A 57,671-nucleotide genomic window follows, 5' to 3' on the forward strand; every position below is an offset into this window, starting at 1 on the left:
TACGTCGGGCGATGAGTTCGGTCACCTCCGTTTTGATCTGGTCGAATTGCGATTCCAGCTGTCGCGCTTCCGGAAAGAGTTTGTACGGCGACATGATCCGGAACCGATGTTCCTTTCCGCTGGCGCGCAGGAAATAACTGTTGATCGCATTGCGGATCAAGGGTTGGTTGAGGCTGAGCGAACCTCTCATGGATCTGCTTCCTTATGTGTTGGTCGGGGTTCTGTCTGGTAATCGAGGGGCCATCAGTCGTCGTGCCGCCAGACCGCTGAGGACGATCAGCACGCCCCACGTCACGATCACGGCCCGTACCGTCATGAGCAGGGTCAGCGCGCCGAGGCCGAGCGCGACGCCGAACCAGAGTGCCGAAAGCACGAGTTGGGACATCGCCAGGATCCGGCCGGTGTGTTCGGGCGGGGCTTCGGCTTGGACATGTGCCCGGAACAGGACGAGCGAGCCGAGTGCCGCACCGCCGACCAGTCCGGCGAATACGAGGGACCAGGGCAGGTTGCGGGCAGTCGCGAGCAGGGCCATGGCCCCGCCGGTGAGCAGCAGGGAACCGGCGAGATTTCGGTGGTTCTCCTGGAGGTTCGGCAATCTGACGCACAACACGCTCGCGACGAATGCGCCAACCCCCCACGCGGCGTCGATGAGGCCGTAATCGGTTGCGCCCAAGTGGTTGTCATTCTTGACGAACGCCGGCAGTACGGCGTTGATGCCGGAGATCAGGCTGCCAGGCACCGCGACGAACAGGGTGGTCCAGAGCAGCAATCGGTGTTCGCGCAGGAAACCCCATGCTTCGGCCATGTCGCGAAAGAGGAATCCACCGGATCGTTTGGTCGATGGACGTTGCAGGTGCGGCAGGCGCAGGGCCAGCAGCGCGGCGACGATCACCACCCGTCCCGCGAGGCCGAACAGCAGCGAGTTCGCCGCGCCGACGGCCGGGATCGCCAGCCCGCCCAGCGCCGCGCCGATGAATACGCCCACCTGGGATGCCGCTTGCCATAACCCGTTGGCGCGCAACAGGTTTGTTCGGTCGAAAAGTTGTGGCAGCAACGCGCTGTAGCTGGCCGCCGACAGCGAGTAAAGTCCGCTGACCCAGGCGCTGACCGCGAGTACCTGCCAGATTCGCACCTCATCGAAAGCCGCGAGCAATGGGAGAAGGCCCACCGGGAGGATCCGCCCCGCTTCAGTGGCGACGGTGACCGCGCGGCGCGAGAACCGGTCGATGAGCGGGCCGCCGAAGAATGCGGCGGGAACGCCCGCGCCCGCACTGAGTGCCGCCATGATCGCGAGCGTCATCGGCGTACCGCCGACAACGATCACCAGCCACGCGAGTACGACGAGGTCGAGGCCGGTGCACAGGGTGGATAGAGTTCGAGCGCCGAGCAGGAGCCGGAACGTCGGGTTGCGAAGCATCACATGGCCGTTCCGGTCTGCTGGATGTGCTCGAAGAAATCGGCGAGTTCCGGTGGACACGTCGGGCCGAGGTCTGCGCGCAGGCGCTGAGCGGCGGCACGGTTGTGGTGGACGGTATCTTTCCGGGTCCAGCCCGATGGCGGGCGGAGCAGTATCGACCACACCGGGACTGCCTTGCCGCCGCGGAGTAGTTTCTGGCGATATCCGGCAACCCCGAGGTCGAGTTCACGCAGGCCGCGCCGCAGACAGTAACGGAGGGGTTCGTGGATCATCAGGTTGAAGTACTCGGCGTATCGACCGGTCCGGTCGTAGTCGAGGCCGGCGGAACGACCGATCAACGTGGTGCCGTGCTCGATGCACGACAGGGATCCGATCGCCCGGCCCTCATGGCGGCAGATGAAGGCGAATAACGCATCCCCGAACACCGACCTGATCTGTCGATAGCGTTCGACGAATTGTCGTGTATCGCCGTAGGTGTTGTGTCGCCGCTGTGTTTTTTCCTGTAATCCGGCGATTTCTTCGATATTGGCTTCGGTGATGGGTTCGACGGTGATGACGCGGCCACCCCGGCTCAGCAGTCGACGTTCCCATCGCACCCGGTCGCGGTCTCGTTTGCGCAGTGTGTTTTCGTAGTCGGCCTCCGGCACAGCAGGCACCGGTACCGACACCCGCACCGAGGTCAGCAGTGCCGGTCGGCTCGGCCACTCGGCGCGCAGCCGGGCCACATCCGATCCGGTGAGATGGGGTATGAAGACGGTGCCGGTCGCTGTCGCGGTTACCCGGTCGCTGGCGGCGGTCCATGCGGCCAGATCCCCTGACACGGCCGGTGCCGTGCCATAGCCGGAGGCGCTACCGACGACCGTCACCGGCTCCCAGCGGCGTACGGCGGGATCGGAAACGCTGTCGACACCACCGAAAAGCGTTCCGGGATGTAGATGTGAGTTGCCGGGCCCACCGTCGTACCGGAATACGGGTACTACCGCGCGAAGTGCTCCGCGACGGTCCCGCGCGATCAGGACACTCTCCCGCGCACCGTTCTGCCCCAGCATTGCCAGATTCCACGAGCGGGAGGAATAGAAGCCGATTCCGGTCGCCGGAACCAGGTGGTCCCACTCGACGGGGGACTCGGCCAGTCCGCATTCGGTGATGTCGAACAGGCCACCGGTGTCGAGGCCGCCTGCCATGATGTGCGTGTTCACGCGACAGGCCCGGTCATTGCGATCTGGTACCGGGGAACCAGACCCATCTTCTGTTTGAACGGCTCGTTGAGACGCCCGCACTCGGCGACTTCGACGCCGCTCGCCCACATCAGCTGCAGCATGTCCCACCACATTCGGTAGTACGGGCTGAACTTGATATCCGGGCGGTCACGCCGGTATCCAGCGGCCCAATACTGCAGCCGGGTTTTCTCCAGGAACGACACCCCGACCGACAGGGTTGCGCCGTCGCGGTCGCGGACTTCGAGTACCCGGACGGGTTCGCCCAGCTCGTGTAGGAATGCCGCGAGTTTCGGTGGGTCGTAGTACTTGGGGGAACCGGCTCTGGTCGCGGTGGCGGCCACGAACTCCATCAATGCCGATAAACCCGGGTAGTCGGCGCGGTGCACCAGACTTTGTGCGCCGTGTTCTTCGGCTCGGCGAAGCTGACGACCGAACTCCCGCCGCGCGGAGCCGTGCAGCGATGCCAGATATGTCGGGCGGTCGGGGGCGAGTTCGCGAGGCAGGACCCAGCGCGGCACCAGCACCTTCTGCTCGAACCCATGTATCGCCAGGGACCGGACGGGCTCCGCGCCTTCTTCCACGTTGATGAACCCCCACTGCGCGCACCCGGCTTCCGCGGCCTGCCTGCCGAATGCCTCCCCTAGTACCCGCAGGGACTCTTCGTCGCGGGCAAGCACACGCGCGCCCGGACAATGCCACATGGGAGAAAGGAAGGCCGATCCGTTCTCTCCCAGTCCCAACAGACTGAGCGGGTCGCCCTGGATGTACGCGGGTGCGGCGGCGCACAGCCTGCCCTGGCTATCACGGACTTCCAGATAGCGTGGCCGCGCGATGCTCTGGACCGGATAGTGTTCGTATGCCCGCATGAATCCGGTGGTATGGAATACCGGCGCGTCCAGGTCTTCGGCCAACTCGTCCCAGTCGGGCCCCAGGTCGTCGGCCGTGTGGAGCACCCGGACCTCCAGTCGTCCGGCGACCTTTTCGTCCAGTCGGTAGTTATGCATCACGTAACTCCTTCGCTCGGTTCCCGCATGGACCACTGCGTGCGAGAAGCAGGTCTCCCACCGCCGCGGCGACCAGCGCCGGATCGAGCACGATGGGTGTGCCGCTGATCCTGTTGGACGCCAAGCCCTCGGCGACCACGGTTTCGACCAGCTCCGTGCCGCTGTCGCTCGGGCAGCGCGTCGGGAGGCCGCGCGCGACGAGGAGGTCTTGGATCACCCGACCCAGCTCCCGGCCATCCGCCCCGAACAGTCGTCGCAGCGTCGTGATAGCGGAGGCGACAGCGGCGGGCCCTCGTGCGTCGGCGAGATCACCTGGTTCCGCCGCCTCGACCATGGTTGCCAACCAGGTCAGGTTCAACGCGCAGGCGTGACCGTGCCGCACATCCAAATGCGAGGTGAGCGGATAGGCCAGCGCGTGCGCGGCCGTGGTGCGGGTGAGGTCGATGGCCCGTCCGGCAAGTATCGCGGCTTCGCTGAGCCGATCACGCTCGGTCCGCGACGGCACCGGGTCCGCATCGCGCAGGATCGGTATCAGCAGAGTCAACGCCGCCACCGCGTGCGTGCGCGACACCGGGGTCGACCGGGTCGACCACAGCGATTCCACCGCATGTGCCAGGGCGTCGAACGCGCAACTCCATGTTTGCGCCGGCCCGCAGCCATCCGTCAACGCCGGATCGACCAGCGCGGCATCGGCCTTTATCCCAGGGCTGTCGAGCGAGAATTTGCGACTCCCCCGGTATAGAGCGGCGAACTGGGTCACCTCGCTGCCAGGTCCTGCCGTCGTCGGCACGAGTACCAGCCGCGCGTCCGCCAGCGGTGCGCTCCTGCCGTCGAGAACATCTGCGGCCGCGGACTGTTCGGTGGGCAGGGCCCGCGCCGCCTTCGCCACATCCAACGCCGAGCCGCCGCCGATACCGAGCACGAGCCGGGCACCGCACTCGTGCCGCGCCCGCGCCGCCGCCAGCGCCTGTTCGAAGGTCGGATTCGGACGGAACTGGGAGAACAACCGTGCCCGCGCAGGCAGCACGCGATCCAGCCTGAGCCGATTCACCGTCCCGGCGCTCGCGACGACAAAGACACTTCGCGAGTCCCATTCGGCGATTTCGGCAAGCCTGTCGAATGTGCCCCTGCCGGTGAGGACCGTGCTCGTCATGATCGGAGCGTCCTTCCGACAGCGCTGCGGAACCGCTCGGCGATGACGTCGAGTCCGATTTCCGCCGTCGCCCTCGGGTGCACATCGCCCGGCGTCGGAACCACTCTCAGCACACACAGCACCGGTCCGGACGACTTCAATGCGCTCTCGAGAGTTCCGGCGAGCGACTCCTCGGTCGCACATTCCAGCACCGTGCGATAACCGAGACCGGTGCCGAGCGCGGACCAGTCCAAGCCGCTCGAAGTGGAGCGTTGGCAGCCCGTCGACTCGTAACAGCCGTTGTCGACGACGATATGCACCAGGTTGTCCGCACCGGCCGCGGCGACGGTGGATCCGGTGCCCAGGTGCATCAGGAACGCACCGTCGCCGTCCAACACCACCACGCTCTGGTGGGGCCGAGCAGTCGCCAACCCGAGCCCGATCGCGGCGGCATGCCCCATGGAACCTTGCATGTACAGGGTTTCGGGCCGATCCCGTTCGTGATGCGCCTGCCGTGACAGGTATCCGGTGGTGGTGACGAGCAGTTGCCCGGTCAACTGATCGAGTAGTTCCGAGACGACCTTGGCGCGGGTCAGGTCCGCGGCGGCAATCGGCCCGGCCGCGGGCGATGCGCCGAGATATGGTCCGATCGATCCTCTGGGTATCAACAAGAAGAACGGGTCGTTGTCGGCGTGCGCCCGCGCCGCCTCCGCCAGTGCCGCGCCGAGACCGTTCGGCCGGAGTACCGCGTGCGCGATGCCCAGCTCGGTCAGCAGCGCCTCGGTGCTCGAGCCCATCACCGCGTGTTGGGGTTCGTCGCCTGACGGATCAGGCCAGCCGCGCAAGGTCATCACCACCAGCACCGGGATCCGGTAGGGCAGGACCAGGGAGGTGAGCGGATTGACCAGGTTGCCGAATCCCGAGTTCTGGCACAGGATCGCGGCATGCTCGCCGCCCAATTCCCAGCCTGCGGCGAGCGCCAGCGCCGCACCCTCCGACGCGGCGGGTATCAGGTCTCCGGCACGGTCGAACAGTGTCCACGGTCCGGCGAGGTGGCCGCACGGCACGCCGGTCACCCGCCGTACCCCCGACGCGCGCAGCGCGGCAACGAGTTCCGCTGCGGGCAGCGCGCTACTCACCGCCGGTTGCCCAGCCACTGGTTCATCCCCGACAACTCGAAAATATCCTTCACCGTGGCGATATTCGACTCGATCGCGGTCGTCGACCCGTCGGCCAGCACGGTCGCCCAGGTGTCGCGCACCGCGCGTACCGTCGCTCGCATTCCCTGGTTCGCATAGATCACCATGGCGACTCCGGCGCTCCTCGCCTCCTCTACCGAGAACCGCACATAGGTCGTCGGCACAATGACGACGGGTGCCCGGCGTTGCCAGCGGTCCATGAACGAGATCACTTCCGCCGACTCGACCGCCTTGGAGTGCACCAAAACCGCGTCCGCGCCGACGTCGACATAGTGATGGCATCGGCGCAGTGCCTCGTCGACACCGAGGTCGCAGATGAAGGCTTCGGTCCTGGCCATCAACACGGTGTCCAGATGTCGTTGTGCGTCCTTGGCAGCTCGCAGCTTCACGCCGAATTCCTCGGCGCCGAGGAGTTCCTGCCCCGAATCGACGAAACTGTTCCGTTTGGGGAAGACCTTGTCCTCGATGCAGATGGCCGCGATTCCGGCGGCTTCGTAGCGCATCATGGTGAACGCGGCGTTCCGGTCGTTGCCGAACCCGGTGTCGCAGTCGGCTATCACGGGTAAGGCCACCGCTCGCTGGATCGTCTCCGCGGCGGCCAGGAACTCACCCATGCCGAGCAGACTGATGTCCGGCAGACCGTGCGCCGCGGAGATTTCCAGCCCAGAAGCCCAAACCGCGTCGAAGCCCGCCTCGGCGACCAGCCGGGCAGTGAGCCCGTCATGGGCGCCCGCCACCCGCAGCAACCTGCCTTCGGCGAACGCCTGCCGCAGCACTGCGCCCCGGGTGCCCGGTGCCTCGATGATTTCCGCGAAATTCTCCGTCATGGTTCCCCCTGATCACTCTTGATGTCCGTTTTCGTTTCCACTGCCCGCAAGAACACCGCCAGGCGGCGAGCGGCCTCCGACAGCACCTCCGGCGGCACCGCCACGCACATCCGGAGGTGGCCCGGTAACCCGAAGGTCGAACCGGCGCGCAGCCGGACTCCGGCCTGCTCGGCCAGTACCGCGCACAGCAGCCGGTCATCGCCCCACTCGGGCCGTGCCGCCGCGAGCGCGGACGCGTCGAGGCACAGGTAAATCCCACCGCGCGGGCGGAGCACCCGCAGCAGCGGAACGTCCGCCATGGTCTGGATGGCGTGCGCGCGTTGTCGGGCTACCCGGCGCACGCGAGCTGGTACTGCGCTGTCGTTCTCGCCGTCCTCTTCCAGTACCGCGGTGACTGCCGCCTGAGCCAGCGTGCTGACCGGGCCCGTGGTGTGTTCGACGACGCCACGCACGGTCGTTGTCAATGCCGGATCCGCCCATACCCAGCCGATCCGCACTCCCGCCAGCGCATTGACCTTCGCCGCGCCGCCGACCACGACCTGGTACTCGTTCGCCTGCGGGCCCGCGGCGTCCGCTTCCCCGTAAGCCCAGTAGATGTCATCGACAATGAGATGAAGGCGCCGCTGCCTCGCCCAGCCGCTGATCGCGGCCATTGTCTGCGAGTCGTATACGGCTCCGGTCGGGTTGACCGGACTGTTGACGATGACGGCCCTCGTCCGCGGCGTTCGAGCGGCTTCCAAAAGGCCCGGATCCACCAGCAGGCCGTTGGCGGGTGCGCCGGGCACGAACACCGGGTGGGCGCCGGCCAGCCGCACCACTTCCGGATAGTGACTCCAATGCGGCCGGGGCACCAACACCTCGCCGCCACCGGCCACCACGGCGGTCACGCAGAACAGCGCATGCCTTGCTCCGGCGGTGATGGTGATGTGATCCGGATCGGCATTCGCCCGACCGCGGTTCGCATAGTGGCCCGCCACCGCGGCCCGAAGTGCTGATTCGCCGCATATCGGCGCATAGGAGGTGATCTGTTCTTTCGAAGCGACGGCAGCCAGCGCTCGAATCGCCGCGTCGGGCATCGCTTCGACCACCTGTCCCGAAGAGAGGTCGATTAGATCGCGCATTTCAGTCGGACAGCCGAATCCAAGTACGCAACAACAGCCGGGTATGCGTGGAATTGTCCCGGAATTCCGTTCGACCGTGCAGTAGCGAAAGATTGTCGAAAATAGCCAGCTCGCCCTCTCGTAGCTTTCCCACCCTGGTGAGCGCAAGTGTCTCGACAACTCGATCCAATGTGTCCAAAGCTCGGCACTGCCGGTCGGTCAGTGGCGGTGAGCTGGAATGTTTGTGGCCGAGCTCGATATAACTACGAAGATAAGCAATCGCCTGCCGTTCACGTTGCATGAACAGCACCGGCTTCCGCACGGTGGGCGATTCTCCCGGCTCCTGGTCACCACGCCGGTCGAAATGGAACGGCTCACGCAGAGTCTCCAGTACTTCGGGCCATTCCGACAGTGCGCGGACCAGATCCCGGACGTGCACCACCTGTAGCGCACCGCCCTGTTCGGATTGGCGGACACAAAGCAATGTGAATATTTCCGGCGCCGGAAGCGGTGCTTCCACACCATCGGTGTGCAAATTGCCCCCGAACCGGGAGTCCGAATACCTTGCCCGCGCACCTTCGCCGATCGCGGTGCCGCGATCACGAACCTTTTTGACAAGCAACCCTTCTCGGTTCTGCGGCAGCGGCTCACCGAGCAGAGACGTCAACCGCAGCAGCGCGGCCTCGGCCAGGTCGATATCCACCGGTATGCCCGTCAGGACCAGCAAACCCGGACCATCATCGACATAGTGACGGAGCAGTTCGAACAGTTCGTGCCGAGCCGCCGACGCCTGTTCGGAGTCGGGTTCTCCCTCCGACAACAGAAAGGTCCGCAGCGTGTCGCTCGTTGGCACCCGACATATGTCGAAGCCGTCGGACTCGTAAGTCGATTCAGCCAGCGCGCGAGAGGGCACAAAAGAATTAGGCACTAAATCCCCCAGATATCGGCTTGCAATTTCGGCATTCGAAAAGATCGAAAGCGATTCGAGAGTCGTGAGGTAATCGTTAACCGCGACGTCACCTCACGTTAATGTATCCCCCACACTATAGACATGACGCCGACGAGCCGTCAATGGATTGCCTGAGCGTCAATGCGAGATACAAAACCCGGACCGGAACGTTTAGTCGAGCCAATGCCGAAACTAGTATTGCATCAATACCCCGTCATAGGGGCGCTGGGGAGTTGCGCCGAGCTCGATCGGTGCTCGTGATATCACCGGGATACGGTAGAAGACGCGCTGGCGGGCCATGAGCGCCTACCATGAAGCGAACACCCGATGTTTGCGATCGGAAGCAAGTCGTTTCGACATCATCTCTCCGATCGACCGGCTCCCCCTGTCAAGACAAAGGATTTGGCGGCGCGGGCGGGTTGACCGGGTACCGCGCGACATAAGTCCGCGCCCCGCAGCCGCGAGGGAAACGCGACGGTCCGCACCACCGCATGGGGACCCGCCCCACATGGAGCACTCAGCGGCATGGCCCAATCATCGACCAGCGCGGATGTTCTCGTTGCGCGAGCACCATGGGACAGCGCATTTGGTGCGGCCACCGCTATCGAGGGGGCCGGGCCCCGTCCTCGACAGCGGCTCCTATCGTGCAGGCGAGAACAATGTTATCCGCGCAGGCGATTTGCTCGATCGGCTGTAGCGAGCGTGTTGACAGTGGTCGCTGCCGCTGCGTCCCTGCCGTCCACCGCGTTCGACACGATCGGCTAGGCGCAAGGCTGAACAAAGGCATCCATGGCGGGAACGCTAACGCGAGACGCCGCTCGCTCGGGACACCACTGAATCGTCGGCTACCACGGCATTGCCGCCGCGCTGCTTCGCGCGGTACATCGCGCTGTCGGCGGAGCGGATCAGCTCGCGCATCAGCTGTTGGCCGTAGCGGTGGCCGGTTTCGTGAACTTCGGCGCGGGCGACGCCGATGCTGGCGGTGACCGACATGGAGCCGATAGGGCCTGCGACGGCGCGACGCAATCGCTCGGCGACCTCGACCGCGCCGGCGGCCGGGGCGCGCAGCACGATCGCGAATTCCTCGCCGCCGACCCGGGAGACGACGCTGTCGGCCGGTGCGGTGCCGCGCAAGCGGGCGGCGGTGCGCACCAGCACCTCGTCGCCCGCGTAATGCCCGAAGGTGTCGTTGACGGCCTTGAAGCGGTCCAGGTCGATCATGATGACGCAGATCGGCAGCGCGCCGGGACGCCCGAGCAGGATCGCCGAGTGATAGTCGAGGCCGCGCCTGTTCCAGAGCTGGGTCAGTGGATCGGACAGCATATCGCTGCGCAGCACCCAGTAGCAGAACTGGAGCCCGGGCGGCACCACCACCGCCATCGCCATGCCGAGCAGCATGATGGCCGCCGATGTGGCGTCGCCGCCGGTCAGCAGCGGCACCGACAGCGTCACCGCCGTGGCGATCGACCACAATGTGTGCGCGGAAAGGACTTTCGGACAGTGGAAGGCGCTCACGTACACCCCGACGATCAGCAGCTGCACCATCCCGACACATCGCACCACCAGGCCGGGGCTCAGCACGCAGACCGCGGTGACACACAGATCGGCGGAGGCGATCAGCAGCAGGGATTCCGCCTCGCCCGGCCACGGCAGCACCCACCAGCGCAAACCCCACACCAGGCCGGCCAGCGCGAGCAGCAACAGCGTCGTCCGCGCGACCGAATTGTCCGGGCCCGCCGGGGATACCGCGATGAGCACGCTCATGATCGGTGTGACCACGCCACACAACCCGATGGCGAACTTCAGCACCCCCAGCGCGGAGCGGGATTCGATGGCGCCGACCACCCAGCGGTAATCGACGCCCTCACCCCACCAGGCCCGCAGCAGCCGCAAACCAACACCCAAGCCACTTCCGCGCTCGGTCGTGACATGCGCTGTATTGATGGCTCGCTCGCTCACGGACTACCCCTCGGCGTCGACCACAACCTCCCGAACCGCTGACCTGACTCCGCTGCGGTCACCACTGCCGCTCAGGTGACGCTTCTCCATTCAGCCACAGCTCAGCAACCTAACGCAGTGTAAGCCGCGTCACATCCGATCGGCGCGCTGTCGCGCTGCGTACCCGGCTCGTTGCCGGGTATCCGCTGCGCAAGGAGGTGTGCGATGCCGAAGGAATGGACCAACAAACAGGAACGTCAGTACGAGCACATCAAGGATTCGGCCGCGAAACGCGGCGCGAGCACCGGCCGGGCCGAGGAGATCGCGGCGCGGACGGTGAACAAGAACCGCGCGCAATCCGGGCAGTCCAAGACGGCGAGCCGCAGTTCGGTCGAGGATATGTCGCCGCAGCGGCGGGGCGGTCTGCGATCCGGGCGCGGCGGACCCAAGGGCCCGACCCGCGATCAGCTCTACAACGAGGCGAAGAAGCGCAATATCAAGGGGCGCTCGAAGATGACCAAGAGCCAACTGGCCAGCGCGCTCGGCCGTAGCTGACCGCCGATCCGCCCCACCCTGAGTTTGTTGCGAATTTGCTGGGGCGGCAACAATTTCCGACCCCACCGGCGGGTGATTGACAGCCCAGTCGGGTAGGCGTACGGTCGCTGCTCAAACAATTGGAAACTTTCCTAATAATCCATCGCAGGGGATGGGGAGGGAGGGCGGCAGTGGCCAATACGCGACACACCCTCGCCGGGCCGCCCAGCCTGCTGCGCGCGATCAACGATCGCGCCGCACTGGAACTGTTGCTCGCCAACGGGCCGCTCTCCCGAACCCAGCTCGGCACGCTCACCGGCCTGTCGAAACCCACTGCGTCACAACTGCTTTTCCGCCTGGAGGCAGCCGGGCTGGTAGTGCCGGTGGGCACCGCCGCCGGCGGCCCGGGGCCGAATGCGCAGCTGTACCAGGTGAATCCGGCCGCCGGATATGTGGCCGGGCTCGACGTCACCAACACCGAGGTGCGGATCGCCGTCGCCGACATCACCGGAACCACCCTCGCCGAACACCGCGTGAGCAGCAGGCGCTGGGCCGCCGCGGAAACCATTGCCAATGTGGCCCAGGCCGTTTCGGAAACGGTCAAGCTGGCCGGGCTCGCCGATGACGCGCTGAGCGATGTGGTCATCGGCATCGGGGGCGCACTCGACCCGGCCACCGGCAGGCTGCGGTACGCGGCGCACCGGCCCGGCTGGCACTCCCCCACCCTGCTCGACGATCTGACGAGCGCCATCGGCGCGCCGGTGATGATCGAGAACGACGTGAACCTGGCCGCCGTCGCCGAACAGATCCACGGATCGGCCCAGGGCTGTGAGGATTTCGTGCTGCTGTGGGCCGACGTCGGAGTCGGCGCGGCCATCGTGATCGCGGGCCAGCTGTACCGCGGCTTCACCGGCGGCGCGGGCGAGGTGGGCTATATGCCGCTGCCCGGCGCGCCGATCGTGCACGATGTGCGGCGCAAGAATTCCGGCGGCTTCCAGCAATTGGCAGGCGCCCCAGCGGTTCTGGCGCTCGCCCGCAAGCACGGGCTGACCGCGCCGACGGCCGCCCAAGCGGTCGCCAAGGCCGTCGAGACCCCGGGCGTCGGCGATGATTTCCTCGCCGAATTCGCCGACCGCCTGGCCCTCGGCATGGCCGCGATCGTCTCGGTGGTCGATCCGGAGGTGCTGATCCTGTCCGGTGCGGTGCCGAGGGCGGGCGGGGAGCCGTTGCGCGCACTGGTACAGGACGCGCTCGCCGAGCTCACCATGCCCCGGCCCGAGGTGCGTTGCAGCACCGTTCCCGGATCGTCGGTCCTGCACGGCGCGCTACAGCGGGCCGCGGCGACCGCGCGGGACACCGTCTTCTCCACCCACTAGTTCTGCTCGACCCCGCACCACCAGTTCCGCCCAGCAGTACCCATCGGGTGCCGCGCACCAGGAGATCCGTCACATGCGCAAACCAACGCTTCGCACCCTCGCCGCGCTCACCGCATGCACCACCACCGTGCTGCTCACCGCATGTACCGGGCAGAGCTCCGGCGGCGGTGACGACGGTTCGGCATCCGGCAAGGACGTCACCATCACGTTCTGGCACGGCTGGAGCCAGGACAACGAGGTGAAGGCGATCCAGGACAATGTGGCCGCATTCGAGAAGCTGCACCCCAACATTCACGTCAAGCTGGTCGGCAACGTATCCGACGACAAGATCGAGCAGGCGCTGCGCGCGGGCGGCTCCGACGCACCGGATGTGGTCTCCTCGTTCACAACCGATCAGGTCGGCAAGTTCTGTTCGGCCAATGTGTGGATCGATCTGAATCCCTTGCTGCGCAAGGACAATATCGATCCGGCCAAGACCTTCCCCCAAGCCATGCTCGAGTACAGCCGGTTCGAGGGCAATCAGTGCTCGCTGCCGCTACTCGGCGACACCTACGGCCTGTACTACAACAAGGCCGCCTTCGCCGCCGCCGGGATCACCGCACCGCCGAAGACGTTCAGCGAATTCGACGCCGACGCCGTCAAATTGACCGTCCCGAGCGGCGACGGCTACAAACAGCTCGGCTTCATGCCGAACTATCACGGCTACGAGACGACGGCGATGCACTATCTCGGCCAGTACGGTGCGAAATACTTTGCCACGGACGGGAAGTCGAATCTCGCGAGCGATCAGAAGGTGGCCGCGATGTTCACCTGGCAGAAGAACCTGATCGGCAAGCTCGGCGGCTACGAGAAACTGGAGAAGTACCGCACCACCTTCGGCGACGAGTTCAGCGCCAAGAACCCGTTCGAGACCGGTCAGGTCGCCATGTCGCTCGACGGCGAGTGGCGCACCGCGTCGCTGGCCGATGACAAGGTCGGCTTCGATTGGGCCACAGCGCCTTTCCCGGTGCCGGACGACCAGGCCGACACCTACGGCCGCGGGTACCAGACCGGCACCATCATCGGCATCGCGAAATCCAGCAGGAAGCAAACGGCCGGATGGGAGTTCGTGAAGTACCTGACCACCGACACCGGCGCGCTGGTGCGCTTCGCCAACGCCATCCACAATGTGCCGAGCACCAACGCCGCGCTGAATTCCCCCGACCTGGTGGCGGATCCGAATTTCAAGACCTTCATCGATATCGCCAAGAACCCGAATTCCTCGACCACCCCGGCCAGCATCAACGGCGGCGCCTACCAGATCTCGCTGCGCAACTTCGGCTACGACTACGAGTCGGGCAAGCAGACCGATCTGCGGGCCGGATTGGCCGCCACCGCAAAGGAAGTCGACGAGGCGATCGCACAGGCGAAGTGAGATGGCCACCGCACTCACCCGCAGGCGACGCCGCTCCGCGCTGCGCACGCTCGCCTTCCTCTCGCCGTGGTTGATCGGTTTCGGCGTCTTCTTCGTCTACCCGCTGATCTCGATCGTCTACTTCTCGTTCACCAAATACGACGGCTTCTCGGCGCCCACCTTCACCGGGCTGCGGAACTGGAACTACGTGCTCGGGAAGTATCCGTTCTTCTGGCAGGGGCTGCGCAACACGATGTGGCTTGTGCTGGTGATGGTTTCGTTGCGGGTGGTGTTCGGGCTCGGCATCGGGCTGCTGGTCACCAAGATCAAGACGGGGCTCGGATTCTTCCGCACCGTGTTCTATCTGCCCTATCTGGCGCCGCCGGTGGCCGCCACCATCGCCTTCGCCTTCCTGCTGAATCCCGGCACCGGGCCGGTCAACCATCTGCTCGGCGAACTCGGTCTGCCGCAACCGGGTTGGTTCACCGATCCGGACTGGTCCAAGCCGGCGCTGACCATGCTCGCGGTGTGGGGCATCGGCGATCTGATGGTCATCTTCATGGCGGCGCTGCTGGACGTGCCGCGCGAACAGTACGAGGCGGCCGAACTCGACGGCGCCGGGCCGTGGCAGCGCTTCCGGTACATCACGCTGCCGAATATCACGCCGATCGTATTGTTCGCCGTGGTCACCGGGGTCATCCAGACGATGCAGTACTACACCCAGGCGATCGTCGCGGGAAAGGTGGCCAGCGGCAAAGTCGCGGGCGGCGGTGAGGCTTTCGAGCCCGGCTACCCGAACGGGTCCACCTGGACCCTGCCGCAGATGATCTACAACCTCGGCTTCCAGCGCTTCGACACCGGCTCCGCATGCGTGGTCGCGGTGCTCCTGTTCGCCATCTCCATGGCCTTCACCTCGCTGCTGCTGCGGCGCAGATCCGGCTTCCTGCAAGGAGATTGAGTCATGACGCTGACATCGACCCGCCCGGCGCCGGTGACCCGTCCCCCAGTGGAGCCGACGACCGCGCGCCGCCGCGACGTATTGAGCTGGGTGGCAACGCATTCGCTGGCGATCGCCGCCGCGCTGCTGTTCCTGATGCCGTTCGTCTTTCTCTTCCTGACCTCGGTGATGTCGGACCGGCAGGCGCTCACCTCCGACCTGCTGCCGTCCGAATGGCACTGGGGAAATTACGTGAAGGTCTGGCGCACACCGGGATTCCTCACCTGGTGGCGCAATACGCTCGTCTACGCGACGGCGGGCACGGCGCTCACCCTGCTGTCCAGCATCCCGGTGGCCTACGCGCTGGCCAAATTCCGCTTCCGCGGCAGCAATCTGGCGCTGATGGCGGTGATCTCGATGATGATGCTGCCGCCGCAAGTCACCGTCATCCCGATGTATCTGGTGTGGTCCAAACAGTTTCACCTCACCGGCTCGCTGTGGCCGCTGATCGTGCCGCTGGCCTTCGGCGACGCGTTCTCCATCTTCCTGCTGCGGCAATTCCTGCTCACCATTCCCGACGAATACCTGGAGGCGGCCAGGATCGACGGCTGCGGCTCGTTGCGCACCCTGCTGCGGGTGGTGCTGCCGATGTCGCGGCCCGGCATCGCCGCCGTCGCGCTGTTCCAGTTCTTCTATTGCTGGAACGACTATTTCGGACCGCAGATCTACGCGAGCGAGAATCCGGCCGCCTGGACGCTCAGCTACGGCCTCGAGTCGTTCAAGAGCGAACACCACACCAATTGGAATCTCACCATGGCCGCGACGCTGCTGGTGATGGCGCCGGTGATCATCCTTTTCTTCTTCGCCCAGAAGGCCTTCATCGAGGGCGTGACACTGACAGGGGTCAAAGGCTGATGTCCGCACTGAAACTCGCCGTCGTCGGCGGCGGTTCCACCTACACCCCGGAATTGATCGACGGTTTCGCGCGGCTGCGCGACGCGCTGCCGGTCGGCGAACTGGTACTGATCGATCCGGCCGCCGATCGGCTGGAACTCGTTGCCGGACTGGCCCGCCGGATCTTCGCCGCGCAGGGACATCCCGGGCGGATCGAGACCGCCGCGACGGTGGACGCCGTGCGCGACGCCGACGCCGTGCTGCTACAGCTGCGGATCGGCGGGCAGGCCGCGCGCAACGAGGACGAGACCTGGCCGCTGGACTGCGGCTGTGTCGGGCAGGAGACGACCGGCGCCGGCGGGCTGGCCAAGGCGTTGCGCACGGTGCCCGTCGTGCTCGATATCGCCGAAAAGGTCCGTGCCGCTTGCCCGGACGCGTGGATCGTCGACTTCACCAATCCGGTGGGCATCGTCACGCGCGCGCTGCAGAACGCGGGGCACCGAGCCGTCGGACTGTGCAATGTCGCGATCGGATTCCAGCGAAAGTTCGCGCGGCACTTGGGCGTCGATCCCGAGCTGATCCGGCTCGACCATATCGGCCTCAACCATCTCACCTGGGAGCGCGGGGTCACCTTGCTCGATCGGCCCGGCGCGGAGACCGGGCAGGAGGCGCTGCCGAAACTGCTCGCCGACTTCGGTGCTCAGATCGCCGAAGATATCCGGCTGCCAACGGAATTCGTCCGGCGGCTGGGCGTCGTTCCGTCGTACTATCTGCGCTACTTCTATCAGCACGACGCGGTGGTGGCGGAATCGCGGACCAAAGGTTCGCGGGCCGCGGAGGTGGCGGCCATCGAACGACAACTGCTGGACATGTATGCCGATCCGGCACTGGACACCAAACCGGCGCTGCTCGAAAAACGCGGCGGCGCATACTATTCCGAGGCAGCGGTGCAGTTGCTCGGCGCACTGCTCGGCACCGGCGGCGGCGTACACGTCGTCGACACCCGCAACGACGGCACGCTGCCGTTCCTGCCCGACGACGCCGTCATCGAGGTGCAGGCGCGGGTCGACGCGGGCACGGTGCGCCCGCTGCCGCAGCGCCCGGTCGAACCGCTCTTCGCCGGACTGATCGCGCATACCGCCGCCTACGAGGAGCTGGCGCTGCGGGCCGCGCTGGAGGGCGGGCGCGACCGGGTATTCGATGCGCTGCTGGCGCACCCGCTGGTCGGTCAGCTGGATACGGCCGACCGGCTCACCGATGAGCTCATCGCCCACAATCGCGCCTACCTGGCCTGGGCATGAACGAATCATGCCCGGCCCCAACGGAATCGGACGGGGTGCACATGATGATTCGACGGGGGGTGGCGGTCGGATGACGGGTGGGCCCGAGCAGGTCCCCGGTGTCCTAGCGATCGATGGCGGCAACAGCAAAACCGATATCGCCCTGGTCGCGCTCGACGGCACCGTCCTGGCCACCGCTCGCGGTGCGGGTTACGCCCCGTACCGCGACGGTGCCGAAGGCGCGATCGGCGGCATCCGCCCGCTGGTCGAATCCGTCGCCGAGCAGGCCGGGCTGCGGCCGGGACGGCTGCTCACCACCCGGGTCAGCGCCTGTATGGCCAACGTGGACTTGCCAATTGAGGAGGAACGGCTGCACGCAGCCATCGCGTCCGAGCCGTGGGGCCGGACGGCCGCCGTCACCAACGACACCTTCGGTCTGCTGCGCGCGGGCACCGACGGACCGCACGGGGTCGCGGTGGTGTGCGGGGCGGGCATCAATTGCGTCGGGCTGCGACCGGACGGGCGGACCGCGCGATTCCCGGCGCTCGGCGCGTTGACCGGGGACTGGGGCGGTGGCTCGGGTATGGCCACCGCGGCCATGTGGCACGCGGCCCGCGCCGAGGACGGCCGGGGCGAGCCGACCGCGTTATCCGCCGCTATCGGAACGTATTTCGGGCTGCCGGGCGCCAATGCGGTGGCCGAGGCGATCCATCTCGGCGAGCTCGCCGAACATCGCCTGCACGAGCTGGTGCGGGTGCTCTTCGACACCGCCGAGGCGGGTGATCCGACGGCGCTGCGGCTGGTCGACCGGCAGGCCGACGAGATCACCCGGCTCACGCTGGTGGCGCTGCGCAGGCTCGAACTGCTCGATCAGCCGACACCGGTGGTCCTCGGCGGCGGCGTGCTCGCGGCCAGGCAACCGCTGTTGATCGACAATGTCACGGCCCGGCTCGCCGCCGCCGCACCGCTCGCCGAGCCCCGGATCGTCGTCGCCCCACCGGTTCTCGGCGCCGCGCTGCTCGGCCTCGACCACATCGGCGCGACGCCCGCCGCCCGGCACCGCCTGCGCGACGCCTACCCGACCACGATCATGCCGAGCGTTTCGCCGCGCGCGGACGGGCAGCGAACTCCGGTGCGAGACTGAGGATTCAGAGCTTCAGCAGCGTCGCGAACGTCTCGCCGAGTACGGCGTCGCGGACCGCGCCGGGTGTGGTCACCCGTTCGATCGTGGTGCGGGAGATCAGCGGATCGCCGTAGGGTGCGTCCGAGCCGAACATGGTCCGCTCCGGTAGTTCGGCGATGGCCAGCTTCACCGCGAAAATCACCGGGGCGGTTGACAATTCGAGATACATATTGGGGGTGTCCCGAACCAGCTCGATGGCGGTGAGCCAGTTCGCCCCGCCCGCCTGACTGATCACCAGGGGCACCGGATAGCGGCGCGCCAGTTCGGCGAGCGTGTGCAGATCGTCGTTGGTGGTCGGGGCGTAACCGTGCACGACCACCGGCAGCCCGCCGTGATCGGCGGCGGCGCGCAGCACCGGCTCGATGCGCGCGGCCGCGCCCGGCGGCGGCGTCAGCTCACCGATGCCCCGCAGGCCGCGGCCGGCCACCTCACGCGCGACGTACTCCTCGATGTCGTCGGGCGCCAGATCGAGCCGAACCGTTCCGAAGCCGATGAAGCGGTCGGGATGGGCGGCGAGCGCGTCATCCAATTCCCGCCAGGCCGTGCGGAAACTCGCCGGATCGGAGCGCCCGTCCAGCGCGGTCGCCAGCACGCTCATCTCGTCCCGGAACGTGGCCAGATCGGTGGCCCGCTCCGGATGCGGCCGGGTGGCGAACAGCACCGCACGGTCGATACCTGCCTCGTCGAGCAGTGCGATGTGGTCGCGCACCGGCTCGTGCACGTGGCTGTGGGCGTCGATGATCACGAAATCCTCCGGGTTGGTTCGGTTTGCGGAATACGACCGCCGACCGAGTGTTGAACCTTGACATTGTGGCAAGGTCAAGCGAAGGGATCCGCGCGGGTGTTGATCGGGCAGTTGGCCGAACGTACCGGCACCAGTGAGCGCCAGCTCCGCTATTACGAGCGCACCGGACTGCTCGACGCGCAGCGGCAGGCCAACGGATATCGCGACTACGACGGGTCCGCCGAACGCACGGTGCACCAGATCCGCACCCTGCTCGCCGCCGGCCTGCCGACCCGGGTCATCAAGCAGGTACTGCCGTGCGCGCTGGGCGACGGCTCGCTGCGCCCGTGCCCGGGCATCGTGTCGACGCTGCGCACCCGGCTGGCCGAATTGGATGAGCGGGCAACGGAATTGGCCGAGGCGCAGCGAACGCTGCGGCGGGTGATCGACGCGGCCGAATCCGCGGGCTGATCAGAGGTCGGCGGGATCGCCGACGTGGGAGACGCCGCGGTCGTCGCGGCGGCGCTGCACATCGTGCAGCAGGATCGTCAAAAGCTCGGTCAGCTGACTGCGCTGTTCCGGATTCAGGCCGGATAAGAGTTCGACCTCTCTGGTGAGCACCCGGTCGACCGTGCGCTCCACCAGCCGATGCCCCGCCGGCGTCAGCTTGACCAGGACGCTTCGTCCGTCCGGGCCGGGACGGCGCTGCACCAGACCTTCGTTTTCGGCGCGCGCCACCCGCTGTGAGATCGCGCCAGCGGTGACCAGGGTCCGTTTGGCGAGTTCCCTGGTCGTCAGCGTGTAGGGCGGCGAACTACGGCGCAGCACACTGAGCAGATCCAGTGTGGCCGAATCGATTTCGGCGTCCGCCAACACCTTCCGGCGGTCTTCGCCGAGCAGTTTGGCCAGCCGCCAGACGCGGGTGACGATGCCGATCGACTCGGTGGGGGTGCCGGGCCGTTCGCGCTGCCACGCCTCGGCGATCTCGTCCACCGGGTCCGGATCGGAACCGTTGCCGGTGTCCGATGCGAGCGTCATGAAGTACCTCCTCATTCGATGCCGACAAGGATAAACCGGTTGACGTTCAGCACTGAACGATACTAGCGTTTAGACCTAAACAGATCGATTGGAGGATTTATGACTCGCACCGTTCTGGTCACCGGCGGCGGAACCGGAATCGGCTACGCGGTGGCCGACCGATTCAGCGGCGAAGGCGACGAGGTATATATCACCGGACGCCGCAAGGAAATTCTGCAAGAATGCGCTGCCGCATTGGGCGACAACGTGCACCCGCTGCCCTGCGACAACACCGATCCCGACCAGTTGGCCGCCGCTGTCGCCGACCTGCCGGACCGAATCGATGTCCTGGTCAACAATGCGGGCGGCAATACCGACTTCACCGCGACACCGCGGGATGGGCTGCGCGCGCTGGCCGACCGATGGCTGGCCAACCTCAATTCCAATGTGCTGAGCGCGGTGCTGACCACGCATGCCGTCGGTGACCGTCTCGCCACCGGCGGGTCCGTCGTTCATATAGGTTCGATCGCCGCGGACCAGGGCGCCGGATCATACGGCGCCGCCAAAGCCGCGGTGGCGGCCTGGAATGTCGACCTCGCCCGCGAACTCGGGCCGCGCGGGATCACCTCGAATGTGGTGTCACCGGGATATATTCAGGACACCGAGTTCTTCCACGACAAACTCACCGCCGACCGCATCGACTATTTGATCTCCCGCACGATGACCGGCAGAGCCGGTGCGCCCTCGGATATCGCGGAAACAATTCATTTTCTCGCCTCGCCCGGCGCTCGGCATATCACCGGTCAGGTAATAAATGTGAACGGTGGCGCATTTACCAGTCGATAGCGACTACTGCATCTTCAGTACGGCCGAATGCCTGTACCTGTATGACGACGACTACCGGGCCGCGCCTAGATCATCGAGCGCATGGCTACCTTTCTCAACCGGCTCGGCCGGTTCTGCTTCGAGAAACGGCGGATCGTCGTGCTGTTCTGGCTGGGTCTGCTGGCCGTGCTGGCATTCTGCGCGGCCAGATCGCCGGATGCGGCCGACAGCGCGATCTCCATGCCGGGCACGGAATCGCAGCGGGCATTCGACCTACTCGATCAGCGCTTCCCCGGACTCGAATCCGATGGCGCGGATGCGCGAATCGTTTTCGCGGCGCCGCCCGGCCAGCAGATCACCGCCGCGCAGAACAAGCCGGTGGTCGACAAGGTGGTCGCGGATGTGGCGCACGGACCGCAGATCGCACGCGCAGTCGACCCGTTCCAGGTGGGCACGGTCAGCCAGGACAGGACCACGGCCTACGCGAGCATCAGCTATAACGCTTCCAGCAACAACATCACCGACGCGACCAAATCCGCATTGGAGAAGGCGGTCGACGCCGGCCGCGCGTCCGGGCTCACCGTCGAATTCGGCGGCACGGTGCTGCAGGCGCCGCCCGAGATGGGCGCCACCGAGGTGATCGGCGTCGCCGTCGCCGCGGTCGTGCTGCTCATCACCTTCGGATCCCTTGCGGCGGCGGGACTTCCGCTCATCACCGCGCTCGTCGGGATCGGCTGCGGCGTCGCCGCCATCGTGACGCTCGGCCAGTCGTTCACCACCAGCATGCTGGCCATGATGCTCGGGCTCGCGGTCGGCATCGATTACGCGCTGTTCATCGTCTCCCGCTACCGGGCCGAGCGCGCCGCCGGGCACTGCGCGGTCGATGCGGCGGGCCGCGCGGTGGGCACGGCGGGGTCGGCGGTAGTCTTCGCCGGGCTCACCGTGGTCATCGCGCTCACGGGGCTGTCGGTGGTCGGTCTGCCCGTGCTCACCAAGATGGGTTCGGCGGCGGCGGGCACCGTGCTGGTCTCCGTACTGATCGCGCTGACCCTGCTGCCCGCACTCCTCGGCTTCCTCCAGAACGCGGTGCTGCCACGCGGGTTCCGCACTCGCACGGACCGAAACACCAAGGACGGCTTGGGAGTTCGCTGGGCACGCTTCGTCATCCGCAGGCCTGTCCCGGTGCTGCTGATCGCGGTGGCCGGGCTCGGCGCGCTCGCCCTGCCCGTGCGGGATCTGACGCTCGGCATGCCGAGCGATGCGACGAAACCGACCTCGACCACACAGCGCCGCGCATACGACGCGCTCGCCGCGGGATTCGGCGTCGGCGCCAACGGACCGTTCACGGTGGTCGTCGATGCGAAGGACGCGGCCGACCCGAAGGCCGCGATGGCCGAGGCGGCGAAAATCCTCACGGGGACAAAGGGAATCGTTTCGGTTTCCCCGCCGATGCCCAACCAGGCCGGTGACACCGCCGTGCTCACCGCGATACCGGCGACGTCGCCGACCGCCGACGCCACCAAGGAGCTGGTGCACACCCTGCGCGCCGAATCGGGCGTGCTGCGCTCGGAGACCGGGGCGCGGATGCTGGTCACCGGGTCGACCGCGGTGAATATCGACATGTCGCAGAAGCTCACCGACGCGCTGCTGCCCTACCTCGCGGTGGTGGTCGGGTTGGCAATCCTGTTGCTGATCATCGTATTCCGGTCGCTGCTGGTACCGCTCAAGGCGGCCCTGGGCTTCCTGCTCTCGGTGGGCGCGGCGCTCGGTGTGATCGTCGCGGTATTCCAATGGGGTTGGCTGGCCGACCAACTCGGCGTCGAGGCGACCGGGCCCGTGATGAGCCTGATGCCGATATTCCTCATCGGCCTGGTATTCGGCCTGGCAATGGATTACGAGGTCTTCCTGGTGACCCGGATCCGGGAAGCCTACGCGCACGGCGAATCTCCCGCCGAGGCCGTCGTCACCGGATTCCGGCACAACGCGAAGGTGGTCGCCGCTGCGGCGACCATCATGATCGCCGTCTTCGCCGGATTCGCGGGCACCAGCGATTCGATGATCAAGATGATGGGAATCGGCCTGGCGGCGGCGGTTTCGTTCGACGCGTTCGTCGTCCGCATGTCGGTGGTTCCGGCCGTGCTCGCACTGCTCGGCGACAAGGCGTGGTGGCTGCCGCGCCGCCTCGGGCGGATCCTGCCGAACGTGGATATCGAGGGCGATGGTCTGCGCGATCTCGACACACCCGATGAGACAGGCGAACTCGTGTCCGCACACGAGTGATGCGGCCAGTGCGGGGAAGGCCCTAGTTTCGGAATACAGGAAGGGAGCCGATGTCCAGGGACTGGTGGCAGCCGCTGCAACGTCATCCGCGGCTGGTCGACATCACCCTCGCGGTCGCGCTGTGCGGGATCGCGCTCCTGGCAAGCACATTGGACACCAACGGCCGCGCACCCGAAATCGTCCGGCCCATCTCCCCCTCGGTGGTCCCGGTCGCCGTGATCGCCGCCGTCGCGCTGCTGTGGCATCGCAGCCGGCCGCGGGCCGTGCTCGCGGTGACCACCGGCTGCGGCGTCGTCTTCGCGGCGATGGGGTACGACATTTCCGCGCCGCTCGTCGGCCCCACCTTCGTTGCGGCGTATTCCGTCGGCTGGCGGGCGGATCGCGATTCGGAGTACGTCTACCCGCCGCTCGCCGGGATCGTGCTGCTGACCGCAGCCCTGGTATTGCGACCCGGCCCGCTGTTCGGCGCGGGCCGGGTCACCCTCGTCGCCGGATTCCTGCTGGCCGGCGCCTTCGCCGAAATGTCGCGCAGCAGAAAGAACTATCTCGCCGCCATGCGCGCGCGGGCGGAACTGGCCGAGCGCACCAGGGAGGACGAGGCGCGCCACCGCGTCGCCGAGGAACGCGTCCGCATCGCCCGCGAACTGCACGATATCGTCGCCCACCACATGGCGCTCGCGCACGCGCAGGCATCCACCGCCGCCTACCTGGTGCGCACCAAACCCGAACAGGCGCAACAAGTTCTCGATCAGCTGGCCGCGACCACCGCATCGGCGCTGCGCGAACTCGGGGCGACGGTCGGACTGCTGCGCCGCGAGGACGACCCGGCGGCCCCGCTGGAACCGGCGCCGGGACTGTCCCGCCTCCCGGAACTGCTCGCCTCGTTCGAGCAGATGGGATTGCGCGTCTCGCTGTCGGTGGTCGGTGAGCCGCGACAACTTTCCCCCGGCGTCGACCTGACGGCCTATCGAATCGTGCAGGAGGCCCTGACCAACGTCACCAAACACGCTCCGGCGGCGGCGGTTTCGGTCCGATTGGCCTATTCGCTTTCGCTGCTGACGATTACCGTCACCAACGACGGCGACGGCGCGCAGCAGCCCGGCGAAGCCGGATTCGGCCTGATCGGCATGAACGAGCGAGCCCTCTCCGTCGGCGGGCAACTCCTGGCCGGATCCCGGCCGGGCGGCGGCTTCGAGGTGTCGACGAGACTACCGCTGGAACCGCGCGGGCAGGAGAACCGACGATGACCATCCGCGTCGTGATAGCCGACGACCAGGCGCTGCTGGCGGGCACCTTCCGGATGCTGATCGATTCCGCCGACGATATGACGGTGGTCGGCGTCGCCGGAAATGGAAGGCAGGCAATCGATCTCGCGCGCGCGACGAAACCCGACGTGGTCCTGATGGATATCCGCATGCCGGATCTCGACGGCCTGGCCGCGACACAGGAGATCTGCCGAGACCCGGATCTGCAGACCACCCGGGTACTCATCCTCACCACCTTCGAACTCGACGAATACGTGGCCAGGGCGCTGCGCGCCGGGGCGAGCGGATTCCTCGGCAAAAGCGTGGGCCCGGAGGAACTCCTGAGCGCCATCCGCACCATCGCAGCCGGTGACGCCCTGCTGTCCCCCACTGCCACAAGGACGCTCATCGCCCACTTCCTCGCCCGCCCCGTGGTGCACAACGCCACCAGCGATACGCTGACCGCGCTCACGGCACGGGAGAGCGAGGTCGTGGAGTTGGTCGCCGAGGGGCTGTCCAACGAGGAGATCGCCGAACGAATGTTCTTGAGTCCACTCACCATTCGCACGCACGTGCAGCGCGCGATGTCGAAACTGGGCGCCCGCCACCGCGCCCAACTGGTCGTCATCGCATTCCAGTCCGGATTGGTTCGGGTCGAGCCGCCGCGCTGATGTCTTGTGCGGCAATGCTTTCGAGATTTCACCTATTTGCGTGCGTGCGCACGCATATAGTAACGTGTGTCGCGGCCCGATTCCCCACTCGCACAAGGCAACCCGGTTCGCCGCCGATCAGAACGGATTCGACGAAATGCCCGTATACCAACCCGAACAGGTCGATTACGAACTCGCGCACGCGTTCAACGACGGCGACCTCGAACGCGCCTGCTCCCTCTACGAGGCGGGGGCGGGCGTGCGCCGACTGGCCGAGGACGGCGGCACCGTCGCCACCGGCGACGAGGGCATCCGAGAGGCCATGGCCCGCTACGTGAACCTCACCCCCACCATGCGGATCACCGTCCACCACGTCACCCGCGCGGGCGATATCGCACTGCTGCGCAGCCAGTGGATCATCACCGGCACCGATGCGGCGGGCGCACCGATAGAGTTGTCCCACAACGGCATCGAGGTCGTCCGGCGACAAGCGGACGGCACCTGGAAGTTCGTCATCGACCACCCCTACGGCGCCGACCCCGAGTTCAGCCTCCCCGTCGCGGACATCCCCGCACCGCCCGTCGGTTGAATCGACGCGAATCGGGTTCCCCAGTGCCGCCCTCGCCGCCTTCTCCCTGGGACGTAAAGAATCCCCAAATGGAAGTATCGTCGGTGCGGCGCGGTGCTTCTAGGTTCAACTGTATGACTGATAAAGAATTTCGGTCGAGCAGGCGACAGGTCTTGGGAGTGCTTGGCACTGCTGGGATTTCGGCGGTCGCGGCATCCGTGGTTACCGGCGCCGTCTCGGGTGCACGGACCACCGCGCCCGCCGAACTGTCGTGTTCGACAATACTTTCACCAGAGGAAATCGAAGGCCCGTACTTCGTCGACAACGAGCCGGTGCGCGGCGATATCTCCGAGGGGAAACCCGGCCTGCCGGTGAACCTGCGGTTGACGCTGATCGATATCGGGTCCTGCACGCCGATGGTCAACGCCATGATCGCGGTCTGGCACTGCGACGCCTTCGGCTTCTACTCCCGGTTCACCGATCAGCCGCCCAACGGTCCGGACGGACCGCCGATGCCGCCGCCCCCGGACGACGGGACCTTCCTGCGCGGCGTCCAGTTCACCGGCGCCGACGGCACGGCGACCTTCCGCACCCTCTTCCCCGGCTGGTACATCGGCCGGGCCGTGCACATCCATGTGAAGGTGAAGGCCAACGGCGGCAGCAGCTATATCCACACCGGCCAGCTGTATTTCGACGAATCACTGACCGAGCAGGTCGCCGCCCTCGATCCGTACAACCAGCACGACTTCCGCCGCTGGCGCAACGATGAGGACGATATCTACACCCAGCAGGGCGGCGCCGATTCGATGTTGACCGTGACGCCGGTGAATCCCGACTCGCTCGCCGACGGGCTCGACGCCTCGATCAACCTGGGCATCCAGCCGACCTGATTTCAGTATCGGTCGGTGAAGTCGCGGAGCAGGGGTCCGGTGTCGGCGGGGTCTTCGAACATGGGGCTGTGGCCACAGTCGAGGGATTCGACACGGATGGCCGGGACCCGGCGGTAGTCCTCGAAGGAGGACGGCTGCCAGCGGTGGTCCTGGGTGCCGTAGAGAAGCATTGTGGGAAGGGCGATTTCGATGAGGCGATCGGGTTCGGTGCGTTCCTGCAGATAGGTGTCGGAAGCGGCGGAGCTGGCGGTGAGGCTGCGGTAGGTCATACCTTTGAAGTCGGCGACAAGTTGGTCGGGGATTTGTACGTCTCGGGAGATGGCGCTGCTCATCGCCAAACGAAGAGCGGGGGCGGGCAGGATGGACCAGAGCGGTTGGCCGATGGCGGGAATCAACAGCAGGTTGCCCAGCGGGCCGTTGTCGAGGAAGGCGTCCGGGCGCGGGCCGGTGTCGACGAGTGCGATGGCGCTGACGAGGGGGCGGCGCTGTTCGGCCAGGGCGGTGGCCACATAACCGCCGGAGGAGTGGCCGACAAGGATCGCGTGGTCGACACCGAGCCGGTCGAGAACCGCACCGACTCGGGTGGCTTGTTCGGGGATGCTGTAGCCGGTATCGGGTTTATCGGATTTGCCGTGGCCCAGTAGGTCGATTCGCACGACGAAGCGACCCGCCATCGCGGGCATGATCGGATCCCACCAGGAGGTGGAGCCGCCGAGCCCGTGGATCAGGACCACCGCGTGCGAATCGGGTGTGCCGGTGGTGACCACGTGGATCGCGCCGCCGGGCAGGTCCATCATCTGCTCGCGAGACGAGTCGGCGTCGGCGGTCGCGACAGCCGCGGCACTACCGCCGACCAGCGCGAATACGATGGAGGCGGCGATACGGGCGATGCGGTGTCGTCGGTTCGGCAGTGCGGCGGCGGTGTTTCCGCGCATGAGAGCTCCTTCGGTAATCGGTGACACCACTACGCTGCTGGAGCGCAAGGGGATTCGTATTGAAGAAATGTCATCGACATAGACTGGGGGCGTGAGCTGGGAGATCGCGCGACCGTCGCGGAGGTCCGCGTTGCGCGGCATCGATATGGCGGGGTTCCGGATTCGCGGTGACGGACCCGAATCGGTGCGCGCCATACCGCATCCGGCCGTCACGCTGGTCGTCGAATTCGGTGAGCGCTGTTTCGATATTCGCGATTCGGCGGGGCGCAGCCACTCCGGCAGCCTGGTCTGGGGGCTGGGCGGCAACGCGGCCCCGGCGCGAGTCGAGGCCCTCGAATGTGTGCAGGTGCGCATGTCACCGGTCGTCGCGGCCGCGGTGCTCGGATTTCCGCTCGCCGAACTCGGCGGGAATATGGTTGGGCTCGAGGATCTCTGGGGTCGCGAGGCGGTGCGCCTGCGGGAGCGGTTACACGAGACCGCCTGCTGGCAGGAGCGATTCGCGCTGGTCGACTCGATGCTGGCGCGACGTTACCGCGAGGACCGCCGGATGGATCCGGAGGTCGCGTGGGCGTGGTCTCGAATCATGGTCGGCCGTGGGCGGTTCCGGGTCGAGGAACTGGCCGCCCAGGTGGGGTGGAGCCGCCAGTGGTTGTGGTCGCGCTTCGGCGCCCAGACCGGACTGACACCCAAGCGCGCCGCCAAACTGGTTCGCTTCGACCACGCGGTGCACCGGCTGGTGCAGGGGCATTCGCCCGCGCGAACGGCGGTCGAGGGCGGATACGCGGACCAGTCGCATCTCATTCGTGACATCCGCGAATTCACGGGCGTGCCACCGACATCCGCGGCGGTCGAACCCTGGCTCACGATCGACGACAGGGCCTGGCCGTCGACCGTCAGCGGCAGGCCCGCGGGCGTCTGATATAAGCTTCCCACTGTTGGGAATATCTAAATAGCTTGCGCTGTAGGGTTTTTGCTGTTGTTCGACTCGATGGGACGGATATTGTGGAGGATCGGCTGCCCGAGGCGGAAACCGATGCCGCCCAGCAGGATACGCGGCGGCCATCACGAGCGGTCGGCCGATGGACCCTTGGGTTGACCTGTGTGGCGATTGTGGCGGCCGGTGTGATCGTCGCAGGTTTGCTGCACAAACCGGAGCCGGAGCTGACGACGAAACCGACGGAGCCGGGGATTCCGCCCGGCGCGGCGACGGGGCAGATGTATGTGATGGTCACGCCGCCGGTGACCTATCCGGTGGCTATTCCGGGTTGTGACAAGGTCGAGCCGCCATACACAACAGACACAGGCGGATTCAGCGTTGCGATCGGCACGGGGTCGTATTCGTATGACAGTCCGGCGTATCCGTGGTTCACCGGCGCCAAAGCCGCAGCGATGACGCAGGCGCTGCGGAATGCCCTACCGAGCGGTGTCGAAATCGCGCTCGCTCCAATCGAGAAATCACTGGTGTTCCAGCCCATCCCAGTGATGAAAGGAGAACCGGACAAGTTGCCCGACGGCACCACCGATGCGGACGCCACCGTGGTTCGTGGAGATCTTTCGGGCTCGCTCCGGGTCACGGTGCGGCAGTCGACCCACCCGATTCCGCCGTGCAGGGCCGGATCATTGGACGAACGTCGGCATCTCGCCGACGGCGTTATCGCCGACACCCACGACAGCTGGCTCGAGGCCGGTCATGGGCGCACCAGTACCCGCAGTGTCGATGCGTACCTGCCCGACGGCACCGTGGTCACCGCCGAGGCCGATAATTCCCTGCCGGACCAGAAAAGCCACTCCGCCGGTGTGCCATTGACCATCGATGAACTGGTGGCGATGACTACTTCCACACCCCAACTTCGGGCCACCACACCGGCCCCGCCCGGGACACCTGAGCCACCCCAACGCTGCACGGCGTCCGGATCCGGCAAGAGCATCGACCGGAACACGGCCACCCGGCTCAACGGGGTATTGGCGCGAATCCCGTTGGACGGACTCACACTCGACCGGCCACTCGGCGATCTGCACCCCGGTGATTTCGACTTTCCTGGTCTCAACGACACCGACTCCGTTGACGGGGTGTGTCAGACGGTCCGGGTAACCGCCGGGCAGGAGCGCTCGAATTTATCGATCGCGATCGGTACCCGCCCATCGGACCCCGAGGCGTTCGAGGGGGCATACGAAACCGCCCGGCAGCTGCCGGATGGGGTGAGCGTCCAGCATCACGAGTACGAGGTTTCCGATGACGAACCGAATTCGACGAGGAAATCCGGCAGGACCGTGACGGTTACCTACGCATCGGGTTCATGGGTCCGAATAGATTCCACCGGGACGCCTCCGCTGACGTACGACCAGCTCGAGGCGATCGCGCTGACACCCGGACTAGAGGTGTCCTGATGCGCCGAATTCCCGGTCTGCGCAACCTGTTACTCGCCGCCGCCACGGCGCTGATCACCATCATCGGCGCTGTCGTCGTACTGCTACAACCGGCCGACACCACCCGCAAGATCACCGGTACCGATGCCGCCGCGCCCGGCCTCGGCTGGTCGCTCGACGCCGCGACCATATACGGGCGTGCCGGCGCGCGGTTCCGCGATCCCACCGATGGCACCCAATCTGACAGGCACACAATAGGATTCGTCGACGCGGGCGCCACCCTGCTGACCGTGATCGGCATCCCGAACAGGCATACGGGCGCACTGCGGGATCCCGAGCTGTTCGGTATCGACGCGGCGACCGGCGCCACCCGCTGGCGGACGCCCGCACCCGATTTGGACCGCTGCGCGGCGACTCCCGTCGGCGGCCGTCTGGTCTGCCATACCTACGGCGGGGGCGCCAGCGGCGGGCCCGCGTTGATCGGCTACGACGTCGCTACCGGATCCGTCACTCGGGTGCCGACCAATTGGGCTGTCCTCGGTCTCGCGGGGATGGGCGATCACCTGTACGTGGCCGCGAAGGACTTCGACTCCGATTCCGACGACTTGTCTGTGCACGCCGGATTGTCTGTGCACGCCGGAACCCTCACGGCTCCCGACGCGTTCTGGACACGAGCCTTCGCCGACGACGGCTTCGGCTCGATAGACGTGTCGCATGGACAGGGCGTTCTCGGCCTCGGCGGAGGCAGCAGCACGGGATTCGATCTGGCAACAGGGGCTCCCATCTGGACCACTGAACGGATCTCATGTACGCAGACCAGCACGACGAGCCCCGCACTGGTCGTCCGCATCCGCAAGAGATGCGACAACGGCGTCGTCACCGGCTCCGACGTCATCGACCGCACCGGCCGCACCATTGCCAGCACCGACCGAAACATCGTCCACCGCATGTCGATCGATGCACCCGCCGACGACTCCGTGCCGATCCTGCTCGCCGACGGCGCATACGACCGCCGCACCGGCGCCCTTGTCTGGACCAGCCCGGACCTGCGGTCCGCCGAATCCGATCCCGAGTCGTTCGCGCTCAGCGGCACCGCGATGGCCGTGCTCGGCGATATCGCCCTGCTGGAAGATATCCCGGGGCGCACCCTGACCGGTCTCGACATGCGCACCGGGCACCGGCTCTGGCAGGTTTCGGACAACCCGCTCGCCACGCTCGGAGGCTGGGACGGTAGCCGCGCGGTGTTCACCGACAGCGACGGACTGCGGGCGATCGACATACGAACCGGCAAGACCGTCTGGGATATTCCGTTCCCGGCCATCACCGACAAACCGCGTGCGTTCGACGACCAGGGCCACCTCACCGCGCACCGCGGCGGCCGATATTTCTATACCTCCGCCCGCACCATGATCAGCCTGCGGACACTCCCCTGACCGGTCCGGAAATGTCGAATCCGTTGCCTGGCACGGTGATTGCGCATCAGGTGAACAGCGAACCGGTGCGCGGGTTGATCAGGAACGGTACGCCGTTCACGAAACACGCACTGCCGGTGTTGATTCCGACGCGATGCACCTCGATGTCGAGTCGTCCCACCGAAACCTGACCGTCAGGTGCGAATTGACGCACCTCGATGGCGTGCCAGCCGACGTTGCCGGGCGTCCAGAGCACCTGCGGGTCGCTGTTCGCGTCGAGGGTGACCGGCTGCAACTGTATTCCGTTGTCGGTGATCTCGTACCGGCTGTCCGCCGGGTTCGTGATGCCCGCCATGATGGTCTGCGGGCACCCCATCACCGGACCCTCGCTGCCGGTGTTGTAGACGATGATGCCGACGATATCCGCGGCGGCGTTCGGCATAGCGGGAAGTAGGGCCGCCACGGAACATGCCGCGACGGCCAGACCACGCCGGAGAAGCTCAACTGTCATGATGCGGATCCCTTCGGTGAGATGTTCATCGATCAGGGTCGTGCCGTGTCAGCAGCCGTCGGCTTTCGCCTTCGCGTCATTGTCCAACACGGTGGCGGTGGCCCCGACAGCGCCCCGACCGCGAACTCGGCGCCAAGGCCGTCAAGGCCGAAATGCCATGGGGCTGAACCACACTCGCTCACGAACCGGGACCAGGTGCTCGGCCTGCACCGAAACGACTGTGCGGACACTCGCGGTGGTGCCCCAGACGGGAGTCGAACCCGCTAACGGCCGCTTTAGAGGCGGCTGCTCGGCCGTCGAGCTGCTGGGACTGTTGGGGTTGACCGGCACACCACCGGACACCCCATCATGACCGATCAGGCTGTGTCCGGGTCGTCGATCCGTTCCCGCAGTTCGATGTTCGCGATTTCGTTTCTGGCGGCCCGGTACTCCTCGACCGTCAGGGAACGCCCGAGTTCGTCCAGCGTGCGCAGCACGAACCGTTGCGTGCTGACGCGGCGGTTCAGGTCGTCGAGCGCGGCGGCCTGCCGCCAGACCTTGCGTTGCAACCAGCGCGTGGCCGTCGGCAGATCCCCGGCGAGTTGGTCGCGCAACGCGTCCCGCTCGGCGGCTAGCTCGACGAGCTGCGCGCGCAGGTCGCTCAGCTGAGCATCGACGGAAATAGTCATATTCTCACCTCCCCTCGTTCAGCGAAGGCGAGAGGAAGATGGGCGACCAGCCGCCGGGCGGCCGGTTCGAACGCGGCGGCCGTCAGCGCACCGCCGAGATCGGGCTCATGCACCCTGACCAGCCGGTGGCCGGCCGCAGCGGCATCCGCGCACAGCCAACCGAGCGCCAGCTCATCGGGCGCGGCCAGCACCACCAACACGTTCGAGGTGACGTGCCAACCGACAATCAGGTCGGGATACGCGATAGCAAAGTCGAATGCGGCGTGCGCCGCCTGCGCGATCTGCGCCCCCGGCGCCAGATCTGCACGGGTGACAAGGTAGAGGCGGCGGGGAGAAACCTAACGGTGTGGCACGAGATCAATGGTAGCCCAGCGAGGTCTACCGCGCCCGTGAATTTCCGGTTGGCAAACTGAGCGGTCCCGCGAATTCCACTGTGCCGCCGTCGAACACGACCACAACGCGCCCGCCGACCGCATCCGAGGACTTGGTCGCCGGTCCGCGCGCTGGTCAACAGCGTAGGACGACGACGGCGCGCCCCGATGGCGTGTGGGCCTCGTCGAACGTGGTGCGTTCGGCGATGGGGGCGGCGACGGGGCGACGGTCGAAGATCACCAAAGTGCCGGTGTCCAAACCCAATCCGTCGAGATAGCCGTCGATTTGGGCCAGTCCCTCGGCGAGTGGATCGGTCTGGTTGGCGGCCCAGACCTTCAACTCCAGCGCCTCGCGCTGTTCTACGCGCTGGCCGTCGGCATTCCGGTACGGCTGCCGGATCAACAGGTCGATCCGGCCACGCCCCACCCCGACCTCGCGATCAACGAACCCGGCTCCGTTCACAATCCGATGCAGGTACGCCATCAACACCAGTTGCGCGGCAGCCTCGTGGTAGTTATCCCGGGTCGCCAGCACATCACCGTGCTGGATCCAGAACGTGACGAACTCCCGCAGCAGTCGCGGGAAATCGATTCGGCCATCAGGGAACCGGAAACTCGACGGTTCGGCAGTGATCACCGATTCGGTGCGACCACCCAGCACCCGCACAATCACTTCCTGATAGATCGGATTCGCGAACCGCAACTGCTTACCCCGTGCGATCAACCCCAAATCCCGGACATACCCCATGTCGTCATCGAAGGTGAGGTCCACGTTCGGCTCGGCACCGGCGATGATCGGCTCGAGTACCCGCTGCACCCTCGGCTCGTTCAACTTATCGATCAACGAATCCAAATGCGTCGCCCGCGCCAGGATCAACCGCTCCTTCGCCTGCTCCACATGATCGATCGTGATCGTCTCCCGCACCCGCATCTTGAAGGTGATCTCCCACGCCAGGGCATTCACCAACCACGGCTGACCCTGGGTGTAGTAAAACGCCAGATCGATCGCCTTGTCGTCGAACTCCTGCCCGGTCTCGGCCGTGTGCTGCCGATACAGCTGGCACACCTCGGACTTGGTGAAATCCCCCACCCGAATCGACTCGATCTTGATATTGAACGGACTCGAAGACCCCAACCGCTTCGGATCCCCACCCGAGGCCGCCTTGTAATCCCGCACATCCCGCAACCCACACAACACCACCGAATGCGGGAACTTCTGGCGACTCAAGATGAACCCCGCCCGCAATTGCCGCAGCACTGCGAGCAGTCCGTCACCCCGCAGCGCATCGATCTCGTCGAAGAACAGCACCAGCGGACGAGGACACTTGGCCACCCATGCGCCCAACGCCGCGTGCAGCCGACTCCCCGCCGACGCGGCTGGCCACGGATCCGGTGGCAGGAACTCCGGCGCCAAACCCTCGTTCTCGGCAACCTGGCGAATCCCGCTCAGCACGGCATCCTCGACCGCGCCGACATCGTCACCGAAGGCCGCACCGAATTCACACGTCACACACAACGCCAGGAAACGACCCTCCGCCGTCAGCTCCCGCGACAACCCCAGTAACGATGTCGTCTTACCCGTCTGCCGCGGCGCGTGAACAACGAAATAAAACCCGAAATCGATATACGCCCGAGCATCGGGCAACCGCTCATCGGCGGGAATCATGTAATGCAGGTCCGGCAAGCACGGACCAACCGTGTTGAAGTACCTCACCGGCACACCGTACCCGGCACACGATCGTCAGTGTGCGGTTGAGCTGCTGAGGCGCCCCGCCATCGACGACTGTCTAGGCGATAGCTCATCCGGCAACGATGCCGTAATCCTCGCCGAACCATACCCAGTCCGGATTCCGGCTGTACGAATCGAGGGTTCGGGTGACGCTGCGGCGCGAGGTGGGCCAGGGGTCGCCGTAGGTAATGGTGCCCGCGTCGGCGTCGAAGCCGTAGATGACCTGTGCGTGCCCGCCCCCCGCTGTCCAGGCGATGCCGGTGAGGATGGGCCGGTTCGCGGAGATTTCGGTGACCACCTGGGTCATCGAGAGCGGTGCGCCTACCGCGGCGGTGAAGCCGATTTTCCGGAAGGCCGCGGCGATCTGTTCGAGCGAGGCCGCCGCGTTGGGGCAGCCTTCGGCGGTCGCGCCGTGCACCAGTTCGCAGTATTCGCGTTGGCCGATAGGGCGATTCAGGTATGTGGCGATGGACGATCCGTTGGCGGCCCAGCACCACTGGTCCTCGGTCTGGATCTGCTGGAGATACGGCAGGATTCGTGCGCCGGATACGGCGATTCGCGGTTCCGGGACCGGGGGCAGATTCGGGGTGACGACGAGGCCGTGCGATCGCGCGGGATCGGCGCTCGCGACCCCGCCGGATGCGATGACGACGAATACTGCGATGACGTTAAAAAGAAGTTTCCATTTCAGTCGCACACCGCCTCCTTTTCCACGGAAATGTCCGAAATTATGCATGCATCCGAAGCGGGCGCAACTCGAACGGCTCGAATCACACCGACAGGCTGGCATTTTGCACAAGTTTCTTTATCGTGGATTGTATTCGACTCCGGATCATAAAATTCACGGAGATTCTATATTGACCGGAGCGCCGCCGGTCTGGAACACTCTCGACTCATTCCATTCGGAAGTTTGATCGGTCAAGGATCTCTTCCCATTTCGCTCCGCAGCGGGCCGATCATGCATGTCTGTCGTCGTCAGGAGGAATCTTGCAGTATTCGCGTTTATCCGCCGCGCTCGTCCTCGCGGTGGCGATCGGACTCATGGCCGACGGCGCCGCGGGCGCCGAACCGGGTGCGCCGGAGGTGAAACATCACGCCTTCGGCCTCGATCGCGGGGCCGCGCACGACAGCCTCGGCCGCGACACGACCGTCGGCCTCGCGTTACCGGTCGACGTCGGTGCGGCGGGCACGCCACCCGCTTCGTATTCGTTGCAGCGGTTCGCCTTACCCGCGGGCGATCAGGGGCCGGTCGGGTCGTGTGTCACCTGGGCGACGGGCTATACCGGATACGGCATTCTGATGAACGAGCAGCAGATCGGCGGCGGGCCGCAGGCGCCGATGTACATCTATTCGCAGATCGCGAAGGGCGACGACACCGGAACCTATGCGGGCGTCGCGCTGCCGCTGGAACAGCAGCAGGGCATCGACACGAAATCCGACTATTGGCAGGGCGATTTCGACTACACAACCCAACCCGATGCCGCGGAACGAGCGAACGCCGCACATTACAAACTATCCGGAGCGAAAGACCTTACCAAAGGCGATATCGTCACCAATATCAAACAGGCAATCGCGTCCGGCCTGCCGGTACCCTTCGGATTCGATGTCAGGGAAAGTTTCGAGAATTTGGACGCCACCAATTATCAATACAATCCGTCGCCCCGGGAAAGGATTCTCGGCGGGCACGAGGTCACCATTGTCGGATACGACGCGAACGGTGTCACCATCGAGAATTCATGGGGCGCGAGCTGGGGCCACAACGGCTTCTTCACCGCACCCTGGTCGTTCATAACCGGCCGAGATGTCAACGAGATCCATTCGATGGGCCGGTTACTTCCTGCCTGACCCGATGCGGACCGGATCGGCAGGCCGGACCCCTGGACGCATCAAATAACTCGGCGCGAGCCGATCCGGTCCCATAGATATTCGTCGTGCTCGCGATCTTCGCGATAGTAGCGCTGGGTGAGTGTCGTGAGCCGGTTGATTTCGGCGACCGTGGCCGCATGGCTGGCGGGCTTACCCGATCCTCGTCCTGGACCGGGCACACTGATCATGTGTCGTACAGTTGTATGTGGACGTAGCGATTCGACGGGTCCCGCTCGTCGACGGTGACGACCCGGTGGACCGACTGTCCGTCTGGGTTCCGGTAGACGTCGTCGGCCTGCAGGATCGATGGTGAGGTGTCCAGCGGCGGCCCCGCGATGGTGGTCTCGGTGACGCGGTATACCTTGTTCAGCTGCGCCGAGAATTTCGATGCGGTCAACAGCAGGGTGAGGCCCTGCTGATCGGTGGATAGCGCGAGTTGGTACAGCGTGTCGATCCCGCGCTCCGACCGGGCGTCGAGAACGGTGACGCCCTGTGGGATGACGATTCCGCCGAATTCAGCAGCCTCCCTGACAATGTCGGTGACCGCTGGCGTTCTGGTTCGCTGATCTGCGTCCCGGTGTTCACCGCCGCAGCCGGTCATGCCGACCACGATAGCCATCAGAGCGGCGAGTGCACCGGCCAGCCTCATTTGCCGGACTCCGCGCGTCGAATATGTCATCGGGTGGGATCACTCCTGTCGCCGTCTCGGCTGTCGTGCGCGCCGGGCAGGTTGATCGGCCCGGTCGACGGTACCGTTCCCTCGTATCGTCGGATCCCGCTGGATCCATCGACGTCGTATTCCCGCGCCAGGCCCGCCGTGTGCAGCGCTCCCATGCGCTTGTCCGAGACCGTGACGCCGGCAATTTCGGTGCTTTTGTCTCCGTCCCAGTTGTACCGGTCATGCACATATGCCTTGTACTCCACGGTGATTCGTGGCTCTGCGCCGTCGGCCGGTTTGTGGACTGTCACCACACCGGTGGCCGACAGTTGGATGCCGCCCATCGCGAAAAACCAGTCGTCGCTCAACGTCCGGGTGATGTAAAAGCCACCGGGCAGCCACTGCGACTGGAATTGCACCGGGTTGTCGTAATTCTTGCCAGCCGACGCTTCGCTGGTAACCCTTGGATACATCGACGGCGAAATCAACCACTTAAACCCCCGCGTTTGCGCGATATACAGACTAACCAGCGCGGTCGCAGCTTAACACAGCCTTACGCGGTGCCTTCGGTTCGAGCCAGCACCTGCAGACAGCCTGCCCTGATACCGAATTAGCTTGTGCCACATCGAAAATGGCTGTGGCCACATCCATCGGTGCGTTGCCTCCGTTGTTCCACGGCGTCGGATATGCGGCCACGATCGAGCACAAAGCTAAGGCCGAATTTCATTGCTTTGCAACGGAATTCGGCCTATTCGGTGCCTGGATCGGTCAACGACCGGTGTCGTCGGCAACGTGGAGGGCGGCCATCACCTCATCGCGGCGGACAAGATATGAGAACAGCGGATTCGGGTTTTCGACCTTGTACATGAGTTCGTGGAGTAGATCGCGTTCGGTCGGGGTTATCGGGATCTGTCCATTCGCGAGGGATGCGGCCAAAGTGTCGACCGCGAGCTCGGCACCGGCATGTTCCCACAGCTCTTCGATCGACCGTGTGACGTCTTGATCGAGGCGCCGGCCGTGAGCGTCGAGCCTGTCGCGCAGGCTGTCCAGCAAAGGCTCGAACCGCTCCTGCCACCACTGCGTATTCGCTTGCATCTCAGCCCAATACGACGCCGGGAGATCAGGATCGGGTGCGGTGACGACCTCGCCGGTTGCCATCCGGGATCGGAGCGAACAGTCGAGGATGCGGCCGTCGAAGGTCCCGATCATCACGCGATAACCGGTGTAGGCCAATGACAGTGGCTCGACGGCGATTCGATGCACGCCGAGTCGGAGTGTCTGACGCCAGCGTACGGACCCATCGGCGGAATCGAGCGCGACGATCTCGCCGGAACCGAGGCCCGCGAGAATCAGGTCTTCGACGAGTTCCAGCGCTGTAATGGGGACGTCCGCGGCGAAGACCCACTCCGCTTCGCCGTCCGGCAGACGTCGCCGCACGACAAAGGTGTTGCCGGGCAACAGCCCTCGGCCGTCATGGACCTGTCCGGCGTGCACTATCGCGGTGCCGATGTCATCGCGCACGTACAGTCCGGGACCACCGAAGAGGTGTTTGTCGCGGCGGGTATCCCATTCCAGCGGGAACAAGCGCCGCACCCGCGGGTGCGCGCCCTCGCGCGGATCGATGGCGACGATCCACTTCTCGAGATGCGGCTCGGTGTCGGAATCACCTCGCAGGAAATAGAATTCGGGTGCATAGCGGATGTCGAACCAATGGTTGAACAGGTCGTATCCGCCCAGTCGAACCTCGGCGACCAGATCTCCCTCGGGCGAAATCAGCTGAGTGTCCGGTCCGGCGCCGCGGCTCGAGTGGTCGCTGTCGCGGAGGGCCACCCAGCCGTCGACGGTGCTCGCGGCGACGACCGGATGTCCGGGCGCGAATTCTGTTATCGGCACACCATTTTCGAGGGATATGCGTTCAACGGCTCGTGGCTGCCGCCGCCATCCTTCGCCCGCGACCCAGCGTTGCGGTGCGTCGGGTACCACCCACGCCGAATCTTCGTCGGGCGACACCACGATTTGCCTGCCGCCGCCGTTGCCGGGGATCGACCACGCCCGCTCGCCGCTGGGCAGCCAGCACTCCAGCGTCGTTCCCTCTAGCGCGGCGAGGACCCGGCGGTCGCTCCACGATTGCAGCGCCCATATCGACCGGCGCGGCGACCAGCGTGTTCCCCAGAATTCGTAGTCGCCCGCGCCGAGGGAGGTAACACACTGATCCGGATCCGGCGATCGCGTATCGACTTTCAGGTCAGCCTGATCCGTCGGCGAAATCATGCCGTCTGTGGCGGTCGTCCAATCGTCTCGCGCGAAGAAGGCGAGGAATCCGTAACTATGCGCGTCCTCGTCGTCGAAGTCGTCCTGCGGCGCGAGAGTCGCCTCCAACAATCGCGCGTCCCGCCACCGCACCCGGCGCACCTCACGACTTCCTTCGAGGATCGAAACGGTCTTGCCGGTCTCGAGATCGAACAGCAGCAACTCGCCCTCGAAGTAATATCCACCGTCGTAATCGCCGGTACCAACGGCCAGCAGCGGCAACTCGGGATGGAAATCCAAAGAAAGAACCCGATATCGCACCGGAACCACATGCAAGCACACCAGGCTCCCCTGCCGATAAACCCCCACCCGATGCCGCCGTCGCCCACCACGCACGTCCCGCCCCAGCCATTGCGCGGCACCGAGGTCACCCCCAAGGGCAAACATCCCGTGCCGAACCGATGCGATACCAACGACCGGGCAACCGATCTCGGCGAACGGCCCATCCCCCAGGACCCGCCGTATCGACAATTCCTCCTTCACCTGACCAGCATCTCAGGCCAGAAGAAATATCCGTCGCCACGGGCCGGCGCCCGCCCAACGCTCACCACAAGGAAACGACTTGGGGCCGCATCAGCCAGGCTTTCGTCTGCCGACCGAAGTGGGCGAACACCGACCGCCTATCGAGTGCGCTGCCTACGATCGAGGGGGATGTGGTTCGGCGACGGGATCATTCGGCTATGGCGAGCGGGGCAGGCCAGTCGGCGCCGCGGGGTGTACCGGCAAGGCCGATCCACGAACGGCAGTTGGACGATGACATGGTGCGCCTGCAGCGGGCCGCGGCGGTGAGTCATCGACGCGGGCAGATCGTCGAAGCCGTCCGGGTGGACGCGGCGGTCCTGCTCGCCATCGCGGGTATCGCGGTCACCCTTGTCGGACAAGGGCGTTCGGCGATGCCGATCATCGGAGCGGGGTGGTTCGTGTTGTCCACATTCCTGCTCAAACGTCAGGCAAGCGCGGCCACGCGGCAGTCCGCGCTGCTGCGAGAGATGTTCGATACCACGCTGTTTCATATCCCGTGGCGCGCGACCGTCGCAGGCGATCCGGTCGGCCAACCGGATATCTCCAGACTGGCTCGCGGACTCGCGCGGGGTTCGGCGACGGATCGGCAGATCACGAACGGCTGGTACGACTCGACGGCGGGCGTGCACCACCCGTACGACATCCTGATCACGCAGGAGCAGAACCTCGGCTGGGATGCTCGATTACGCCGTCGATACGTGGCATTCGTCCTGTCCGCCGCAGTCGGGTGGAGCGTAATCGGCCTGGTGGCTGGGATGCTCATCGGACATGCGACGATCGCGGATATCCTGCTCGGCTTCTTCGTTCCGTCGCTCGCCGCTTACCAGATCGCCGTCGATATCGTGGCGGGTCAGCAGCGCGCGGTGGCCGAGCGGGAACGGCTCAATCGCATTGTGACCGAAGAACTTCGCCGCGCCCGGCCAGGCCCGGTCAGCGATACCGAATGGCGTCGGGTCCGCGGGCTCGCCCGCGACGTCCAGGACGGAATTCTGCGAACTCGCATGGATGCCAATCATTTACCCGAGTGGTTCTATCGGCGCTACCAACAGCACGACGAAAGGGATTTCGCCGATACCGCCCAAGCACACCGCCATCGCCTGGCGGCGAAATGACCACGAGGGATACTGCTGGGATGACGGACAGTGTGGCGGACTTTCCAGAGGCCGGCGATGTCGATTTCGACGAGAACCAGAATAAGATCGTCTACGACGGCGCGCGTTGGGTCGCGATGGAGGAACCCCCGGAGGCGGATCCGCGAGCACGGATCCGCCACGATCCCAACTGAATTCAGCTCGAACGGTTCTTGGCCTGGGCCCGCCAGAGCGCGCGTTCCTGCGCCGCACGCGTGTATTTCTCTGCGGCCATGAGTGTTTGGATCCAGAGTGCCCAGGTGCGCATGGTGTCGCCATGTGCTTCGCCCAGCACGCGGCGGCGACGCTCGAGCAATGCCTCGACCTCCTCCGGCGAGATACCCTCGAGCTTCGCCCGCACCGCGCACAGTTCGTGCGCGGCCAACAGGGTGAGCCTGTCGTCCGCGCCGTATGTCTCGGTGAGTACGGCATGCGCCGCACGGAGCAGATCCCGCGCTTCGGTGAGTTCACCAGCCGTCCGCAGATCCTGGGCCAGGCTCACGGCCGATTGCGCCGTCGCGGGGTGCTGCTTTCCCAACGCCTCCAGGCGCAGGCGGTACACCTCACGATTCTGAGTCAGGGCCGCGGAGTGGTCACCGCGCGCACGCAGGTCCAGGCCGAGCGCATGAGCGGAGGCCATCGTGTCGGCGTGGTGTTCGCCGAGCTCGGCGACCATCCGCGCGTGGGTGTCGGCGTCGAGTTCGGCGGCGGCGCGAATATCGCCGCTCTCGCGCAGCTCCGCGGCATGGTTGTGGGCGGCGATCAGCGTATCCCGGTGGTCGCGGCGCAATACCTTTCGGTGCGATTCGAGTAGTTCGGCAGATGTCGGAAGGTCGGACGGCGGTGACCATGCCTTGGCGAAGCGCCTGCCCGAAACCGCGTTCTGGGCCGCGACAAGAGTCGCCGGATCGTCGGCTCCATATAGTTCCTCACTCAGGGTGTAGGCCTCGATGTGGAGTCGCAGCGATTCGTCGTAGTCACCACGGTGATAGTGCACCTGTGCGAGGCGGCTGATCGCCGCGAGCGCCGGTTCCGACCGTGGGCCAGGATCGACCGCCCACCGCTCGTGGGTGTGCCGCGCGAGGGACAGCGCCGTGTCGAGATCATTGCGGGCGACCAGATATCCGATGATGTCCAGCAACAGTGCGCGTGCGTCCGCGTCGCCGCCGGCCAAGTCCACCTCCAGTGCGTGCGGCACCAAATCATGGAACCTCGGCCAGCTGTCCGGATCTCGTGGATCCCCGGTCCGGCAGCGCGCGACCGCGGTGCGCGCTGCCACCTTCGCGCGGGCCCGGGCATCGGGTGCGGTGCGGTCGCGCACGAACGCCGACAGCAGCGAATACATCCGCGGTGACCCATGCTCGATCCGGAGCAGGCCGCTCGCGATGGCTCGTTTCACCAGCGGATCGAGCCCGAACGCATCCCTGGCCTCAGCGGCGAATCGCGGGTACACCGAAGCGGGTACGGCGGTGAGCACTTCCCGCGGAATGGGTGCGGCGGCCAGGAACGCGAGGAATTCGATCACCTCCGCGGCCGCGGGATCGGTCTCGGCGAGGTGTTCGAGGGCGAGGCGCCAGGTAGCCCCGAGCGACCCCGGGATGGTTCCGTCGACCGTGGACAGCACCCGGACCGGTTCGTCACGAACTTGATTCGCGTACTCGGTCAGTGACATGAGCGAGTCGACGAGGAAGTGCGCGGCCTGATCGACCGCGGCGGGCAGATGCTCCAGAGCCTCGGCGAGATCACCGAGCCCGGATTTGTCCCCGAGGATCTCGGTCAGCAATTCGATCGATTCGGCCGGATCGAATGGACCGATCTCGCAACGCTTTGCGATCTTCGTCCACCGCGGATCCCGTGAAGTGATCAACACATGTACCCCTGGCAGCCGCGGCACGAACTGCAGACACGTATCCATATCCGGTGCGCCGTCGAGCACATAGAGCCACGGACCGGTCTCGGACAGATGCCGAAACAGCTTGGTCCGCAGCAGATCCGCGTCTTTGGCGGGCAGCAGGCCGAGCCGAGCCGCGGTATGGGCCACGGCCTCGGGGAGCAATTCCGGCCGATCGGCGGCCAACCAGACCACACCGGTGAATTCGGCCAGGTGCTGATGCGCGTATTGGATTGCCAGCTGGGTTTTCCCGATTCCGGGCAACCCGTGGAGCACCAGCACGGCCCCACCCTCCGCGGTTCGCAGACCTTCCAATTCCGTTGGGGCAGCGCGGCTTACCGCAACGGGCTGCCGATCGGGCAGTTCGAGGGCGCTGGAACGCGAAGTCGGCGTGTCGGCCGTTACACGGGTGCCATTATCGGACCGTGTAGGAGCATTGCCGAACTGGGCTGCCGCCCGGGCCGCGACGCCGAGGAACCATTCGATTGCCGTTTCACCGCCGATCTCCCAGGCGGCCAAGATCATCGCCTCTGCGACCAGCGCGAGCTGGTATTGCGCGCGCCATTCGGCGAGCATTCCGCGTGTTCCGCCGTAGTTCACTCCGGACTCGTACATTCCGCGTACCAGCTCGAGCGCGATCGGAGGCAGCCACTCGGCCTCATAATCAGGATAATCAGGCGATACAACAAGATTCGCCAGTTCCTCGCGCGCGGGCGGGGAGAGTTCGGACAGATAGCCCGCCAGGGTGGTCAACAACAGATACGCTGGGTCTGCCGCGAGCGAACGGTGCTCCCTCGCATAGATCAGGTCGATGAGCTTGAAGACGCGCGGATCGTCGGTCACGAGCAGGTTGCCCGAGTGCAGATCCCGGTGCGCGTAACCACGCCGCACCCGCACGTTGGCCGCGCTCGCTCCGAATTCGTCATAGACCAGCGCCAACGGGTTGGCGAATCCATCCACCTGGGCGTCGGTCGGTCGACCGTCCGGGGTGAGCAGGCGACGTCGCACGGCCCAATCGATGTCGAAGCGGTCATGCAACTCGTCGCGCAGCAGGGCCCCCACCGTCGTCCGTTCCGCTCGCCGATTCGGATTCCACCCGTGTAGAAGGGCAGTGACGATCAGCGAAAGTCGTTCTGCCACTTGTTTGTTGGTTCGATCGCGAGCGATCGCCTCGGTCAGCGTCGACACCCCGGACATATCGTCGAAGGCGACCGCTTGAAACTGTACGGAGCCATCGTCGGCCAGTGTGATCGGATCGCCGATCGGTTCGACCAGGTGTCTGTCCCGGAATTCGGCCGGTGAATTCGCCCAGACAGTCCGGTGGCGGCGTGGCTCAGGGGATAGCTTCCTCGGCTCGTACTTCATGATGGCCTTGCCATCGAATCCCGGGCGCGTCAGGTAGACCGTCAGCAGGCGGGCATCGGTGAACCCATGACCTGACCATCCGGCGTACTCCAACTCTATATTGCTGTGCCACAACGCGGTTTGCATCTGATACCGATGATGCTCGGCGAAGCTCGCGAGCACGTGTTCATCGCACACCCTGTCGAAAGATACGTCGTCGCGATCAGATCGCACCGCTGCCTCCGAAACCCGGACAGCTCATGCGGGTCAGCGTACAGTCGCTGCCCGAGCACACGAGAGGTTACGCGCGGAAAGGTGACGCTCGGATGACACGGCTATCGGACGGCGCGCGCCGTTCACTCATCCTCCTCGTCGAGGCGCAATCCACCTCCTCTGGCCTGCACGTGCGCCTGCGCGAAGGCGACCGCGTGCTCGCCGACCGAAGAGTCGCCTACGATTCCACCGCCGAAGAGTACGCCGCATTCGTCGATGCCGACCGGTATTTCGAAAACCATCGGGTGCCCGGCGTGCCCGATCCCATTGCCGAGCCCGCCCGTAGACTCGGCGAGTGGGTATCGCGCGAATTGCTCGGTGACGCGGCGGATTTCATCGCCCTCGCGACGCCGTGCACGGTCGTGGTGACCGGCGCCGAGGCGCTGGTGTCCGGACCGTGGGAGCTCGCGCTCGTGTCGGAGCGCACGCTGGGGCAGCTCGGCGCGGTCTTTGTTCAATCGGTCGAAACGTCCGTTCCTCCACCGCCGGCCCGCACTGAACGCTCGGTGCTGCGCGTGCTGGCCGTATTCAGTCAACCGGACGGGCTGGACGCGCTCAACCTGCGCCGGGAGCGCCGCGAATTACAGCGCACCATAGGCGAATTGGCTCGGCTCGGCGCCAGGGTCGAGCTGTGCGTTCTGCAGTACGGCGCGACCCGGCGACGCCTCGCCGAGGTGGCCGCCGATCCAGACGGCTGGGACGTGGTGCAGCTGTCCGGGCATGGGGCGGCAGGGTCGTTCACTGTCGAGGCCGAGGACTCCGGGCGCGATCCGATCGAGGTGGACGACCTGATCGCACTGCTCGCCCCGGCTCGCCCCAGCCTGGTGGTGCTGAGCTCCTGCCGGTCGGCGGCGCGGATCGCCGAGGAGCGCATGGCGCTGCTCGGCCTGGCGGAAGTTTCGCATCGTCCCGATCGACATCCGAATTCCCAACTCGCTCAGTCGATTGCGATCAACCTGGGATGTGCGGTCCTGGCTATGCGGTTCGCGGTCCCCGACAGCTACGTCATCGGGTTGATCATGGCCTTCTATGCGGAGTTGCTACGCGAAGGACGTTCAGTGGCCGAAGCGCTCGAGATCGCGCGCGGCCGAGTCGGTGCGACCGCGACGGCGATCGAGTGGGCGACCTCGACCGTCATCGGTGAAGGCGCCGGACGGCTCACACTGAGCCGTCCGCGCCGCGCCGATGACGAAATCCCGCCTCCTCCTGAGCGGTTCGTCGGTCGCGTGGCCGTCATGACGAAGTGTGGCCGCACCTTGACCACGGCGGGCATGCCCAACACCGTTGTGCTGTCGGGAACGCCGGGCGTTGGCAAGACCACTGTGGCCGCCGAGCTGGTCGACCTGCACGGCGACCGCTTCGATCAGGTGGTCTGGTTCGCAATACCCGAGAACGCCGATCCCCAAGTGTTGTTCCTCGATCTCCTGGTGCGTCTGGAAACCGCACTGCCCGGCCTGCGTTTGCTCGACACCGTCGTCGAGGACACATTACCGGCGGACGCTCTCGCCGACCTCACGAAGGCACTGGCCTCGACTCGTACTCTGCTCGTGCTCGAGGCATTCGAAACGCTCACACCCGAAGGGGAATTCACGCATCTGGGCTGGCCCGGACTTATCACCGCGTTGACCGCGCACACGGGAGCGTCCCGTCTCCTGGCGACAACCAGGGTCACCCCCCGATGCCTGGCCCGATACGTCGAACCGATCGGACTGCTGACCGTTGACGAGACCGTCTTGCTGGTAGGCGAACTCGGGCGGCTCGACCGATTCGTCCGTGGCGAGGTGCCGGACGTATCGGCCGATGGCGCGAGAGCCCTTGCGGCACAAGCTATCAAGGCAAGCGGACGACACCCCAAACTACTCGAGCTCGCCGACGGGCAAGCGACAGACGCCGCCACGCTGCGTTCGTTCCTCGACGATGCCGACAAGCGCTCGGCGGCCGAGCACGATCCCCGGCGGCTGCTCGAAGCATGGACGATCGAGGCGGTGACCCGGCTCGGCTCGTCGGCCCGGCATCGTTTCGACATTCTGTGCGTACTGGACGACCGCGATCGCACACCGGATACGGTGAACGCCATCGACGCCGATCCCAGCGCGACAGACTCCGACGACGAGCTGAGATACGCGGCGCTGGCAGTGATCACCGGTCACCACTACGAAATACATCCCACCGTTGCGTCCTCCGGCCGAGACTTGCTCGAACCAGAAGCGCGGCAACGGATCACCGCGGCGATCGCCACATATTGGCGGCATGCCCTCGAACGGGCGGTCGCCGCGGAACGGACCAGCGGCTCGATCGAACCGGTCGCCCGATTCGCCCGTGCCGTCGCTACATACCTGGTCCGCAGCGGCGACGTGCCGATGGCGATCGATGCCCTCGACCTTATTCTCCGCCGGGAAAGGTCCCGGATCGGCCTTCGTGCGCTGCTGCCTCTGGCACACGAAATCGTCACCACCGCAACGGGAACCGACCAGCGACTGCGCGCCCGCAGGATGGTTGCCAACATCATGGCCCTGCTGGCGCACCGCGCGGCCGAACCGATCACCGCCCAGCTGCGCGAAGATGCTCTTGCACAAGGTGATTCAGGGATGGCGATGTCGTTGACCACCGATCTCATCGGCCGATATCGCGAGGCGAATCGCTACCCCGAAGCGCTCGCGCTCGCCGACGAGCAGATCGAACTCGGCGAGCGAACCGGCGCCGGTCCGTGGACGCGCCTGGTACACGACAACGAAAAGGTAAGCCTCCTAGTGGCAATGGGCAAAGCCGCCGAGGTCGCCGAGCAGATCGAGCACCTGCGCCGCACCATGGCCGAGTTGCCCGACGAGGCGGGCGAGAACGAAACCGTGCGGCCCTTCCGGGCCAAGGGCCTGGTCTTGGATACCGCCTACACCGCAGCCCTCGCCTTGCACGACTACGACACTTGCATAACCGTAGGCGAGGAGATGCTCGCACTCAAACGCGCCTACGACGCCGACGAGAACGAGATCGCCAGGGCGAAATACCGTTTGTGCTTCCCGCTGATGCGCCGCAACCGAACCGGTGAAGCGCTGTCGTACCTCACATGGTGCCGCACGGTATTCACTCGCGAGCGAGACTCGGCTGCGCTCGCTGCCACTCTCACCGCCCTCGCCGAGCTGGAAGACGAACGCGGATACACTGATACCGGCATCGCCCTCGCCAGATCGGCATTGCGTCATCAGTATGCGGCCCGCACCCTTGGTGGCATCAGCAACGGACATCTCAACCTCGGCTACCGCTTGGAATCCGCTGGAGACCGCCGCGCGGCCACCGCGCACCACCTCATCGCCACGCTGATCGCCACAGGTTCGTCCTACTGGCAGGCCGATAGCGCCGTCGACGCCCTCGCCCACGACCTCATCGAATTGGGCGACGACCATCCGACAACGGCGGCCGAACTCATGGAACTCGCCGAGCGCGACCTGCCTGGAATCGAAATCCCCACCGCGGTAACAGAATTGCACACGGGGATCGGATTCGAGCAGGCCGATGTCGTTGCGATCCTGGCCCGCGCGGGCCGAGCCGCCGATGCCCTGCGCGAGCCCGCGTTCACCTTCTGGGATCCGCTGCTGTCCGGACTCCTCGCCGATGACACCCTGGCCACAGAACAGGTCGCCGATTTCCTCGACGCCTTCGCCGAAATCCCCGAACGAGCCACCGTCGCAACGATATTGCGCGACCCTGTCGCCGCCGAGGAACCCGACGAAATCGACCGGGCGATCCTGCGGCGCGCGGATGCGGTGCGCAGCGGTGCGCTACGCCTGCCCGATGAGCTTTGGCGGCTCATGTCCGTCGCCGACGTGCTCGCCAACATCGTCGGCGCGACCCACGGCGACGAACTGCGCGACACGCTGGCCTCGGCCGAGCTCGACGAAATGGCCGAGGACGAGCCGGTTCTCGTCGCGATCCTGCACCGGATCCGCGCCGGGGAGCGCAACCGCCGCGTTCTCCTCGAAAACCTGGCTCCGGAGGAGCAACTCGCCGTCGAACACGTCTTGGCCCACGCCGCCCACTGAACGTATCGGATGTAGGCCGTCGCCGCGAGGTCACGAAACCGCTTCGTATCCGCGCGCGTAGGCCGAATTCGCGATTCGCTCATCGATAGCGATCAATTCCCACACAAGAGGCCGTGCAGTTTCATCCCTGGTTGATCAGCGGCGGCGGGCCAACGCGGTCCGCAACACCGAAACACCCCCGCGCACAACCAATCCCGCCGCCACCAGCGGCGCGGCCAGCAGCCACACCGACCGGCGGTGATAGTCGCAATAGAACCGCAAGGCCGAGCGGTGATGGTTGAACACCTTGCGAAAGGGCGCGTGCCGCGTGCTGCCGCCCTCGCGGTGGCGGATCTCCACTGCCGGATCCACTACCACCCGCCATCCGGCCCGATGGACATCCAGCGCGGCCTTCGTCTCCTCGAAATACATGAAGTACCGCTCGTCATATCCGCCGATGGCGTCGAAAGCGCTGCGGCGGAACAACATACAACACCCCGAGATCCAATCGACATCGCCGACCTCATCGACCGGCTTACCGAAATACGCTCGCGTCGCAGGATTACCCGGCCAGACCGAACCCAGCAGCGCGTGCACCACTCCCACACCGATCGACGGGAACCGCCGACCCGTTGGATACGGTGTGCCATCCAACCGACTGATACGCGGGCCGATCAACCCGATCCGATCATCACCCATCGCCGTCTCCACCAGCCGAGCGATCGAACCCGGAGCCAACTGGGTATCGGGATTGGCGATCAGCAACCACTCGGTATCGAGTTCGGCCGCGCCCTGATTGATTGCCCGCGTCAGACCAACGTTCCGCGCATTCCGAATAACCCTCGCACCGAACGCCTCCGCCATATCCGCGCTCGCATCGGTCGACGCGTTGTCGACGCACGCCACCTGCAGCGGTAGCGGCTCGACCGCGCTCGGCAGGGAATCCAGGAAGGGCGGAAGATCCTCGCTGCTCCCGTAGGTGACAAGAACCAGGCCGACCGTCTTTTCGTCGCGGCGAGACATGCGCGCGAACCTATCAGGTTCGCCTTCTCCACGCGGGAAGTACCGGCCGCGCAACCCAACGCCTCATCGGGCCACCTTCCGCTTGCCACCGCCCCTGCGGTACCTCGAGCCGCATGAGATCGATACCGGCGTTTCCGGCATAGGCTGGCAGCAAAAGCCCCAATGTCCCTGCTGGTGGCCAACATTGGGGCTTAGGGTCTCGAAATTCATGGCGGTTGGCGACTGATCGAGCTGGTCGTTTCCGGTTCGTCTCAGGTTGTGGCGGGCGGTGTTTGTCTCAGCTTGATGGCATTTCTTCGCCGGGCGCGAATCCCGCGATCAGAATGTGGCGATCGGGTTGACCGGGCTGCCGGACGTCCCGGCGAAGCGGACCGGCGCGACTGCGAGGTGGAAGTCCCATTGGCCGAGCTCGGCGGCTGTGGTCGCGCACGCCTCCAGGTCGCAGTTGTCGAGCAGCCACAGACCCATCGCGACGAGGCCCACGGTGTGAACCGGCATCAACACGTCTTCGTACCCCGACGGCAGCACGTCCTGCGGAGTGTCGGCGCCGATCAACGCGACCTCCCGCTCCTGCAGCCACGGCAGGCAGGACGCGTGCCAGCCGGCCTGCTTGAAACCGCTGCTCGCACCGGCCTCGTGCCGGACGCGGCCATAGCCGGTCCGCAGCAGTACCGCATCGCCGGATCGCACCCGCACCCCCTGGCGACGCTCGGCCTCCTCGAGATCGTCGGGATGGACCCCCTGCCCCGGTTCCAACCACGGCACCTCGCGGACCTTCGCAATGTCCAGCAGGACGCCACGGGTGATGATCCCGTTCGCCGCCGCCGTGACGGCAGCCCAGGCCGATCCCGTTGCGGCGTCGACCAGCGAGTGCGGCCGCCCGTTGTACATCGTGCCGTCCCAGAAGATATGGCACGGCGAGTCGATATGGGTGATGGTGTTGCCGTGGAACAGAATTCCGAGCCGCTCGTTCGAATAGCCCCAGTGCCGGTCGTTGCGGAATCCCAGCGGCATTTTCTCGGCTCCCGGCATATCGGCGGCGCACGGGCACGTCGTCGTCGACCGCTCCATCTCCTCCGGCACCGCAACCTCCCACGCGCACGACACGCTCCTGCCGTGGCGCACCGACCGCGCCGCCGCCAACCGGACGTCGTCGGTGATGTGGTTCAAAGTGCCGAGCTCATCGTCCTCGCCCCACCGCCCCCAGTTCGACAGCGTATCGAAGTACCCGTGCACGTCGTCCTGTGTGGGTATCGGTAGCCTTGCCGTCATCCCAGCACCAACTCCTCCGGTCACGCAGTTCGAGGCACCGCTGGCAGGGGATCCCCCAGGTTCACACACTGTCCTCGCAACACGATCTTGTGGATACGAGTCTAGCTGGGCGGCAAGAGCTTCGGCAGGGGTTCACCAGCCGAGCCCTTGCAGGGCCGGGTATTTGAGCGCGTGCGCGACTGCGGTGAGCTCCTCGACAGGGTGCCTGCTGAGATCTGTTCCCTTCGGGCCGATCTCGACGGCAAGGCCGGAATCTCGAAATCGTGGCGGATCCACCACGTCACCGCCACACATTCTGAGTGGGTGTGCGCAGATCAGCGATCCGGCCGGATATCAATTCGCCAAGACCGTGATCGGAGTCGGTGGCGGAAATCCCGACAATGTGTACGGCCCCACGAACGACCCGAGGTGGGCTGCCAACGATCCCTACGTGCATGCGGACAAGTTGCGCGGCGCAAACCTGTTCATCGCCAGCGGCAACGGCATACCCACCGAGCCGACCCAGCTCGCCCCCTCGAGCCGGCGCGCCGACCCACTGAGCAAGGCCATGGACGGTGTTGCTGGTTCAATCCACACGTTCGGCGATGAATATGACTTCGCATCCAGGATGGCCCGGTACGTCCCGGAAGTCCTGGAGGCGGAAACCATGGTCTGTGAGGTCGGATTCGATCTCCGGGCGCTCGCGGAAACGCAGCGTGTACTCCCATGCGACTGCGGCGCCATCTGCGGCGAAGGTGTACGTGTCTCGGAACGACACGAGCGGAAGGTTCACCGCGGTGACCTCCAGGCGGTCCTGCACACGTCCGATGCCGGGAACGTCGAGGGCCGCAGGGACGATGTCTGCTGCTCGGTCCACCCACACGCGACGGTCCAGGTGTCTGATGCCAGAGACGAGAAAACCGCCGGGGCGCAGCGCACGACGAATCCCGGTCAGGGCCGCGGCCCAGTCCTCGTCGGTCAGGAATACCTCCACGACGTTCGCGGTCAGCACCGCGAGGTCGGCACCTACTTCGGGTGCGTTCGCCGCGTCACCGTGCAGCCACGTGACTCCCGACGGTGCACCCTTCGCCTTTGCCACGGCAAGGAACGCCTCGGAGGGATCGATCGCCACCACTGTGCGACGTTCGCGCGCCAGCAGCTCGGCCAGAGTTCCGGTCCCACAACCGACATCGAGCACTACCCGTGCGTTCAACTCGTCGACAACGGCAGCATAGGCGAGCAGGTCGTCGCGCTGTCCTTCGAATGCGTCGTGGATGGACGCGATGCGTGGGTGGTCTACGATCGCATACGGCACAGCGTCGACGATAGCGTCGAAAGGTGTTCGCACCAACGATGATTCATCCACAGCCGGTCGACTCCGTGCCGCGGGCGGTGCTCGATGCGCTGCGGGCCGCCCACGCTCGCGGCGCCCGCATCACCTCGGTATGCATCGGCGCGTTCACGATGTAGTAGGGGTCGACACCTCGGCGCCGGAGCGCCCGATCCAGGTCGTCCCGATATCCGAGAACGATCAACATCGGATATTTCGCCATTGCAAATACCTCTGGCAGAGTTTTCCCGACTCACCGTTCCGGTGGCCGGCGTCATCGAATAGACAGCGACCCTGTCTATTGCCGCAACCCCCCGGTGCGGTCGATACATCCGTATCCAATCGCGGCGTTGCTTGCATACGGCAGCTTATTGCTATGTCCCGATAAAGGGGACCGTACGGCATGATGGAGCTAGGTCACATTTGCCCGATTGCGACTGTGCTGCAACGAGTTCCGTAACGTTGTCGATCGGCCCGATCGGATAGTGGTCAGATCGGCAAGTGCGGCAACATCTTTCGAATCAAACCACGCGCGTGCGAGGTAACCTGCCGTTCGCCGCCCGTGTCGCGCTGGGAGGCTGAAGCCGATGATCACCCTCGGTTACAACGGATTCGCCAGTGGTGCAAAGTGTTTCGGTGAACACTACGGTGCTGTCGGCGTCGCGCGGAATCTGCTGGCCGGCCACGATGCCTCGGCGGCGCTGGTGATCGACGGTGAACTGGTCGCCGCGGTCGAGGAGGAACGGCTGAGCCGGGTCACGACGACCTCGGACATTCCGAAGAATGCGATCGATTGGTGTCTGGAATTCGCCGGTATCGAATTCGATTGCGGCGTTTACCGCACTCGGAAATCGGTTGGTGTACTCCAGCCACGCAGAAAGCTCGTCCCATGACCTGAATCGACCTGCAACGCTGGCCTCACCTCACCTCTCGAGATATGTGCACCGCGGAGGGCGACCGATGGACGTTCAATACGACAGATATTGTTTGGCGGATCCGTTGTTCTATGACGACCCGGCACGGGCAGCGGGCGATGATTGCAGGTTTTCCGACGCTGACCGGATACTCCCGGAGGGGTGGCGACGAGCGTACTCGGACCCGTGGGTCAACCTGATGCCGGCCGACGTCATTCTGCCGGAGCAGGGGTGGAAGGTGCATGTGTCGGCCTGCGCCGATGAGGCGGAGGGGGTGCTGGCCCGAGTGATCGACTACTGCGTGGCCAACCGTCTCCCCATGAAATTCCTGCGAAGTCAGCTGATGTTGGCCGTACAGAATTCCAAGTACGCCGATCGGACCGGGAGTGGGAAATTCATCACCGTGTACCCGGAGACCGTCATCCAGTTGCGGAAGCTGCTGGACGAGCTGGGTCCCGTGTTGCGGGCACATCGGGCCCGTACATTCTCAGTGATCTGCGCTGGCAGGGCGGGCCGCTGTATCTTCGTTACGGCGCGTTTGCTCCCAAACCGACGCTGACGACCCCGGATGGACGGCAAGTCTCCGATCGGCGCGGCACGACATTTTCGGTGCCGGACTGGGCACCGGTGCCAGATTTCATTGCGGAGGCAATAGCCCGCCGGGCATCGGATAAGGACAGCTTTCCCTTCGATGTACATCGGGCGCTACATTTCTCCAACGGCGGCGGAATCTATCTGGCAGCCGATCAGCGCACCGGCCGGAAGGTCGTCTTGCGCGAGGCCAGACCACATGCGGGTATCGATCGGACGGGAAACGATGCGGTCCAGCGGCTGCACAACGAACGATTCGTGCTGGCGAAACTGAACGGACTCGATTTCGTTCCCGAGCTCTACGAACACATTCGAGTCTGGGAGCATCACTACCTGGTGGTGGAATACATTGAGGGGGAAACCCTGGAAAGGATGTTCGTCGACCGTTGCCCGCTGACTCATCCCGACCCCAGTGCAGATGAATTGGTCGATTACACCGAGTGGGTGCGCGATATCGTCGGGCAACTGGAAACGATGCTCGCCGAGGTTCACGAGCGCGGTATCGTCCTGGCCGACCTGCAGCCGACGAATATCATCGTCCGCCCGGACGGCCGCTGTGTCCTGGTGGACTTCGAGACCTCCTTCGAGATCGGATCGACAGCGGACCCCGGCCTTGCCACCCCCGGATTCTCCTGTCCCACCGCCCGGACCGGGACAGCCATCGACCATTATGCGTTGGCAGCCATCCGCATGTATCTGTTCGCGCCATTCAATCACTGGCTGCATTTGGCATCCGCGAAGGCGGAAGAGGCCGCAGACCTCATCGACACGTTCTATCCGGTGGAATCCGGATTCGGGGCGAAGATAGCGACGGCCCTGCATACCCACGCTGGTGGGACATTACCCGCGGGAGCGGCGGGCGGTGCGGAGTCTCGGTGGCCGCAGGCACCCGCGTCCGATACTGCCGTCTGGGACAACGTGCTGGACTCGATCGGCGACGGGATCCTCGCCGCAGCCACACCCGAGCGCATCGATCGGCTCTACCCCGGCGATATCGAACAATTCGGGTGGGGGCGAATCGGTCTCGGACTCGCCTACGGCGCCGCCGGCGTCATCTACGCGCTGCATGCCTGCGGCCGTCGGATCCCCGACGAACACCTCGAATGGCTCGTCGATAAGACCCGGAACGCGACCGATCTCGGTTTCGGCCTGTACGACGGTCTGGCCGGAATCGCCTGGTGCCTGCTGAAACTGCAGCGGGAGGAGGAAGCACGCGAATTTCTGGCACGTATTCCGGACCGTCCGTTCCAGTGCGATATGCAGCCGAATGATCGTGGTGTCCACAGTGGTGCCGCTGGAATAGCGCTAACTTTTCTGCAGTTCGGGGATCACCAGCGAGCCATCGAGATCGGAACCGAGCTGGCTGCCCCCTCAATGGACGACCCGCACCTCGTTCGTCGCCCTCCGGCGCTGCCGGGTTTGTTGAACGGCCCATCCGGACTCGCACACCTGTTTCATCGGTTGTTCGACTACACCGCCGATTCAGAATGGCTCGAAGCCGCCGAGCGGGCGCTGTGGCTGGATCTGGCCGGAATCCAGACGGACCACGGAATACCATTCCTGAGAAGCGACAAGGGCAACCGCATGCTGCCCTACCTCGCCGAGGGCACCATCGGTACCGCGTTGGTCGTGTCCGAGCACCTCCGATACCGTGCTGTGCCGCAGTTTTCCGATCTCCTCGCCGGTATGCGTCGCTTGTGCCGACCGCGTCTGACCATCGCGCCCGGACTCTTCGAGGGCCGAGGATCCATGATCATGTATCAGGCTCTCCGGCGGGAGCCGACCGACCAGCATCTGCTCGATCTGTCTTGGCACGCGATGAACTATCGCGGACACATCGCGTTTCCGGGGCGGATGCTGCTGCGTTTGTCTACCGATCTCGCCACCGGATCGGCAGGAATTCTCTGCGCCCTGCACAGCGCCGTCCATGCTCCGATCGAACTTCCAGGGATACCTTTCGACTTGCACGGCGAGTCGTGCGAGACAGCAACCAAACACTCGAAAGGAGGTGAGTAGTAATGGTCGAGATCCTTGAACTCCAAAATCTCGAGAAAGAGCCGGAACGGGCTTTCAAGAGCTTTGTCAGCTCCGTCTGGCATCAATAGCGTCACGCGGCTCCGGTCATCAAGACTGTTATTGCTGTCGCGTGGTTGGAGGCGTGCAACTCGTTGGTGCGGACAATCCGATTGTCCGCACCAACGCAAAACAGCCCTGAGCACGAGGGGTATGCGGTTTCGTGTAGATGCTGTACGAAGCCGCGCCGGGGGCACGTCATGTTGTCAATCTGCGCACTGAGCGTGTCGGCATCAGGTGCGCGAATGCCCATTGCGCAATCGCATCTGGTGCGGCCAGATCGACCGGGTTCAGTTCCAGCGCCTGCCAACGGCGTGAAGTGAGCGGTGCAGGGCTCTCGAGACGGGTCCGCCCTACGACTACCGCCTCGAAGACGGTGGGCCACATCCCAATCCGGGCAAAGCCGCTGACGGGAAGCGCTTACATCGTCTCGTACCCGCCCCCGTTACCGCACCGGTCGTACCGAATACCTTTCCGGCATAGGCGTGTTCGCGATCGCGCAACGACGCACCGCAGACGGGGTTCAGTGCCCGTCGGCCTATGATCGCCAGGGCAACCGGCATCGGTGCGGGGTGGCATGGTCGAAAAGTGCAGTGCGCGTGATCCTGACCAATCCGCGCTACACCGGTCACGAGGTGTGGAACAAGCAGCGCAAGCAGGAATCGCTCATCGATGTCGAAGATGTCGCGCTCGGGCACGACACCCCACCTGACCTGGAACCCCAAGAGCGCCTGGATCTTCTCCGACCAGCCCGCGCACGAGGCATTGATCAGCACCGCCGCGTTCGAGCAGATTCAATTGCGCCTGGCTTCACGCGGACCACGCTCGACCGAGCGGGAGATCACCCGCCGCAACCATCCCTACGCCTTCCGAGGACTGCTGTTCCACGAAAGCTGCCAGCGGCGCATACAGGGCACCTGGAACCACGACAAGGCACACTACCGGTGCCGCTATCCTTCCGAATACGCCCTGGCAAACCATCTCGATCACCCACCCTCGGTATATCTGCGCGAAGACCAGCTCAGCGGCCCGATCGACGCCTGGCTGGCCGAAGTGTTCCACCCTGACCACCTCGAATACAGCCTGACCCAGCTGGAGAACGCGCAGCCGATGAGCCACCGTTCGACCCTCGACGCGGCCCGGCGATCATCGACCGAACACGACCAGAAGCTTTCCCGCAATCGCGTGGAGGTTCAATGGCGTGAATTCCTTCGTGGCACAGAGAAATTCACGAGTTGTGGTGTCCGGAGAGACTCTCAGGCCAGAAGCCACACCACGCGCCACGAACCGGGACCCGCCCAACGCTCACCACAAGGAAAGGACTTAGGGCCGCACCAGTGCCACGTCCCGCTCCCTTGAAAGGGGAGTCCGGGGGGCGAAGCCCCGCCGGGCGGGGCGTGGGGGCTGCGCCCCCACAAAAAGGTACGAAACGAGAACCGGCCCACGCTCTGTGTGGGCATGAGCCGTCCATCGAGTGGAGTGTCCGGAGGGGGACTTGAACCCCCACGCCCTATAACGGGCACTAGCACCTCAAGCTAGCGCGTCTGCCATTCCGCCACCCGGACCGGTGTGCTCGGCAAGAGTAGCCGATGGGTGGCTAAAAGATGAAATCGGTTGGGTTCGGGGTGGTTCGGGGCACTGCTGCGTCGGATCGGTGGCGGCACAGGCGATTCGATGTCGGTTGCACTATCGGGCGGCTTACCTTGACAAGTCGAGGTAAGCGTTTGTATCGTTACCTTGAGTTATCAAGGTAAGGGGAGGGCTTTGGTGCACTCGTCTCCGGCGAACCGGGAGGGCCGGAGTCGCACGGGCCGGGTGCCCGACGCACCGGAGGGGAGAGCCGGGCCCCCGGTTCCGCGAAACGAGCCCGCGTTCCGTGTGGAACGCGGGCTCTGGGTTGGACCC

Annotated in this window: 53 protein-coding genes, 1 tRNA gene and 1 pseudogene (1 of these 55 running past the window's edge); 27 read left to right on the forward strand and 28 right to left on the reverse strand. The window is 65.5% G+C overall.

Annotated features, from left to right (window positions below; translation table 11 throughout):
* From F5544_RS24160 to F5544_RS24205, 10 genes are all read right to left on the reverse strand, one after another.
* A protein-coding gene (locus F5544_RS24160; RefSeq protein WP_167475307.1) for an aspartyl/asparaginyl beta-hydroxylase domain-containing protein crosses the window boundary here: on the reverse strand, positions 1-190 show its 5' portion. It extends 503 nt beyond the left edge of the window; the window shows 190 of its 693 coding nt (coding positions 1-190); the start codon lies at positions 188-190; the stop codon falls past the left edge of the window.
* 12 nt (positions 191-202) lie between these two features.
* Positions 203-1,417 (reverse strand): MFS transporter, encoded by a 1,215-nt coding sequence (locus tag F5544_RS24165; protein WP_238847483.1) that lies wholly within the window; start codon positions 1,415-1,417, stop codon positions 203-205.
* Positions 1,417-2,616 carry a GNAT family N-acetyltransferase gene (locus tag F5544_RS24170; RefSeq protein ID WP_167475309.1) on the reverse strand — a complete coding sequence of 400 codons (1,200 nt, stop codon included), beginning with the start codon at positions 2,614-2,616 and terminating at the stop codon, positions 1,417-1,419. The genes F5544_RS24165 and F5544_RS24170 overlap by 1 nt, the downstream gene beginning before the upstream one ends.
* Positions 2,613-3,641, reverse strand: coding sequence for a GNAT family N-acetyltransferase (locus tag F5544_RS24175; RefSeq protein WP_167475310.1), 1,029 nt, complete (start codon positions 3,639-3,641; stop codon positions 2,613-2,615). Before F5544_RS24175 ends, F5544_RS24170 begins: the two co-directional genes overlap by 4 nt.
* On the reverse strand, positions 3,634-4,794 hold the full coding sequence (locus F5544_RS24180) for an iron-containing alcohol dehydrogenase (RefSeq protein WP_167475311.1): 1,161 nt from the start codon (positions 4,792-4,794) through the stop codon (positions 3,634-3,636). The genes F5544_RS24175 and F5544_RS24180 overlap by 8 nt, the downstream gene beginning before the upstream one ends.
* Complete coding sequence (locus F5544_RS24185) at positions 4,791-5,930, reverse strand: thiamine pyrophosphate-dependent enzyme (protein ID WP_167475312.1); 1,140 nt, start codon at positions 5,928-5,930, stop codon at positions 4,791-4,793. The genes F5544_RS24180 and F5544_RS24185 overlap by 4 nt, the downstream gene beginning before the upstream one ends.
* Entirely contained in the window at positions 5,909-6,799 is an 891-nt protein-coding gene (locus tag F5544_RS24190) for an isocitrate lyase/phosphoenolpyruvate mutase family protein (protein ID WP_167475313.1), read from the reverse strand. Before F5544_RS24190 ends, F5544_RS24185 begins: the two co-directional genes overlap by 22 nt.
* Positions 6,796-7,920 carry a pyridoxal phosphate-dependent aminotransferase gene (locus F5544_RS24195; protein ID WP_275106964.1) on the reverse strand — a complete coding sequence of 375 codons (1,125 nt, stop codon included), beginning with the start codon at positions 7,918-7,920 and terminating at the stop codon, positions 6,796-6,798. Before F5544_RS24195 ends, F5544_RS24190 begins: the two co-directional genes overlap by 4 nt.
* A 1-nt stretch (position 7,921) precedes the next feature.
* Positions 7,922-8,752 (reverse strand): TauD/TfdA family dioxygenase, encoded by an 831-nt coding sequence (locus F5544_RS24200; protein WP_167475315.1) that lies wholly within the window; start codon positions 8,750-8,752, stop codon positions 7,922-7,924.
* Positions 8,753-9,649: 897 nt separating this feature from the next.
* A complete protein-coding gene (locus tag F5544_RS24205) occupies positions 9,650-10,753 on the reverse strand; it encodes a GGDEF domain-containing protein (RefSeq protein WP_167475316.1) in 1,104 nt (367 codons plus the stop codon).
* A gap of 258 nt (positions 10,754-11,011) precedes the next feature.
* Here F5544_RS24205 and F5544_RS24210 point away from each other — a divergent pair, with 258 nt between their 5' ends.
* From F5544_RS24210 to F5544_RS24240, 7 genes are all read left to right on the forward strand, one after another.
* Positions 11,012-11,341: a plasmid stabilization protein gene (locus F5544_RS24210; protein ID WP_167475317.1), complete on the forward strand. Its 330-nt coding sequence runs from the start codon at positions 11,012-11,014 to the stop codon at positions 11,339-11,341.
* A 170-nt stretch (positions 11,342-11,511) separates the two neighbouring features.
* Positions 11,512-12,696, forward strand: coding sequence for an ROK family transcriptional regulator (locus tag F5544_RS24215; protein WP_203217331.1), 1,185 nt, complete (start codon positions 11,512-11,514; stop codon positions 12,694-12,696).
* Between the two features lie 73 nt (positions 12,697-12,769).
* Entirely contained in the window at positions 12,770-14,110 is a 1,341-nt protein-coding gene (locus F5544_RS24220) for an extracellular solute-binding protein (protein WP_167475318.1), read from the forward strand.
* Position 14,111: 1 nt separating this feature from the next.
* Positions 14,112-15,047 (forward strand): carbohydrate ABC transporter permease, encoded by a 936-nt coding sequence (locus F5544_RS24225; RefSeq protein ID WP_167475319.1) that lies wholly within the window; start codon positions 14,112-14,114, stop codon positions 15,045-15,047.
* 3 nt (positions 15,048-15,050) lie between these two features.
* Entirely contained in the window at positions 15,051-15,941 is an 891-nt protein-coding gene (locus F5544_RS24230; protein ID WP_167475320.1) for a carbohydrate ABC transporter permease, read from the forward strand.
* Complete coding sequence (locus F5544_RS24235) at positions 15,941-17,221, forward strand: 6-phospho-beta-glucosidase (RefSeq protein WP_174867395.1); 1,281 nt, start codon at positions 15,941-15,943, stop codon at positions 17,219-17,221. Before F5544_RS24230 ends, F5544_RS24235 begins: the two co-directional genes overlap by 1 nt.
* A gap of 70 nt (positions 17,222-17,291) precedes the next feature.
* Positions 17,292-18,344 (forward strand): N-acetylglucosamine kinase, encoded by a 1,053-nt coding sequence (locus tag F5544_RS24240; RefSeq protein WP_167475321.1) that lies wholly within the window; start codon positions 17,292-17,294, stop codon positions 18,342-18,344.
* A gap of 4 nt (positions 18,345-18,348) precedes the next feature.
* Here F5544_RS24240 and F5544_RS24245 read toward each other — a convergent pair whose 3' ends face one another.
* On the reverse strand, positions 18,349-19,128 hold the full coding sequence (locus F5544_RS24245) for an amidohydrolase family protein (protein WP_167475322.1): 780 nt from the start codon (positions 19,126-19,128) through the stop codon (positions 18,349-18,351).
* Positions 19,129-19,185: 57 nt separating this feature from the next.
* Between F5544_RS24245 and F5544_RS24250 the strand changes: the two genes are divergently transcribed.
* The gene (locus F5544_RS24250; RefSeq protein ID WP_238846625.1) at positions 19,186-19,578 is read left to right on the forward strand and encodes a MerR family transcriptional regulator; all 393 of its coding nucleotides are present in this window, start codon (positions 19,186-19,188) and stop codon (positions 19,576-19,578) included.
* Here F5544_RS24250 and F5544_RS24255 read toward each other — a convergent pair whose 3' ends face one another.
* On the reverse strand, positions 19,579-20,145 hold the full coding sequence (locus tag F5544_RS24255) for a MarR family winged helix-turn-helix transcriptional regulator (protein WP_167475323.1): 567 nt from the start codon (positions 20,143-20,145) through the stop codon (positions 19,579-19,581).
* 99 nt (positions 20,146-20,244) lie between these two features.
* Here F5544_RS24255 and F5544_RS24260 point away from each other — a divergent pair, with 99 nt between their 5' ends.
* The 6 genes from F5544_RS24260 (at position 20,245) to F5544_RS24285 (ending at position 26,581) form a co-directional block, all read left to right on the forward strand.
* Positions 20,245-20,970, forward strand: a complete 726-nt coding sequence (locus F5544_RS24260; protein WP_167475324.1) for an SDR family NAD(P)-dependent oxidoreductase — start codon at positions 20,245-20,247, stop codon at positions 20,968-20,970.
* 81 nt (positions 20,971-21,051) lie between these two features.
* Complete coding sequence (locus tag F5544_RS24265) at positions 21,052-23,229, forward strand: MMPL family transporter (RefSeq protein WP_167475325.1); 2,178 nt, start codon at positions 21,052-21,054, stop codon at positions 23,227-23,229.
* A 50-nt stretch (positions 23,230-23,279) separates the two neighbouring features.
* Positions 23,280-24,476: a sensor histidine kinase gene (locus F5544_RS24270; RefSeq protein WP_167475326.1), complete on the forward strand. Its 1,197-nt coding sequence runs from the start codon at positions 23,280-23,282 to the stop codon at positions 24,474-24,476.
* Positions 24,473-25,144: a response regulator transcription factor gene (locus F5544_RS24275; RefSeq protein WP_167475327.1), complete on the forward strand. Its 672-nt coding sequence runs from the start codon at positions 24,473-24,475 to the stop codon at positions 25,142-25,144. Before F5544_RS24270 ends, F5544_RS24275 begins: the two co-directional genes overlap by 4 nt.
* Positions 25,145-25,280: 136 nt before the next feature.
* A complete protein-coding gene (locus F5544_RS24280) occupies positions 25,281-25,712 on the forward strand; it encodes a YybH family protein (RefSeq protein WP_167475328.1) in 432 nt (143 codons plus the stop codon).
* A gap of 158 nt (positions 25,713-25,870) precedes the next feature.
* Positions 25,871-26,581 carry an intradiol ring-cleavage dioxygenase gene (locus F5544_RS24285; protein WP_238846626.1) on the forward strand — a complete coding sequence of 237 codons (711 nt, stop codon included), beginning with the start codon at positions 25,871-25,873 and terminating at the stop codon, positions 26,579-26,581.
* Positions 26,582-26,583: 2 nt separating this feature from the next.
* Here the strand turns inward: F5544_RS24285 and F5544_RS24290 are convergent, their stop codons facing one another.
* The gene (locus tag F5544_RS24290) at positions 26,584-27,516 is read right to left on the reverse strand and encodes an alpha/beta fold hydrolase (protein ID WP_167475330.1); all 933 of its coding nucleotides are present in this window, start codon (positions 27,514-27,516) and stop codon (positions 26,584-26,586) included.
* A gap of 91 nt (positions 27,517-27,607) precedes the next feature.
* Here F5544_RS24290 and F5544_RS24295 point away from each other — a divergent pair, with 91 nt between their 5' ends.
* The 3 genes from F5544_RS24295 to F5544_RS24305 all read left to right on the forward strand — a co-directional run bounded on the left by F5544_RS24295 (position 27,608) and on the right by F5544_RS24305 (position 31,316).
* The gene (locus F5544_RS24295; protein ID WP_238846627.1) at positions 27,608-28,435 is read left to right on the forward strand and encodes a helix-turn-helix domain-containing protein; all 828 of its coding nucleotides are present in this window, start codon (positions 27,608-27,610) and stop codon (positions 28,433-28,435) included.
* 182 nt (positions 28,436-28,617) lie between these two features.
* Entirely contained in the window at positions 28,618-29,904 is a 1,287-nt protein-coding gene (locus F5544_RS24300) for a hypothetical protein (protein ID WP_238846628.1), read from the forward strand.
* The gene (locus F5544_RS24305) at positions 29,904-31,316 is read left to right on the forward strand and encodes a PQQ-binding-like beta-propeller repeat protein (RefSeq protein ID WP_167475331.1); all 1,413 of its coding nucleotides are present in this window, start codon (positions 29,904-29,906) and stop codon (positions 31,314-31,316) included. Before F5544_RS24300 ends, F5544_RS24305 begins: the two co-directional genes overlap by 1 nt.
* Positions 31,317-31,362: 46 nt before the next feature.
* Here F5544_RS24305 and F5544_RS24310 read toward each other — a convergent pair whose 3' ends face one another.
* From F5544_RS24310 to F5544_RS24330, 5 genes are all read right to left on the reverse strand, one after another.
* The gene (locus F5544_RS24310) at positions 31,363-31,806 is read right to left on the reverse strand and encodes a hypothetical protein (RefSeq protein WP_167475332.1); all 444 of its coding nucleotides are present in this window, start codon (positions 31,804-31,806) and stop codon (positions 31,363-31,365) included.
* A 356-nt stretch (positions 31,807-32,162) separates the two neighbouring features.
* Complete coding sequence (locus F5544_RS24315; protein ID WP_167475333.1) at positions 32,163-32,474, reverse strand: hypothetical protein; 312 nt, start codon at positions 32,472-32,474, stop codon at positions 32,163-32,165.
* Positions 32,471-32,773, reverse strand: coding sequence for a hypothetical protein (locus F5544_RS47590; protein ID WP_428847179.1), 303 nt, complete (start codon positions 32,771-32,773; stop codon positions 32,471-32,473). Before F5544_RS47590 ends, F5544_RS24315 begins: the two co-directional genes overlap by 4 nt.
* A 208-nt stretch (positions 32,774-32,981) precedes the next feature.
* Entirely contained in the window at positions 32,982-34,559 is a 1,578-nt protein-coding gene (locus F5544_RS24325; RefSeq protein ID WP_203217332.1) for an ATP-binding protein, read from the reverse strand.
* A gap of 85 nt (positions 34,560-34,644) precedes the next feature.
* Positions 34,645-35,271 (reverse strand): papain-like cysteine protease family protein, encoded by a 627-nt coding sequence (locus tag F5544_RS24330; RefSeq protein WP_167475335.1) that lies wholly within the window; start codon positions 35,269-35,271, stop codon positions 34,645-34,647.
* 290 nt (positions 35,272-35,561) lie between these two features.
* Here F5544_RS24330 and F5544_RS24335 point away from each other — a divergent pair, with 290 nt between their 5' ends.
* Positions 35,562-36,419: a C1 family peptidase gene (locus F5544_RS24335; protein ID WP_203217333.1), complete on the forward strand. Its 858-nt coding sequence runs from the start codon at positions 35,562-35,564 to the stop codon at positions 36,417-36,419.
* A 41-nt stretch (positions 36,420-36,460) separates the two neighbouring features.
* Here the strand turns inward: F5544_RS24335 and F5544_RS24340 are convergent, their stop codons facing one another.
* The 4 genes from F5544_RS24340 to F5544_RS24355 form a co-directional block, all read right to left on the reverse strand.
* On the reverse strand, positions 36,461-36,628 hold the full coding sequence (locus F5544_RS24340; protein WP_167471236.1) for a hypothetical protein: 168 nt from the start codon (positions 36,626-36,628) through the stop codon (positions 36,461-36,463).
* Positions 36,625-37,089 carry a hypothetical protein gene (locus F5544_RS24345; protein ID WP_167475336.1) on the reverse strand — a complete coding sequence of 155 codons (465 nt, stop codon included), beginning with the start codon at positions 37,087-37,089 and terminating at the stop codon, positions 36,625-36,627. Before F5544_RS24345 ends, F5544_RS24340 begins: the two co-directional genes overlap by 4 nt.
* A gap of 26 nt (positions 37,090-37,115) precedes the next feature.
* The gene (locus F5544_RS24350) at positions 37,116-37,586 is read right to left on the reverse strand and encodes a hypothetical protein (protein ID WP_167475337.1); all 471 of its coding nucleotides are present in this window, start codon (positions 37,584-37,586) and stop codon (positions 37,116-37,118) included.
* A gap of 280 nt (positions 37,587-37,866) precedes the next feature.
* Positions 37,867-39,648, reverse strand: coding sequence for a hypothetical protein (locus tag F5544_RS24355; RefSeq protein ID WP_167475338.1), 1,782 nt, complete (start codon positions 39,646-39,648; stop codon positions 37,867-37,869).
* 440 nt (positions 39,649-40,088) lie between these two features.
* Between F5544_RS24355 and F5544_RS24360 the strand changes: the two genes are divergently transcribed.
* Positions 40,089-41,042 carry an S-4TM family putative pore-forming effector gene (locus F5544_RS24360; RefSeq protein WP_167475339.1) on the forward strand — a complete coding sequence of 318 codons (954 nt, stop codon included), beginning with the start codon at positions 40,089-40,091 and terminating at the stop codon, positions 41,040-41,042.
* 20 nt (positions 41,043-41,062) lie between these two features.
* Positions 41,063-41,215, forward strand: coding sequence for a hypothetical protein (locus tag F5544_RS24365; protein WP_167475340.1), 153 nt, complete (start codon positions 41,063-41,065; stop codon positions 41,213-41,215).
* A gap of 2 nt (positions 41,216-41,217) precedes the next feature.
* Here the strand turns inward: F5544_RS24365 and fxsT are convergent, their stop codons facing one another.
* Positions 41,218-44,529: an FxSxx-COOH system tetratricopeptide repeat protein gene (fxsT, locus tag F5544_RS24370; protein ID WP_167475341.1), complete on the reverse strand. Its 3,312-nt coding sequence runs from the start codon at positions 44,527-44,529 to the stop codon at positions 41,218-41,220.
* Positions 44,530-44,621: 92 nt separating this feature from the next.
* On the opposite strand from fxsT, the gene F5544_RS24375 reads away from it, so the two are divergent.
* On the forward strand, positions 44,622-48,605 hold the full coding sequence (locus F5544_RS24375) for a CHAT domain-containing protein (protein ID WP_167475342.1): 3,984 nt from the start codon (positions 44,622-44,624) through the stop codon (positions 48,603-48,605).
* Positions 48,606-48,740: 135 nt separating this feature from the next.
* Here F5544_RS24375 and F5544_RS24380 read toward each other — a convergent pair whose 3' ends face one another.
* The 4 genes from F5544_RS24380 to F5544_RS24395 form a co-directional block, all read right to left on the reverse strand.
* A complete protein-coding gene (locus tag F5544_RS24380) occupies positions 48,741-49,607 on the reverse strand; it encodes a glycosyltransferase family 2 protein (RefSeq protein WP_167475343.1) in 867 nt (288 codons plus the stop codon).
* A gap of 318 nt (positions 49,608-49,925) precedes the next feature.
* Positions 49,926-50,879 carry a cyclase family protein gene (locus F5544_RS24385; RefSeq protein WP_174867397.1) on the reverse strand — a complete coding sequence of 318 codons (954 nt, stop codon included), beginning with the start codon at positions 50,877-50,879 and terminating at the stop codon, positions 49,926-49,928.
* A gap of 132 nt (positions 50,880-51,011) precedes the next feature.
* Positions 51,012-51,155 (reverse strand): hypothetical protein, encoded by a 144-nt coding sequence (locus tag F5544_RS24390; RefSeq protein WP_167475344.1) that lies wholly within the window; start codon positions 51,153-51,155, stop codon positions 51,012-51,014.
* A gap of 289 nt (positions 51,156-51,444) precedes the next feature.
* Positions 51,445-52,173 carry a class I SAM-dependent methyltransferase gene (locus F5544_RS24395; protein ID WP_167475345.1) on the reverse strand — a complete coding sequence of 243 codons (729 nt, stop codon included), beginning with the start codon at positions 52,171-52,173 and terminating at the stop codon, positions 51,445-51,447.
* Positions 52,174-52,196: 23 nt separating this feature from the next.
* Here F5544_RS24395 and F5544_RS47115 point away from each other — a divergent pair, with 23 nt between their 5' ends.
* The 6 genes and pseudogenes from F5544_RS47115 (at position 52,197) to F5544_RS24415 (ending at position 57,125) form a co-directional block, all read left to right on the forward strand.
* Entirely contained in the window at positions 52,197-52,328 is a 132-nt protein-coding gene (locus F5544_RS47115) for a hypothetical protein (RefSeq protein WP_275106965.1), read from the forward strand.
* Positions 52,329-52,775: 447 nt separating this feature from the next.
* Positions 52,776-53,081 (forward strand): carbamoyltransferase N-terminal domain-containing protein, encoded by a 306-nt coding sequence (locus tag F5544_RS24400; RefSeq protein WP_167475346.1) that lies wholly within the window; start codon positions 52,776-52,778, stop codon positions 53,079-53,081.
* A gap of 67 nt (positions 53,082-53,148) precedes the next feature.
* Entirely contained in the window at positions 53,149-53,661 is a 513-nt protein-coding gene (locus F5544_RS46515) for a hypothetical protein (protein ID WP_167475347.1), read from the forward strand.
* A complete protein-coding gene (lanKC, locus tag F5544_RS24410) occupies positions 53,586-55,709 on the forward strand; it encodes a class III lanthionine synthetase LanKC (RefSeq protein ID WP_238847484.1) in 2,124 nt (707 codons plus the stop codon). Before F5544_RS46515 ends, lanKC begins: the two co-directional genes overlap by 76 nt.
* Before the next feature lie 542 nt (positions 55,710-56,251).
* Positions 56,252-56,416: pseudogene (locus F5544_RS47595) on the forward strand (recombinase family protein); the annotation flags it as partial.
* 22 nt (positions 56,417-56,438) lie between these two features.
* Complete coding sequence (locus F5544_RS24415; RefSeq protein ID WP_238846629.1) at positions 56,439-57,125, forward strand: hypothetical protein; 687 nt, start codon at positions 56,439-56,441, stop codon at positions 57,123-57,125.
* 121 nt (positions 57,126-57,246) lie between these two features.
* Here F5544_RS24415 and F5544_RS24420 read toward each other — a convergent pair.
* Positions 57,247-57,331 (reverse strand) — tRNA-Leu (locus F5544_RS24420).
* Positions 57,332-57,671: the final 340 nt, after the last annotated feature.

Source organism: Nocardia arthritidis (assembly GCF_011801145.1).
Taxonomy (GTDB): domain Bacteria; phylum Actinomycetota; class Actinomycetes; order Mycobacteriales; family Mycobacteriaceae; genus Nocardia; species Nocardia arthritidis_A.

Bases quoted from the DNA above. Each gene is read 5' to 3' on its own strand.
- F5544_RS24375 (WP_167475342.1), top strand. From the start codon at position 44,622: ATGACACGGCTATCGGACGGCGCGCGCCGTTCACTCATCCTCCTCGTC.
- F5544_RS24270 (WP_167475326.1), top strand. From the start codon at position 23,280: ATGTCCAGGGACTGGTGGCAGCCGCTGCAACGTCATCCGCGGCTGGTC.
- F5544_RS24345 (WP_167475336.1), bottom strand. From the start codon at position 37,089: ATGAGGCTGGCCGGTGCACTCGCCGCTCTGATGGCTATCGTGGTCGGC.
- F5544_RS24310 (WP_167475332.1), bottom strand. From the start codon at position 31,806: ATGACAGTTGAGCTTCTCCGGCGTGGTCTGGCCGTCGCGGCATGTTCC.
- F5544_RS24315 (WP_167475333.1), bottom strand. From the start codon at position 32,474: ATGACTATTTCCGTCGATGCTCAGCTGAGCGACCTGCGCGCGCAGCTC.
- F5544_RS24220 (WP_167475318.1), top strand. From the start codon at position 12,770: ATGCGCAAACCAACGCTTCGCACCCTCGCCGCGCTCACCGCATGCACC.
- F5544_RS24340 (WP_167471236.1), bottom strand. From the start codon at position 36,628: ATGATCAGTGTGCCCGGTCCAGGACGAGGATCGGGTAAGCCCGCCAGC.
- F5544_RS24265 (WP_167475325.1), top strand. From the start codon at position 21,052: ATGGCTACCTTTCTCAACCGGCTCGGCCGGTTCTGCTTCGAGAAACGG.
- F5544_RS24360 (WP_167475339.1), top strand. From the start codon at position 40,089: ATGGCGAGCGGGGCAGGCCAGTCGGCGCCGCGGGGTGTACCGGCAAGG.
- F5544_RS24165 (WP_238847483.1), bottom strand. From the start codon at position 1,417: ATGCTTCGCAACCCGACGTTCCGGCTCCTGCTCGGCGCTCGAACTCTA.
- F5544_RS24305 (WP_167475331.1), top strand. From the start codon at position 29,904: ATGCGCCGAATTCCCGGTCTGCGCAACCTGTTACTCGCCGCCGCCACG.
- F5544_RS24230 (WP_167475320.1), top strand. From the start codon at position 15,051: ATGACGCTGACATCGACCCGCCCGGCGCCGGTGACCCGTCCCCCAGTG.
- F5544_RS24190 (WP_167475313.1), bottom strand. From the start codon at position 6,799: ATGACGGAGAATTTCGCGGAAATCATCGAGGCACCGGGCACCCGGGGC.
- F5544_RS24180 (WP_167475311.1), bottom strand. From the start codon at position 4,794: ATGACGAGCACGGTCCTCACCGGCAGGGGCACATTCGACAGGCTTGCC.
- F5544_RS24225 (WP_167475319.1), top strand. From the start codon at position 14,112: ATGGCCACCGCACTCACCCGCAGGCGACGCCGCTCCGCGCTGCGCACG.
- F5544_RS24365 (WP_167475340.1), top strand. From the start codon at position 41,063: ATGACGGACAGTGTGGCGGACTTTCCAGAGGCCGGCGATGTCGATTTC.
- F5544_RS24240 (WP_167475321.1), top strand. From the start codon at position 17,292: ATGACGGGTGGGCCCGAGCAGGTCCCCGGTGTCCTAGCGATCGATGGC.
- F5544_RS24380 (WP_167475343.1), bottom strand. From the start codon at position 49,607: ATGTCTCGCCGCGACGAAAAGACGGTCGGCCTGGTTCTTGTCACCTAC.
- F5544_RS46515 (WP_167475347.1), top strand. From the start codon at position 53,149: ATGGACGTTCAATACGACAGATATTGTTTGGCGGATCCGTTGTTCTAT.
- F5544_RS24275 (WP_167475327.1), top strand. From the start codon at position 24,473: ATGACCATCCGCGTCGTGATAGCCGACGACCAGGCGCTGCTGGCGGGC.
- F5544_RS24255 (WP_167475323.1), bottom strand. From the start codon at position 20,145: ATGACGCTCGCATCGGACACCGGCAACGGTTCCGATCCGGACCCGGTG.
- F5544_RS24400 (WP_167475346.1), top strand. From the start codon at position 52,776: ATGATCACCCTCGGTTACAACGGATTCGCCAGTGGTGCAAAGTGTTTC.
- F5544_RS24385 (WP_174867397.1), bottom strand. From the start codon at position 50,879: ATGACGGCAAGGCTACCGATACCCACACAGGACGACGTGCACGGGTAC.
- F5544_RS24290 (WP_167475330.1), bottom strand. From the start codon at position 27,516: ATGCGCGGAAACACCGCCGCCGCACTGCCGAACCGACGACACCGCATC.
- F5544_RS24210 (WP_167475317.1), top strand. From the start codon at position 11,012: ATGCCGAAGGAATGGACCAACAAACAGGAACGTCAGTACGAGCACATC.
- F5544_RS24235 (WP_174867395.1), top strand. From the start codon at position 15,941: ATGTCCGCACTGAAACTCGCCGTCGTCGGCGGCGGTTCCACCTACACC.
- F5544_RS24280 (WP_167475328.1), top strand. From the start codon at position 25,281: ATGCCCGTATACCAACCCGAACAGGTCGATTACGAACTCGCGCACGCG.
- F5544_RS24260 (WP_167475324.1), top strand. From the start codon at position 20,245: ATGACTCGCACCGTTCTGGTCACCGGCGGCGGAACCGGAATCGGCTAC.
- F5544_RS24415 (WP_238846629.1), top strand. From the start codon at position 56,439: ATGTCGAAGATGTCGCGCTCGGGCACGACACCCCACCTGACCTGGAAC.
- F5544_RS24175 (WP_167475310.1), bottom strand. From the start codon at position 3,641: ATGCATAACTACCGACTGGACGAAAAGGTCGCCGGACGACTGGAGGTC.
- F5544_RS24195 (WP_275106964.1), bottom strand. From the start codon at position 7,920: ATGCGCGATCTAATCGACCTCTCTTCGGGACAGGTGGTCGAAGCGATG.